Origin of the sequence: Nocardia sp. NPDC020380, from assembly GCF_044386975.1 — a bacterium.
Classification (GTDB): Bacteria; Actinomycetota; Actinomycetes; order Mycobacteriales; family Mycobacteriaceae; genus Nocardia.
Map to the genome: position 1 here is coordinate 571682 of NZ_JBIRVQ010000006.1, position 56374 is coordinate 628055.

Genomic DNA, 56374 nt, shown 5'->3' on the forward strand with positions numbered 1-56374 from the left:
CGGCGGTGGTGAGGGCGCGGCTGCCGAAGCGGTCGGCCAGTGGACCGGCGGCCTGCATGCCCACGATGGCGCACCCTGCCATGAGCAGGATGAGCATGCCCAGCGTGGTGTGCGAGGTCCCGGTCCGTTCGGTCACGGCCGGAATGTGGACGATCCAGACGGCGGCCAGCATCCCGTTCAGTCCGAACACTGCGAACAAGGCGGCACGGGCGCGTCGGGTACGCGGAGCGAGCGTCGTAACGGCCATCGGTACGACGGTACCGGGCGGACCCGGCAGCTCCACGTTCCCCCGGCCCGTCACGACAGCGTCGGCATGGCGGGCCGGAGTCCGAATCGTGTGTAGTACAATCTTTTTCGCCTTCCAGTGTATTCCCGGGCACGGACAGGTTATGCCTGCGCCGGGACCGCCCAGGCCCCCGAATCCGCCACCGCGCGGGCATAGTCGGCGAAGTCCCGCGGCGCCCGCCCGAGCGCCCGCTGCACCCCGTCCGCGGTGGCCGAATTGCGCCCGTCCAGCACGGTGCCGAACAGGTAGTCCAGCAGGCTGATCTCATCGGCGGGCACCCCGTACGAGGTGAGCGCCGCCGCGAAATCCGTTCGCGGCACGGGAATGTACGCGATCTCCCGCCCCGTCGCCGCGGCGATCGCCCCGACCGCCTCGGCGAAGGTGAGGGCGCGCGGCCCGGTCAGCTCGTACACCTGCCCGCCGTGCCGCCGCTCGGTCAGCGCCGCCACCGCGACATCGGCGATATCGTCGACGTCCACGAAGGGTTCCGGCACCTCACCCGCCGGCAGCGCCACCTCCCCGGCCAGGATGTACTCGGCGAAGGCCCCCTCGTCGAAGTTCTGCGCGAACCAGGAGCACCGCACGACGGTCCACTCCAGCCCCGAATCCCGCACGATCGCTTCACATTCCAGCGCCTCCGGCTCGCCGCGCCCGGACAGCAGCACCAGCCGCCGCACCCCGGACACCTTGGCGAGCGCGGTGAAGGCCTGAATGTCGGAGGGCGCGCCGGGCACGGCCAGATCCGGCTGGTAGGCGAGGTAGACGGCGTCGACGCCGGCGAGGGCCGCCGCCCAGGTGCCGCGGTCGGTCCAGTCGAAGGGAACGGCCGCGGACCGCGAGCCGGGCCGCACGGTGACGCCGCGGGCGGTCAGCCGGGCGGCGACCCGGCTGCCGGTCTTTCCGGTGGCGCCCAGGACGAGAACGGTGTTTGCGCTGGTAGCAATGTGTTTCGTGGTCATGAACCAAGTACACCCGCCGGGCTCGTGATCGAACATGGTTGAGAAGCGCCCGGGCATTTGCCATCGTCTTTGTATGGATGCGTTGGCCAGCCTGCTCGAAGGACCACGAGCACGGGCGGCGTTCGTCATGCGCTCGTCGTTCGACCCACCCTGGTCCCTTCGAATTCGCGACGAGGCGCCACTGACCCTGGTGGCCGTGGCGCGCGGCGGCGGCTGGATCGTGCCGGACCCGAAGGGCGGCAAACCGGTTGCGCCGCGGCAGTTGCGGGGCGGTGATATCGCGGTGTTCCGCGGCCCCGACCACTACACCATTGCGGACGATCCGGGCACCGCGCCGCAGGCCATCATTCACCCCGGCCAGATCACCACCACCCCCGACGGCGAAGTGCTGTGCGAGACACTGAGTCTCGGCGTCCGCAACTGGGGCACCAACGCCGATGCGGACACCGTCCTGGTGACCGGCACCTACGAGCACGAATCGGCAGCCAGCCGCCGCCTGCTACGCGCGCTACCCCCGATCGCCGTGCTCGGCCGCGGCGAAATCGATTCGCGGGTACTGGATCTGCTGGTGGAGGAGGCCGCCAAGGATCTGCCCGCACAGGGCGTCATGCTGGACCGCCTGCTCGACCTGCTGCTCATCGCGACCCTGCGGGCCTGGTTCTCCCGGGAGGACGCCCCGGCCTGGTATCACGCCTACGCCGATCCGCTGGTCGGCCGGGCCTTGCGGCTCATGCAGCACAATCCCGCGCACGCCTGGACGGTGGCTTCCCTCGCGGCCGAGGTCGGCGTGTCCCGCGCCGCGCTGGCCAGGCGTTTCACCGAACTGGTCGGCGAGCCGCCCATGTCCTTCCTCACCGATTGGCGGCTCGCCCTGGCCGCCGACCTGCTGCACGAATCCGACGCCACCCTCGAGGCCATCGCCCGCCGGGTGGGTTACGGCAGCGCCTTCGCCCTGAGCACGGCCTTCAAACGCCACTACGGCCTCAGCCCGCGCGACCACCGCAACGCCGACCAGCGCGCTGGGTTTGATCTGCCCTCCGCTTCGCTCCGGGCGGGTTCGCGGCCCTGAACGTCTCGTTCTTCCCTCCCTCCGCTCCTCCAAGGCGCAGGTCTATGGAGCCGTGCGCTCCCCCGCTCCAAGGCGGAGGTCTATTCCAGCCGCAGTCCAGAACGAGACGGGCCGCGAACCTTGCAAGTGCTGCCGCTATCGTCGGCACGGTGACGCAGGACGATGAATACCCGGTGCTCTGGCCGATGCCCACGCGATGGGCCGACAACGATCACTACGGTCACGTGAACAACGTGACCTATTACGCGTACTTCGACACCGCGGTGAACGCCTGGTTGATCCATGCGACCGGCACCGACATCCGGGATCTGCCGGCCATCGGCATCGTCGCGGAGACGTCCTGCAAGTTCCTGGACTCGCTGAGCTTCCCGGACATGCTGAAGGTCGGTATTCGCATCAAACGTCTCGGCAAGTCGAGCATCAGCTATGAGCTCGCCATCTTCCGGGACACCGGCGACGACCTGCATCTGGCCGCCACCGGCACCTTCGTCCACGTCTACGTCGACAACGAGACCCGCAAGCCGATCCCGATCCCGGCCGTCATCCGGGCCGCCGCCGAACCGCTGGTGGTAGTCCCCGTCGAGGGCTAGACCTTCCCGAGCAGAATCATCGGATCCTCCAGCAGCGCGGCCACACTCGCGAGGAATCGGGAGCCCTGTTCCCCGTCGATCAGCCGGTGATCGAAGCTCATGCCCAGCGTGGTCACCCAGCGCACCGCGAGCTCGTCGCGATGCACCCACGGCCGCTTGCGGATCGAGCCCAGGCACAGGATGGCCGCTTCGCCCGGATTCACCATCGGCACACCGGCATCCACACCGAACACGCCCACATTGCTGATGGTGAACGTGCCACCGGTCAGATCCGCCGGCGTGGCCGTGCCCGAGCGCGCCGTGCCCGCGGCCCGGCTGATCTCCAGGCACAGATCGCGCAGGCTCATGGTCTGCGCTTCCTTCAGATTCGGCACCAGCAGCCCGCGCTCACTGGCCACCGCGATGCCCAGGTTCACGTAGTGCTTGACGACGATCTGCTGATTCTCGTCGTCCCAGTACGAATTGAGTTCCGGGAATTCGTGCAGCGCCACCAGCGCCGCCTTGGCCACCAGCGCCAGCGGCGTGAGCGACAGCCCCTGGAACGAGGACGTGGCCCGCAGATGATCCAGCAGCTCCATCGACCCGGTGAAATCCGTGGTCACGAACGTGCTCGCCTGCGGAATGTGCTGCGCGCTGGCCACCATGGCCGCCGCGGTCCGCTTGCGGATTCCCGCGATGGGCGTGCGGGTTTCGCGTTCGGACGGCGTCCTCCGGGCCGTCCCGACCGGGGTCACCGGTGGCACGGTGTGGATCGGGATGTGCTCGCTCCCGGCCAGCGGCTCCCGCGGCGTACTGAATCCTCGTTGCGCCCCGTGCAGATCCTCCACGGTCACGGCGCCGTCGGGTCCGGTGCCGAGCACGGCCGCGAGATCGATGCCGATCTCGCGCGCCAGCTTCCGGGCGGCGGGCGTGGCGGCGGGTCGTCCGGCCGGCGACGGCAGTCGCCGCCCGAGATCACCTGCCGCCCCGGCGATTCCGCGTGCGGGCGTGTCGATGGCCGTACCCCCGGCCCCGCGCCCGATGGTGTCACCGCCCGCCGCATTGGTTCCCCACGCGGCTGCCGCCGCGCTCGCGGCGTTCCCGGGCGCGGCGAGCGACGCGGCGTTCGATTCACCCTCTGCCGCTGCGTTTCCGAGGGTGACCGAGTTGTCCGGTTCAGTGCCGGCCGGTCCGGTGGCGGCTCGGGTCGCGTCGTTCTTGGCGGCGGCCGCACGGGCGCGCCGCGAAACCGTCTCATTGTCCGGGCCGTAGCCGACGAGGACGGCCTGCCGCTGGGCGGGCGCCGCTCCGGCGTCGGCGTCCGTGCCGATCCGGATGAGGGGCGCGCCCACCGGTACCGTCTCGCCGGGTTGCGCGAGTAGCTCGAGCACGGTGCCCGCGTACGGGGAGGGCAGCGCCACCTGAGCTTTCGCGGTTTCGACCTCGGCGATGGTCTGGTTCAACGTCACCGTATCGCCGACTTTCACCGCCCACGACACCAATTCGGCATCGACCAGGCCCTCGCCGAGATCGGGCAAACGGAATTCCATGACGTGCTGCTGATCTTCCACCGAGCGTCCTCCGAAGGTGACCGTCAGGCTGCGAGCGTGCGATCGACCGCGGCGAGAATGCGGTCGGGGTCGGGCAGGTGGTGCTTTTCGAGTTTAGCCGGGGGATAGGGGATGTCGAAGCCGCCGACGCGCATGACGGGCGCTTCCAATTGATAGAAGCACCTTTCGGTGATGCGCGCCGCGATTTCCGCTCCCAATCCTCCGAATACGGGCGCCTCATGGGTGATGATGAGCCGTCCGGTCCTGCGCACCGACGCCTCGATGGTGTCGAAGTCGATGGGTGAGAGACTGCGCAGATCGATGACCTCCAGCGAATGGCCTTCGGCGGCAGCGATATCGGCCGCGGTCAGCGCGGTGGCGACGGTGCCGCCGTAGGCGACCACGGTGGCGTCCTCGCCGCTGGTGCAGACGCGGGCCATGTCCAGCGGCAGCCCGCCGTCCCGGTCCAGCGCGTCGAAATCCACGTCGTCCCGGTCCCGGTAGCGGCGCTTGGGCTCGAAGTAGATGACCGGATCGTCGAGCGCGACGGCCTGCCGCATCATGAGATACGCGTCGGCCGGATTGCTCGGCGACACGACCCGCAAACCGGCCGTGTGCGCGAAATAGGCTTCCGGCGATTCGGAATGGTGTTCTACTGATCCGATGCCGCCGCCGAACGGAATGCGAATGGTGATCGGCGCGACCACCTTTCCCTGTGTCCGATAGTGAATCTTGGCCACCTGGCACACGATCTGGTCGAATGCCGGATACACGAATCCGTCGAACTGTATTTCACATACCGGCCGCAGTCCGCGCAATGCCATTCCGAAAGCCGTTCCGATGATGCCGGATTCGGCCAGCGGCGTGTCGATGACCCGGTGATGCCCGAAATCCTTCTGCAGCGTGTCGGTCACCCGGAAGACGCCGCCCAACCGGCCGATGTCCTCACCCATCAGCACCACCTTGGTATCGTCCTCCAAAGCCCGGCGCAGTCCGAGGTTGATGGCGCCCGCGAAAGTCGTCTTCATGATTGGGCTCCTTCCAGGTGGGCCTCGTGTTCCAGGTAGGCCGCGTACTCGCGGCGCTCTTCCTCGATCAGCCGGTGCGGCGTGGCGTAGACGTGGTCGAACAGCCGCATGGGTTCGGGATCCGGCATGCCGAGCGTGGCACTGCGCAGCCGGGCCGCCACCTCGTCGGCGCGGATCACCACATCCTGTTCGAAGTCGCTGTCCCACATGCCTTCCCGCTCCAGCAGCCGGCGCAGCCGGTCGATGGGATCGCGGCGCCGCCAGAGCTCGAGTTCGGCCGGTTCGCGGTAGCGGGTGGGGTCGTCGGCGGTGGTGTGCGGGCCCATCCGGTAGGTGATGGCCTCGATGAACGAGGGCCCGCCGCCGGACCGCGCCCGGATCAGTGCCTGCCGCGTCACCGCCAGCACGGCGAGGGCGTCGTTGCCGTCGACCTGGACGCTCGGAATGCCGTAGCCGAGGGCGCGGCGCGCGATCGGGGTAGCGCTCTGGACCCGCACCGGCGCGCTGATGGCCCAGTGATTGTTCTGGCAGAAGAACACCACGGGCGCACTCCAGCTCGCGGCGAAGCCGAGCGCTTCGGCGATATCGCCCTGACTGGTGGCCCCGTCGCCGAAGTAGGCGATGGTGGCGATCTCGGCGCCCTCCAGATGGGCGGCGTAGGCGTATCCGGTGGCGTGTAATCCCTGGGCGCCCACCACGATCGCCGGATTGGTCATCCGCACGGCGTCGGCGTCCCAGCAGGAGTGGGCGGCGCCGCGCCAGAGCGTGGTCAGCTGCTCGGGCGGTACCCCGCGGCAGTAGGCGACGCCGGCCTCGCGGTAGCTGCAGAAGACGTAATCATCGGGCTGCAAGGCGTGGGCGGAACCGATCTGCGCGGCCTCCTGGCCCAGCAGCGGCGGCCACAATCCGAGCTGGCCCTGTCGTTGCAATGCGGTGGCCTCGGTATCGATGCGCCGGGCCACGGTCATATCCGTGAACATGGCGCGCAATCGCCCGGCATCGACGTCCGCGACGAGCGGGGCGTGCACTCGGTCGAGTACGCGGCGGCCGTCGGGCTGTACGAGTTGCACCGGATAGGTGTTCTTCTCGGCCATGGGTATCGCCTCCTGAGCACCGGGGTTGCCGGCTCGTCAGTCACCCGTATTGATTACGGGCTTTCAAATGCGCTCGTTGTGCCGGGGGATTGTGTCCCGTGAGCAACCCGATGTGTCCTGTATCACCCAGCATCCTCCATCGAGCGATCTGCGCAAGCAACTGGCGACATACTGTGCAGAATGCGCGGTAGGAGGGGTGTCCGGCGTGTCATACTGCCCCTCGTGAGCAGTAGGGAACCCGTGAACGGGCCATTGGACTCGACCGATGCCAGGCTGTTGCTGGAACTGGTGGCCAATCCCCGCGCGACCGGTGTGGAACTGGCCGCGCGCCTGGGTCTCTCCCGCAATACCGTGCAGGCCAGATTGGCCCGCTGGGATGCGAACGGGGTGCTGGCCAGCTTCGAACGCCGGGTCGATCCGCGGGCCATCGGCTATCCGCTGGCGGCGTTCGTTGCAGTGGTGGTGGATCAGCATCGGCTGGATGCCGTGGTGGCCGAACTGGCCCGGATTCCGGAGGTCACCGAGGTCTGCGGCACCACCGGGCCCACCGATCTGATGGTCCGCGTGGTCGCACAGGACGCCGACAATCTGTACCGGGTCACCGGCGCGATCCTGAAGATTCCGGGCGTGGAACGCACCAACATGTCCCTGGTCATGCAGTCGTTCGTGGGCCCGCGCACGGCGCAGCTGCTCGACGTCGATTGATCCGGCCACCCGAAATCGATTAATTCAGGCCAGTTTCGGGCGATTGGCCACAGACCCGGGGCCAACTGGACCGGGACGATGACCCGATGAGCACCACGAGCAGTCCCGCCGCCGAGCGTCCGGCCACGGCGGGCATCGGCCAGCCGATCGGGGCCGGCATCGTCACCGCCCTGGTCGGATTCACCAGCTCGTTCGCGGTGGTACTGGCGGGTCTGAACGCCATGGGAGCGACTGCGGCACAGGCGGCTTCGGGCCTGCTCGCGGTGAGCGTCACGCAGGGCGCGGGCATGCTGCTGCTGTGCCGGCGCTACCGCATGCCGATCACACTGGCCTGGTCCACGCCCGGCGCCGCGCTGCTGGCGAGCACCGGCGCGGTGGCGGGCGGCTGGCATGCGGCGGTGGGCGCGTTCGTGGTGGCGGGACTGCTGATCGTGCTGACCGGGTTCTGGCAGCGGCTGGGCGCGCTCATCGCCGCGATCCCGGTGGAGATCGCGCAGGCCATGCTGGCGGGCGTGCTGCTGCCCATGTGCCTGGCACCCGTCAAGGCGCTGCAGGTGAGCCCCGCGGTGGTGGTGCCGACCGTGGTCACCTGGCTGGTGCTGCAGAAGTTCGCGCCGCGCTGGGCGGTACTGGCCGCCTTCGCCGTGGCGGCCGCGGGTGCGGGCATCGATATTGCCGTCACGCACCGGCACCTGGACGTGGCCGCGATGGTGCCGCGCGTGGAATTGACTGTGCCGCACTGGAGTTGGCAGGCCATCATCGGCGTGGCGGTGCCGCTGTACATCGTCACCATGGCCGCGCAGAACATTCCGGGCACGGCGGTCATGGCCTCGTTCGGCTATCGGGTGCCGTGGCGCGCCGCCATGGCGGTCACCGGCCTCGGCACCATCATCGGCGCCCCCGCGGGCGGTCACGCCATCAACCTGGCCGCCATCAGCGCCGCCCTCTCGGCCGGGCCTTCCGCTCATCCGGATCCGAAACGACGCTGGATCGCCGCGAGCACCGCCGGCTTGACCTACCTGGTCCTGGCCCTGGCCTCCGGCGCCCTGGTCACTCTGGTGGCCACCGCCCCGAAGGGCGTGCTGGAAACCGTTGCGGGCCTGGCCCTCATCGCCACCCTCGCGGGCGCCCTGACCGCCGCCCTCGCCCCCGCCGACCACCGCCTCTCGGCGGCGCTGACCTTCCTGGTCGCGGCCTCGGGCGTCACCCTCCTCGGCATCGGCGCCGCCTTCTGGGCCCTGGTGGCCGGCCTCCTCGTCCGCTGGCTGCTCCGCCCCGCCCCCGCGAAACCGGATGGCGCGAGCCTCGCCGCCGCCGAGCCGGATGGCGTGGGCCCAGCGCGCGTGAAGTCGGATGGCGTGAGTCCAGCGCCCGTGAACTCGGATGGCGTGGGCTCGAGCCCCGTGAAGTCGGATGGAGCGAGCCCAACCCCCGCGATGTCGAATGGTGTGGGCACGGGTCCGGCGATGTCCGATGCCGGGGGCTCCCGCGCTGCGAGTACCGATGCCGCGAAGGCGGGTGTACCGAGGTTCGGAGAGACGGAGTCCGATACGGCGACATCGGATCCTGCGGGGGCGGAGGCGGTGAGCTCTGAGGCGTAGGGGCGGCGCGGGTTTCGGGGCGGGTCGCCTGCGGGGTGGGGGCGGGCTGCGTAGGGTGGGGAGGTTGACGTAATGGGTTGGGGGGATTCGGCGAGGAGGAGTTGGCTTGAGCGCGGTGTTGATCTCGGCCGAGGAACTGCGAGAGCTGCTGGACGACGGGGATTCCCGGGTGCGACTGCTGGATGTGCGGTGGGCCCTGGGCGATCCCGACGGACCCCAGCACTATCTGGACGGGCACCTGCCCGGCGCGGTGTTCGTCGACATGGAAACCGAGCTGGCCGACCCGGCCTCCACCGCCAAGGGCCGCCACCCGCTGCCCGAACTGGCCCACCTGCAGAAGTGCGTCCGCAGCTGGGGCGTCCGCACCGGTGACACCGTGGTGGCCTACGACGCCACCGGCGGCCTGGCCGCCGCCCGGGCCTGGTGGCTGCTGCGCTGGGCCGGACTGTCCGACGTGCGCATCCTGAACGGCGGCCTGCCCGCCTGGGAGCGCGCCGGCGGCAAGATCGTCGCCGGTGAGGAACCCGATCCCGAGCCCGGCACCGTGGTGCTGACCCCCGGCAACATGCCGACCATCGACGCCGACGGCGCCGCCGGCTGGAACGGCGTACTGCTGGATGCCCGCGCCGGTGAGCGCTACCGCGGCGAGACCGAGCCGATCGACCCGCGCGCCGGCCACATTCCGGGCGCGCACAGTGCCCCCACCGCCGAAAACCTCACGGCCGACGGAACTTTCAAGGGCGTCGAGGAATTGCGTGCCCGCTTCGCCGCATTCGGGCCGGGACCGGTCGCCGTCTACTGCGGTTCGGGTGTGACCGCCGCCCATCAGGTGGCCGCGCTCGCGGAAGCGGGTATCGACGCCGCGCTGTACCCGGGCTCCTGGTCGCAGTGGTCGAACGACCCCAAGCGCCCCGCCGCGACCGGAGCCACTCCGTAGACTAGGCCGGCTTGACGGCCGTCAGGATGGCGGTGGCGAAGCGGTTGGTGCGAAACTCCAGCTGCTCGAAACCCAACTGCCGCAACGGTTCCTGATACTGGCGGATGTCGATGACCGACGCCGGGTCCGCGCCGTGATCATGACCGTGGCCGTGCTCGTGGCCATGGGAGTGGTTGTGGTCGTGCTGCTGCTGTGCGGCGCGCCGGGCGACCCGGAGGGCGACCCGCCGCGCCATCACACCGACCAGCGCGCCCAGCACCTCATCGGTGGGATGCGCGTCGGCGAGCAGTAGCCGCCCGCCGGGCCGCAGCATGCGGAACATCCCGGCCAGGGCCGTCTTTCGCTCGGGTTCGGGAATGTGGTGCATGACGTAGGTCGCGGTCACCACGTCGAAGGAAGCATCCTCCGCCGAAATCGCCTGCGCCGAGCCGACTTCGAACCGGATAGCGGCCGGCGCGTGCTTCCGCGCGTAGTCGATCATCGGCCCGGACGGATCCACGCCCAGTACCCGCCCCTGCGGTCCGACCCGCTCGGCCAGCGCCGCGGCCAGCCGTCCGGGCCCGCAGCCGATATCGATGGCGTGGTCCCCGGGCCGGGCCCCGCTGGCGGCGGCCAGTTCGCGCCGCAGCGTCCGGTCCCGGCCCAGGAAGTAGAGCGTGGTCATCAGGACGTAGCGCCGCGGCCAGGTGATCAGCTCGCCGATTTCGGCGGTTTCGCGGGCCGGGGCTTGTTTGTCGTATGTCATGTGGCCAATCATCGAAGTGTGGAAAAGCCCAGGCCAGACGCAGAATCCGGATTTCCGTCCGTTTCCGCACAGAACGGCGGGAACTGTGCGGAAACCGCGGCCGCCCCGGACCGCCGGGTGCGCCGCACCCGCATGGCCCTGCACATGGCCCTGATGGGGCTCATGAAGCAGCGCCCCTACGAGCGGATCACGGTGCAGGACATCATCGATCGCGCCGATGTGGGCCGGTCCACCTTCTACGCGCACTACCGCGACAAGGACGATCTGCTCATGGTCGGCTGCGCCGAGCACATGCGCGGGGTGATCTCCGCCGAACTCGCGGCCTGGACCGGCGAGCCCCCGCTGCTGGCCCCGATCGAGATCATGTTCCGGCTCTCCGCCGAGAATCCGGAGATCTACCGCCCGCTGGTCGGCCAGCGCGCGAACGCGACCGTGCTGCGCTCGATGCAGCGCACCTACGCCGAGCTGCTGGCCGAACATCTCGGCCCGCGGCTGCACCTGGCGCCCGAGGACCTGGACGCGACCGTCACTTTCCTGTCATGGGGCCTTTTCGGCCTGCAGGAGGCGGTGATCGATCCGCACCGGCCGATGACCGCCGTACAGGCATACCACCACCTGGGCCGGCTATGGGCAGGCTCGGGCTACGCGCTGCAGCGCGGATCGGTCGCCCGCGGTGACGGGTAGGCCGTAGCGGGCCGCCGCGGTCAGATACTTGCCCGCGTAGAAGCAGTGGTAGGCGCGGGCGGGCGGCAGCCAGTCCGCGGGTGTCCGATCGCCCTTGTCCTCGTTGGTCTTTCCGTCGACGGCCAGCAGATTGACGTCGATGTCATTGGCGAAGCGGACCCGGCGTTCCAGCGGCCAGCCGGACGCGCCCATATCCCAGGCGGCGGCCAGCGGATACACATGATCGATCTGCACCGCCTTGGCATCGCCGCGCGCGAAGCCGATACGCCGCCCGGTGTACGGATCCTGCAGCGTGCCGGCGGACACCACGCAGGTACTTCCGGCCCGGAACGTCACCCCCGTGAGCTGCCGGGCCAGCACGGTATTTCGACTGTCGCAGCCGTCGTGCCCGCCCGGCCCGTCGTGATCGTCGGTCCACGCGGGCCCGAACACACAGCCCTGCCCCGCCGAGCAGCCCCGTTCGTAGCCGCCCGGCCGCGGCCGCGACGGCACCACCCGGATCCGAGTCAGTAACTGTTCCAGCTGAATTCGGCTCGGACTCCCCGGCGCAGGCGTGACGAACCCGATGGCATCGCACGCGATACCCCCGAGCAGCAACGCGATACCGACCACCACGACCGCCGCGAACCGCGCGGTGACCACCCGGACGGTGATCGACCGCGGGATCGCGCGAGCAGGAGCCGCGCACGCCGGAGCATACGAGCTGGACGGAGCGCCCTTGGGCCACACCGGATTACATGTACTCGCTCACCGCGCGTCGCTGACGCGCTTCCGCAACTTCGCACCCCTCTCGAGGGGTGCGAAGTGCGGTGTGGCCTGCCTAGAGCCAAGCGTGGGCCAAAAGGTCGTCCGCCGCGGTTTCGGAGAGTTGCGGTGGGAAACGCATGGCCGCAATGGATTCGGCATGCGCTCCGTCATGACCGATGAGCCATGCCCCGCCCCGCTCCTCGCATTCGGCGATCTTCGCGAAGGTGGTGAGCAGGAAGGTGATGGCGTCGCGCGGGTCGGCGGTTCGCGCCAGCCGCTGTGATTCACCGGGCCGGGACAGATCCAGCCACACCCCGGACTGGCCGTCCAGGCGCATGTCCACGATCTTGCTGGTGTCCACGAAAGTGAATTTCCGCCGTTCCCATTGTGTTGTCGGCGTGAAGCTCTGCTCGAGCACCTGGAGCAGAATCGTCATCTTCACGGCCTCCCTACGGTATCGAAAGTGCCACGGCTCCGGCTCGAGTCGCGGTTGATTGTTGGGTGTTCCCCCGCTTCGGCGTCACTGAACGCCACTCGGCGTTGAGCACAGCAAACACCGCCGAATGCGGTGACCTGCGGATATATCCAGTATTCTCCGGATCCGATCAAAAATGAAGACCCGGCAGGGGTGGTGATTTGCCGGATTGCCGTTCGATGACGGAACGGGGCCGCGCAGCGGTGTCGGTGCGGGCTGCTTGGATGGTCTGATGCTGCACGGACTGTGGTCGCCGGGATCGGGATTGGTGCTCTGGCACGACCCCGAGACCAGCGGCGATGCGGCCGGGGTGCCGGAGCCGCTGGGGGCCATCCTGCACACGGCCAAGTTCCGGCACCAGGCGGAGGTACTGGTTCCGGGCCCGTACGGGCCGGAGAAGGCGAAGGTCCGCGCGCACGCGCTCGCGCCCGATTCGGCGGCGCGGGTGCTGCTGCAGACCCTGCCCCGCGCGGCGGCCGCAGGAGATTTGCGGTTCCTCTCGCATGTGGCGCGCGGGGTGGATCGCTGGGCGGGCGCGGGCCGCGTCGTGCCGGAGGTGCGGCGTGACGACGGCGAATGGTGGGTGCGCTGGCGACTGCTCGGCGGTCAGCGGCAGCGGGCCTGGCTGGCCGAACTCGCCGTGGCCATGCCCGCGGCACTGAAGGTCGCGGGCCGGCCTTCCGCGCTGCTGGAGGACCTGATCGGCGAACTCGCGGACCCCATCACGCGCCTGCGCCTCGCCCGGTACCCGGCATTGGCCCTGCCGGACGCGGAAGCGGCGGGGTCGCGGGCGCATCCGCTGGTCGCGGCGTTGCTCGAGGGCGGGCCGGTGGAGTCCGGCTCGCATCGGCTGGCGGCGGTGCTGGACGACTGGCGGACCAGCCTGACGGCCGACGAGCCGGACCTGGTGCTGCGCTTGCTGGAACCGGCCGAGGAGGACGCGTCCGGGCTGTGGCGGCTGGAGGTGTGCCTGCGGGTGGAGGGCGAGGCGCCGCAACCGGTGCTGCTGCCCGGCGATCCGCATCTGGTGCGCATTGCGGGGGAGAAGCTGGCGGCGGCCAAGCAGGCGTACCCGCGCTTGCGGGACCTGCCCGGTGACGCCCGCAGCATGGATCTCTTCCTGCCCACCGAGGTCGTGATGGATCTGGTGGCGCACGGCGCGAATTCCTTGCAGGGCATGGGGATTCGCCTGATGCTGCCGCGGGCCTGGCGGATCGCGGCGCCGACCATGAAGTTGAAGGTGCAGAGCCCCGCCGCCACCGAGACCGCGGTGGGATTGCAGGGCCTGGTGTCCTTCCGCTGGGAACTGGCCCTCGGCGATATCGTGCTGTCCCCGGCCGAGATGTCCCGGCTGGTGCAGGCGAAATCGGATCTGGTGCAGGTGCGCGGCGAATGGGTGCAGGCCGACCATCGCATGCTGGCCGCCGCCGCGGACTATGTGTCCGCCCGCACGGACGGCACCGAGACCACCATCGGCGCCCTCTTCGCCGAGCTCGCCGCCCACCCGGTGCTCGGCGTCCCGCTCGAGGAGGTCAGCGCGACCGGTTGGGCCGCACAGCTTTTCGACGGTGAACGCACCATCGAACCGGTCCCGGACCCGGCCGGTCTGAAGGCCCAGCTGCGGCCCTATCAGCAGCGCGGACTGAGCTGGCTGGCCACCATGAGCCGGCTCGGCTGCGGCGCCGTGCTGGCCGACGATATGGGCCTCGGCAAGACCATCCAGGTCCTCGCGCTGCTGCTCCACGAGCGCGAGAACTTCCGTCCCGGATCGGTGGCGGGAGTCGGGCCCACTCTCTTGGTGTGCCCGATGTCGGTGGTGGGCAACTGGCAGCGGGAGGCCGAGAAGTTCGCGCCGGACCTGCGGGTGCTGGTGCATCACGGGGCCGGGCGGCGGTCCGGGACGGAACTCGATGCGGCGGTGCGGGATTCGGATCTGGTCGTCACCACCTACGCCCTGCTGGCGCGAGATGTGGAGGAGCTGAAGGAACAGCACTGGCAGCGAGTCGTGCTGGACGAGGCGCAGCACATCAAGAACGCCGGCACGCGGCAGGCCCGCGCGGCGCGGCAGGTGCAGGCGCGACATCGGCTGGCGCTCACCGGAACTCCGGTGGAGAACCGGCTGGAGGAACTGCGGTCCATCCTGGACTTCGCCAATCCGAAACTGCTGGGGCGGCCCAAGGACTTCCACGCCCGCTTCGCGGTGCCGATCGAACGGGAACAGGACGAGAACGCGCTGAAGCGGTTGCGCGCGATCACCTCGCCGTTCGTCCTGCGCCGGGTGAAGACCGATCCGCAGGTGATCTCCGATCTCCCGGAGAAGATCGAGATGACGGTGCGGGCCAACCTCACCGTGGAGCAGGCCGCGCTGTATCAGGCGGTGCTGGACGATATGTCGGCCAAGCTGAAGTCCGCGGAGGGCATGGAGCGCAAGGGCGCGGTGCTGGCCGCGCTCACCCGGCTCAAGCAGGTGTGCAATCACCCGGCGCACTACCTCGGCGACGGTTCCACGCTGCTGCGCCGCGGCCACCATCGGTCCGGGAAGCTGGCGCTGGTGGAGGACATTCTGGAGTCGGTCATCGCGGACGGTGAACGGGCGCTGCTGTTCACCCAGTTCGCGGAGTTCGGCACCATGCTCGCCCCCTACCTGTCCGAGCGTTTCGGCTCGGAGGTGCCCTTCCTGCACGGCGGTGTCTCCAAGACGCGCCGCGACGCCATGGTCACCGGCTTCCAGGAGGAGGAAGGCGCACCCCTCATGCTGCTGTCCCTGAAGGCCGGCGGGACGGGCCTGAACCTGACGGCCGCCAATCATGTGGTGCACCTGGATCGCTGGTGGAATCCGGCGGTGGAGAACCAGGCCACCGACCGCGCCTTCCGCATCGGCCAGCGCCGGGACGTCCAGGTCCGCAAGCTGGTGTGCGTCGACACCATCGAGGAGCGGGTGGACGACATGCTGAAGGGCAAGAGCCGGCTCGCCGACCTCACCGTCAGCTCCGGCGAGAAGTGGATCACCGAGCTCAGCAATGACGAACTCCGTGAGCTCTTCGCGCTCGGCGCCGAGGCGGTGGGCGAATGAGGAACCACATGGACTTCTCGGAGTTCGGTCCGCGCCGCCCGGTGCGGGGCGGCGTGCAGGCGCGCAGTCAGCGGGGCGCGGCCTTCGCACGAACCTGGTGGGGGCGTTCGTTTCTGGAGTCGGTCGAGAAGGTCGCGGATCAGGGGCGGCTGACGCGTGGGCGGTCGTATGCGCGGACCGGCCAGGTGGTGAGTTACCGGCTGGAGCCGGGCGCGGTGAGCGCGGAGGTGCAGGGCAGTCAGCCGCGCCCGTTCATCTCGGTACTGACCATGCGGCAGCTGCGCGACGATCGCCTGGACGAGCTCGTCGATCTGGTGCGCGGGACCCCCGGCATGCTGGGCGAGATCGCCGCCGGGGCGCTGCCGCACACGCTGGGCCCGCTGCTCTTGCCCACCACCGCATCGGAATTGGACTTCTCCTGCACTTGCCCCGACCACGGCTGGCCCTGCAAGCATGTGGCCGCGGTCTGCTACGTCATCGCCGAACGCCTGGACGAGCGGCCCAAGGACCTGCTGACCCTGCGCGGCGTCGAACTGGACGCCCTCATCGGCAGCGTCCAACAGGACTCGGCCGCAACGGATTCCGGCGACCTCTACGGCGCGGAGCCGACCCTCCCCGCCCTGCCCAAGCCCGACTTCCGCCCCGCCCCCGAGGATCTCGACGCCGTCCTCCTCCGCCAGGCCCTCCGCATGACCGCCGAAGACGAACCCACCACGGCTTCCGGCCTCCGCCACCTCCGCGCCCTCTATCGCGCCCTGGACGATTGATCACCGGGCACTCATCGCGGCGACACGCCGTCGAGCGCCGCGATGAATGCCCGGTGATCAGCTGATCAGCTCGCGGTGGCGCGCGTCGCCGGCGTGTCGGCGGTGCGGCGGCGGCCTGCCTTCTCGAAGCTGTAGTCGGTCAGGCTGAAATGGGCCGCACGCCAGGCGGCTTCGGGCGTGGACATGGCGCGCAGCGGGACGTCGCCGTTCTTGTCGAAGTAGTAGCTGTTGGCCAGGGCGCAGCTGTCCTGCCAGAACACCTGGGTGCCGCGGCGGCTCAGCATCTCCTGGAAGTAGCGGTCGTTGGCCTCCTGGGTGACCTCGATCCGGGTCGCGGCGCGGCGGCGGGCCTGGCGGAGCAGGCGCAGGATGTGCGTGGTCTGCATTTCGATGAGCGTGAAATACGAGGCGCCGTTGTAGCCGTACGGGCCGATGATGGTGAAGAAGTTGGGGAAGCCGGGCACGCTGACACCCTCGTAGGCCTGCAGCCGGCGGGTGTCCCACCAGTCCTCCAACCGGATGCCCTTGCTGCCGTGCAGGTCGAAGGTCGGCATATTGCCGGATTCCATGACCTTGAAGCCGGTGGCCATGATCAGCACGTCCACCTGGTGGTGAGCGCTCGTGGTGCGCAGGCCGGAGGCGGTGATCTCGGTGATGGGATCGGTCTCCAGCGTGACGTTCTCGCGATTGAAGGTCTTCAGGTAGTCATTGGAGAACGACGGGCGTTTGCAGCCGAGCGCGTACTCGGGCGTGAGCTTCGCCCGCACCTCCGGATCCTCCACTTGGTCGCGTAGATGAGCCAGTCCGGTGCGCTCGCCGACCTTCGACATGGGCAGCACCTTGTAGTAGTGCGCCGCGAGCGGGAAGGTGATCTCCACGAAAGCCTGGCTCAGCCAGCGGGTCAGCAGCTGTCCGCCGGGCAGCCGCATGAGCGTGCGGGCCGCCGACGGCATGGGCGCGTCCGGGCGCGGCAGGCACCAGATCGGGGTGCGCTGGAAGACCACCAGTTCCGACACCTCGGAAGCGATCTCCGGAATCACCTGGATGGCCGAGGCGCCGGTGCCGATGATCCCGACCCGTTTGCCGCGCAGATCGACGCCGTGATCCCAGCGCGCGGTGTGCATGGTGATGCCCCGGAAGCGTTCGGCGCCCGGGATTTCCGGCAGTTTCGGCCGGGTCAGCACCCCGGTCGCGCCGATGAGATAGCGGCAGGTGAGTTCGTCGCCGTCGGAGGTGCGCACCCGCCACAGGTGCAGGGCGTCGTCGAAATCGGCGCGGGAGATGGTGGTGCTGAAGCGGATTCGCGGGCGCAGCCCGTACTTCTGCACGCAGTACTCGGCATACGCCTTGAGTTCCCGCCCGGGCGCGTACACCCGGGACCAGTTGGGCCGCTGTTCGAACGAGTACTGGTAGCTGAACGACGGAATGTCCACGGCGATACCGGGATACGTGTTCCAATGCCATGTCCCGCCCACCCCGTCGGCCTCGTCGATCATGACGAAGTCGTCGAATCCGGCCTTGCGCAGGGCGATGGCGGTGCCGATCCCGGAGAATCCGGCCCCGACGATGATGATCTCGTGATCCACCACGGTGCTGTTCACGGTGTGTCCTCCGCGTAGATGATGCAGTCCACCCGATGCTCGATGCCGTCCACGGTGCGAATACCGAGGGGTGCGAGCCGGGCGATGGGCCAGGTGACGAGGCGGCAGTTCGGCTGCCGCAGGGCGCGGTAGTAGTGACTGTGCAGCCGCAGCCCGGCCGCGGTGTCCGGGGTGAGTTGCCGCCGCCGCCACGAATCGCCGACCTGTACCCGGAGATTCGCGGCCGCGACCCGCCGCAGCACGTGCCCGCCCACCCGGCCGGCAAGAGCGGCCGCGAACCCCGTACCGATCCCGAGCCACGCAGTGTCGATCCGGCGGTCGGTGGTGCCGGCGCTGCTGCTCGCCGGCTCGGTGGCGCCGGTGCTGCGGCCCGCTGGGGCGGTGCGGTGACTCGCCGGGACAGCGCGGCGATTCGCTGAGGCGCCGATGCGGGCTGCGCTGCCGGCCGGGTGCGGTGCCGCCTCGGTGGTGAGCGCATCGAGGAGAGGTGGCGCGGTCGCCGCCGGTAGTGGGCCCACCAGATCTTTGGGCAGCAGCCGGAGCAGGGGCCGCACACCGGGGAGCGGTGGCGTGGGCAGGACCCAGACCGGATCGTGTTGGAACACCGTCACTTTGCGGGCTCGCGCCGCTACGGGCGGTAGCACCCTGGCCACCGCCGCGCCGCTGCCGACCACGGCGACGTGCAATCCCCGCAGCTCGAGGGCGCCGCGCCAGCGTGTGCAGTGGAATTGCGGCCCGCCGTAGCCGCTCTCGCGCACCCTGCCGGAATTGCCCCGGCGCAGTGGCGCGGTCATTTCGCCACCGGCTCGTAGGTGAGTTCCTCGGACCAGGACGGGGTGCGGCCGAGGATGCGGACCGGGAAGTGGTCGATGGCCTTGTTGAGGGCGTCGTTGATGCCCTGGATGGGCTGCAGTTTGTTGATGGTCGCGCGGCCGTGCAGCCGTACGATGTGGAACAACGGCAGGCGTTTGATATCCGGCGCGCGTTCGCCCGCCTTCTCGTAGCGCCGCACGGCATTCCAGAGTTTCTCCTCGTCCAGCCCCATCGCCATGATGTTGGTGGACATGCGGGACAGCAGCGGTGTGTACAGCAGTGCGCCCATCAGCAGGGTAGGCCGCAGGGCGTAACCCGCCGATTCGATGGCGATCCGGCGTGCGGGTCCCGCGCCGAGTTGTTCGAGCACCTGGAAGCCGACGGCCAGGTGCCGGGATTCGTCGCTGTTGATGTGCCGGAACACCTCGTGGCACAACGGATCCTGCACCTCGTCGAGCAGGAATTTCACCAGCGCCCCGTCCAGCGCGCATTCCAGGGACGGAATGACGGTGCCGAGCACGGGCAGCGAGAGACTGTCGCCGTAGCGGTCCAGCCATTGGATGACGAGCCGGATGTTCTTGTTGGGCACCGGCATCGCGTCGCCGCGCAGCATGCCCCACCGCCGCATGAGCGCGAGCTCGGCATTGGCGTGCTTCTGTTCCTCGGCGTGGAAGTACCGGTAGATCTCCTCGAGCGGCCCGTCGGGTGCGCGCAGCGTGAGGGCGGCGAAACCGCGCGCGCCCACGTGTTCGATCCACACCAGGTCGGCCATGAATTTCGTGAGGCCGGGCCGTTGCTCGTCGGTGATGAGGTCGGCTCCGGGGGCGTCCCAGTCGAGGTCGGCCAGGGCCCACTGCCGATCCTTGATCGTGGTGAGCATGTCGGAATATGCGAACGCCATTGTTCAACTCCTTGTTGCTGCGTGCTACCGCACGGTCGTGCCGCGAACTACCGCACCAGCCGCTCCAGCAGTCCGGCGGCGCGGGTGTAGGGCTCGGGGAGCAGTCGTTTGGACTGCCAGATCAACTTGGCCTCGAGTTGCGGGACCACGTACAGCTGGCCGCGGTCCACGGCGTCGAGGGTGGCGCGGGCGATGCCGGCGGGCGGGCGTCCGGTCCAGCGGATGAGGCGGTCGCCCCATTTCTCGATGCCGGGGTCGCCGAGCGAAACGCCTTCCAGGATATTGGTTTTCACGCCGGTGGGGCACAGGGCGGTGACGGTCACGCCGGTGCCGGCCAGTTCGGCGGAAAGGGTCTCGGACAGGGCCAGCACGCCGGCCTTGCTCACGTTGTAGGCGGCCATGCGGGGCGCCGAGCCGAAGGCGGCGGCGGAAGCGGTATTGACGATCGATCCGTGCCCGGCCGCGCGCAGGCGGGGTGCGAAGACATGGCAGCCGTGGATGACGCCCCACAGGTTGATGTCGAGCACCTGATGCCATTCGGACAATGGCGTATCGCCGATGAGGGCGCCGCCGCGGCCGATGCCGGCATTGTTCACCACGATGTCGGCGGTCTTGCCGAACCATTGTTCGGCGGCGTCGGCGAGTGCGGTGACCTGGTCCAGGCTGCTCACATCGCAGACGGCGTCGAAGGCCTTGCCGCCGGTGGCGGTGACGAGTTCGACTGTCTCGCGGGCTCTTCCGGCGTCGATATCGGAGCAGATCACCCGCCCGCCGCGCCGTCCGAGCTCGATGGCGAAGGCCCGGCCGATGCCGCTGCCGGCGCCGGTCACCACCGCGTCGGCGTGCTGGGTGCGGCGAGTGCCGCCGAAGGGATTGAGACGCATGGGAACTCCCGGGGGGTGTGCATCCGGCAGTCAAGTGGTGGCATGTGCCACCATTGGCCGCACCTGCCACCAATTAGGCGCGTGGTGCGGTATTTTGTCAACCATGGACGTGCACGCAGTCCCGTCTTCGCAACAGCACGGTGACCCGGCCGCCGCCAAGCGGAACGGCACCTGGGGCGGCCGTACCCAGGCGGAACGCCGCACCGAACGCCGCACCCGCATCATCGACGCGGCCCTCGCCGTCTGGCTCGAAAACGGCTGGGCGGCAGTCACCATGCGCGGCGTCTGCACCCGCGCCGGCCTCAACGACCGCTACTTCTACGAGCACTTCGCCGACCGCGACGAACTACTGGGCGCGGTCTGGGACGAGGTCTGCTTCCACGTCTTCGGCGAACTCTCCGCCGTCTTCGCCGAACACCTCGGCGAACCCCCGCTCGACATCCTGCACCTGGCCATCGCCCGGGCGGTCGCCCTGCAATCGGAAGGCCCCGCCCGCATCCTCTTCGGCGATCACGCCGGCAGCCGCATCCTCGAGGAACGCCGCAAGACCACCCTCACCGAGGCCACCGACTTCCTCATCGCCACCGGCCGCCCCTACCTGCGCCCCGGCGTCGACGAATCCGACCTCCGGATGGGCACTCTCATGGGCATCGGCGGTTTCACCGAACTCCTCACCGCCTGGCGCACCGGCACCATCGCCACCGACGCCCCGCACATCATCGACCACGTCACCCGCACCGCCCGCCTCATGGGCGCCCAGTACCTGGCCTTCCCGGACTGAGCGCGCTACTTCACCGCCCAGACCATGGATTCGGCGCCGGTCAGGTGTTCGGTGACGGGGTCGCGGAATCCGGCTTCCGAGAGCCAGTTCCGGAGGTCGGCGGCGGTGTAGTCGAAGCCGCCGGGGGTTTCGATGAGCATATTGAGGCTCATGAGGAGCGCGGCGAGGTTGGTGCGGCGGTCGTCGTCGATGAGGGTCTCGTAGATGAGGACGGCACCGCCCGCGGGGAGGGCGCGGTAGGCCTTGTCCAGGAGCATCCGTTTGGTGGGGAGGTCCCAGTCGTGCAGGATGTGGCCGAAGACCAGGACAGCGGCGGCGGGGAGTTCGTCGGTGAAGAAGTCACCGGGGTGGAAGCGGGACCGATCACCAAGGGCCGCAGTGTATTCGGCGAAGATCGGTTCAACCACCGGTAGGTCGAAGCCGATGCCGGTGAGGTGCGGGTTGTGGTCCAGGATGGTGCGGAGCAGGGCGCCCTGGGCGGTGCCGATATCGGCCAGGGTGTGCCAGCGCTGCCAGGGGAAGACCTCCGCGATGGCGTGCGCGCTGGGCAAGGAGAGGCCGGTCATGGCGCGCTGGAAATCGCGTAGTCGCTGCGGATCCTGGTACAGGGCGACGAAGAAGTCACCGCCGGCCTTGGCCTCGTTCTGCGGCTGACCGGTGCGCAGGCCCTCGGTCAGCCCGTCCCAGAATCCGTAGAGGCGGGCGGCGGCCATTTCCAGGAAGCCGCCGACGTATTCGTCCCGATTCCGGTCCAGGTACTGACCGGTGTCCTTGGTATTGGCGTAGCGCCCGTCCGCGCGGCGCAGCATGTCCATGGCCACCAGGGCATCGAAGAAGTCGCGGGCGGCGCGTGGGTGCAGGCCCACCTCGTCCCGGAGTTCCTCGCAGGTCAGGGACCGTGTGCCGAGCGTCGTGAACACGCCGAGCTCGACCGCGCTCAGCAGCGTCCGGGACTCCCAGAAACCCATTCCGATCCCGAGGATCCGCTCCATGGCGACCCACCCTAGCCACCGCGCCGCACCGATCCGGGGAGGCTCGACGCCGCGCCGGAGCGTCGTCAGAGGTCGTCGATGCCGTAGACGCGCTGCGCAGTCGTCCGGAACACCTGCTCCAGCGCCGCGGCATCCGCGCCGTGCTCGGTCAGGGCGGTGGCCACCGCCGCGGCCGCGTTCGGGATGCTCGTAATGGGCTTGTCCACCGGGAAATTGGAACCCCACAGCAGCCGCTCCGCGCCGAAGACGTCCAGCGCGTGGTGCAGCAGCGGCGAAATGCGTTCCACCAGTACCGGAACCGGTGTCGGGCGGCCGCGCGGCGGCACCGGATGCCCGAGGATCGGCATCATCAGGCCGCTCACCTTGGCGACCACGTTCGAATGCGCCGCCAGCGCGGTCAGATCGTCGCGCCAGCGCACGAACAGTTCGCGCCGCTGGCCCGGATTCTGCCCGGTATCGTCGCCGACCGGCCCGAAAATGCCTGCGGGCGTGCCGAGATGGTTCAGCACGATGGTCGCGTCGGGGAAACGCCCGGCCAGCGCCGTGACCTCGGGTAGCTGACCCGAGTACACCCACGCCTCGAAGGACAGCTTGCGTTCGGCCAGTGCCGAGAAGCCGTTCAGGAAAGCCGCCGAGGTGAGCGCCCCGGGCGCCGCGCAGTGCGCGCGCACATCGGGATCCGGGTGGTATTCGACCCGGGCGCGGATGCCGCGGAAGCGCGGCGAGGCCGCCTGATGCGCATCCAGCAGTTCGGCGAATTCGGGTGCGGCCGGATCACCAGCCCCGACGATCGCGCCCAGCGCGGGCGTGTCCACGCCGAACGGCAGGCTGGCCACCCAGCGGGTCTCGTCCGCCTGGGCGAGGCGGCCCGGGCCGTTCCACTCCACCTCGATGTGCACGATGGCCTCGACCGGCACCTCGCCCGCGTCCTCGCGGTAGTCGGCCGGGAGATAGGGATGCACGAACGGGGTTGGATCGCCCACGAATTCGCGGTCCCGCCGCGGCGCCAGCCGCTTGGCGATATCCATGGGCAGGGGCACGTACCGGAACAGTCTGGCCAGCCCGCTGAACTCGCGCGGCGTCGTCAGCGGATCCCACTGATGGATGTGCGCGTCGACGACAGTCATTCCCGCCAGGTCCATGATGTCCCTTCAGTCCGGGTCGGCCCATTCCGGATTCTTCCACGCGCTGGGACCGCGGTCGCTGGAAAAGCCCGATCAGTCATGTGGCGGCATCGACGACGACGATCACGGGCAGTCGTCCTATCGGTCGAGTCCGAAACCCTGCTCGCGGCCCTCCCGAATGATGCGCTCGAGGCTCAGGTCCGCCGGGATCGCGACGCGAATATCCGACGTTTCCGCGAACATCTTCTGATTGCGCAGCAGTCTCGCTTCGCGTACTACCAGGTTCAGGAGATACGCCTGCAGGGACTGGCCGCGGAGGGCCGCCTGTTCGGCGAGGGCGTCGCGGACCTCGTTGGATACGTCACGGATCTCCAGAGCCACCGTCATGCATGCATTTTGCATGCACTGGCCTCGGTGTCGTCACACATTGCGCCGATACTGACCGCCCACCGCGAAGAACGCATCGGTGATCTGTTGCAGTGTGCACACTCGCGCCGCGTCCATCAATACCTCGAACACGTTGTCGTCGCTGCCCGCCGCGGCGCTCAACCGGGCCAGCGCCGCCGGCGATTCGCCGCGATGCCGCTCGATGAATTCCCGCACCCGCCGCAGTTGCGATTGCTTCTCGTCCTCGGTGCCGCGCGCCAATTCCAGCACCCGATGCTCCTCGCCGTGCGGATTGCGGAAGGTGTTGACGCCCACGATGGGCAGGCTGCCGTCGTGCTTACGCCGTTCGTACAGCATGGATTCGTCCTGGATGCGCCCGCGCTGATATCCGGTCTCCATGGCCCCGAGCACCCCGCCGCGTTCGCTGATCCGCTCGAATTCGCGCAGCACCGCCTCCTCGACCAGGTCGGTCAGCTCCTCGATGACGAAACTGCCCTGCAGTGGATTCTCGTTCATCGCCAGCCCCCATTCCCGGTTGATGATGAGCTGAATCGCCAGCGCCCGGCGCACCGATTCCTCGGTGGGCGTGGTCACCGCCTCGTCATAGGCATTGGTGTGCAGGCTGTTGCAGTTGTCGTAGATCGCGATGAGCGCCTGCAGCGTGGTGCGAATGTCGTTGAAGTTCATCTCCTGTGCGTGCAGCGACCGCCCGGAGGTCTGCACGTGGTACTTCAACTTCTGCGAGCGCTCGTCCGCGCCGTACTTGTCGCGCATGGCGACCGCCCAGATGCGGCGCGCCACCCGGCCGATCACCGAATATTCGGCATCCATGCCATTGGAGAAGAAGAACGACAGATTGGGCGCGAAATCGTCGATCCGCATGCCGCGCGCCAGATACGACTCCACATAGGTGAATCCATTGGCCAGCGTGAAGGCCAGCTGACTGATCGGGTTCGCCCCCGCCTCGGCGATGTGATAGCCGGAGATCGACACCGAGTAGAAGTTGCGGACGCCCTGCCGCACGAACCATTCCTGGATGTCGCCCATCATCCGCAGGCTGAATTCGGTGGAGAACAGGCAGGTGTTCTGCCCCTGATCCTCCTTGAGGATGTCGGCCTGCACGGTCCCGCGCACCGTCGCCAGCGTGCGGGCGCGAATATCGTCCGCCTCCGCCCCGGTCGGCGCCCGGCCTTCCGCCGCCGAGAACTGTTCCAGCGCTTGATCGATGGCGGCATTCAGGAAGAACGCCAGAATCGTCGGCGCGGGCCCGTTGATGGTCATCGACACCGAGGTGGCGGGCGCGTCCAGGTCGAATCCGTCGTACAGCGCCTTCATATCGTCCAGCGTCGCAATGGAAACGCCGGAGGTGCCGACCTTGCCGTAGATATCGGGGCGTTCCGCCGGATCGTGCCCGTACAGGGTCACCGAATCGAAGGCCGTCGAAAGCCGTTTGGCCTCGGAATGTTCCGACAGCACCTTGAACCGCCGATTGGTCCGGAAGGCATCGCCCTCACCGGCGAACATGCGCGCCGGATCCTCATTGTCCCGCTTGAAGGGGAAGACGCCCGCCGTGAACGGGAACCGGCCCGGCAGATGCTCCGACCGCAGGAACCGCAGCAGCTCCCCGTGATCGGTGTAGCGGGGAAGCGCCACCCGCGGAATCGAGCTGCCGGACAAGGTTTCCCGGCGCAGGGGTGTGCGCAGCTCGCGGTCGCGTACCCGGATCACCTGCTCGTCACCCCGATACGACTCCGCGAGGGCGGGCCATTCGGCGAGCAGGGCGGCATTCTCGGGCTGCAGCCCGGTCCTCGCCTTCGCGAGCAGCTCCGACACCTGGACGTCGTCCGGTAGTTCCGCGAGCACCTGCTCGACACGCTGCACCCGTTGCGCGGCCGCGACCTGATCCGCGGTGGTCGCGTGGTAGTTCCGTACGGTTTCGGCGATCTCGGCGAGATACCGCACCCGGGCGGGCGGAATGATCTGCGCGAAGCGGGTCGAGGCGCGGGTATTCACCCGCGGCAGCACACCCTGTTCCAGCGGCAGCCCGTGCTCGGCCAGCAGTCCGCTCAGATGCTGGTAGAGCGCCGTCACGCCGTCATCGTTGAAAGTGGCGGCGCTGGTGCCGAATACCGGCATGTCCTCGGGCATGGCGTGGAAGTCCTCGCGATTCCGCACCAGCTGCCGGGAGACATCGCGCAGGGCGTCCGCGGCGCCGCGCCGCTCGAACTTGTTGATGGCCACGACATCCGCGTAATCCAGCATGTCGATCTTCTCGAGCTGCGAGGCCGCGCCGAACTCGGGCGTCATGACATACAGCGAGACGTCCACGTGCTCGGCGCTCTCGGCGTCGCCCTGGCCGATGCCCGGCGTCTCCAGGATCACCAGATCGAATCCCGCTGCCTTGCAGGCGATCACCATCTCGTCGATATTGTTCGGCAGCTCGCGTTCGCCGCGAGTGGCGAGGGAGCGGAAGTAGACGCGTTCACCGTCCAGGGAATTCATCCGGATGCGGTCGCCGAGCAGCGCGCCACCGCCGCGCCGGCGGGTGGGGTCGATCGCCAGCACCGCCACGCGCAGCTTGTCCTGCTGATCATTGCGCAGCCGCCGCACGAGTTCGTCTGTGAGAGAGGACTTTCCGGAGCCACCGGTGCCCGTGATACCCAGCACCGGCACGTGACGCGCCGCTGCGGCGGCGGTGAGCGCCGCCAGATCCGCCTCCGGCAAGGTGCCCTGCTGCAGGCAGGTGATGGTTCGCGCCAGCGCCGCCCGATCCCCGGTCAGCACCGCCTCGACCCGCGGCGGTGTCTGCGCGAGATCCACATCGCACGCCGCGATCAGCCGATTGATCATGCCCGGCAACCCCAGCCGCTGCCCGTCCTCGGGCGAGAAGATGGTCACCCCGGCCGCCGCCAGCCGCGCGATCTCCTCCTCGACGATGACCCCGCCGCCCCCGCCGAAGATCTGCACGTGCCCGGCCCCGGCCTCCTGCAAGGCCTTGGCCAGGTACTCGAAGTATTCGATGTGCCCGCCCTGATACGAGCTGACCGCGATGCCCTGCACATCCTCGGTGAGCGCCGCGTCCACCACCTCGCTCACGGCCCGGTTATGCCCCAGGTGAATCACTTCGGCGCCCTGCGCCTGCAGGATCCTCCGCATGATGTTGATGGCCGCGTCATGGCCGTCGAACAGCGCCGCAGCGGTGACGAACCGCACGGGATGGACCGGGACATGCAGATCGGGCACGTCAGCCTCCGCAGGCAGAGTCGTTTGGTGCTGTGAATTATCCCACAGCCAATACTTGGATGTCCAACTATAGGATCGCCACATACCGCGCAATCGGCGCGCAAGCATCGAGACAGGACTGGCATGGTTCGCGAACTCACGCATTTCGTCGGCGGGCAGCAGGTAGCGGGAACGTCCGGCAAGTTCGGCGACGTCTACCACCCCAGCACCGGACAGGTGCAGGCCAGGGTGCCACTGGCAGCCACGGCCGAGGTGCGGGCGGTCATCGCGAATGCGGCCGAGGCGCAGCGGGTCTGGGCCGCGTTCAACCCGCAGAAGCGGGCCCGCGTGCTCATGAAGTTCCTGACATTGGTGCAGGACGAGATGGATTCGCTGGCGGCGCTACTGTCCAGCGAACACGGCAAGACCCTCGCCGACGCCAAGGGCGACATCCAGCGCGGCCTCGAAGTCGTCGAATTCGCCACCGGCATCCCGCATCTGCTCAAGGGCGAATACACCGAGGGCGCCGGCACCGGCATCGACGTGTACTCCATGCGGCAGCCGCTCGGCGTGGTTGCCGGCATCACCCCGTTCAACTTCCCGGCCATGATCCCGCTGTGGAAGGCCGGACCGGCACTCGCCTGCGGTAATGCCTTCGTGCTCAAGCCCTCCGAGCGCGACCCCTCGGTCCCGCTGCGGCTGGCCGAACTCTTCCTCGAGGCCGGACTGCCCGCGGGCGTCTTCAATGTCGTCAACGGCGACAAGGAAGCCGTGGACGCCCTGCTGCACGACGAGCGCGTCAAGGCCGTCGGCTTCGTCGGCTCCACCCCGATCGCCCAGTACATCTACGAGACCGCCACCGCCAACGGCAAACGCGCCCAGTGCTTCGGCGGCGCCAAGAACCACGCCGTCGTCATGCCCGACGCCGACCTCGACGATGTCGCCGACCAGCTCATCGGCGCCGGCTACGGCTCGGCGGGCGAGCGCTGCATGGCCATCTCGGTCGCGGTCCCGGTCGGCGAGGAGACCGCGGATCGCCTGCGCGCCAAGCTCATCGAACGCATCGAGAAGCTGAATGTCGGCCTCTCCGACGACCCGGGCGCCGACTTCGGCCCGCTGGTCGGCCGCGACGGCGTGGACCGCGTGAACAACTACGTGCAGATCGGTGTGGACGAGGGCGCGGAACTCGTCATCGACGGGCGCGGACTGGTCGTCGAGGGCGGCGAGGACGGATTCTTCGCCGGTGCTTCGCTTTTCGACCGCGTCACCCCCGAGATGCGGATCTACCAGGAAGAGATCTTCGGTCCCGTGCTGGCGCTGGTGCGCGCCAAGGACTACGAGGAAGCGCTCACCCTGCCCAACGAGCACGAATACGGCAACGGTGTCGCCATCTTCACCCGCGACGGAGACACCGCCCGCGACTTCGCCTCCCGCGTACAGGTCGGCATGGTCGGCATCAATGTCCCGATCCCGGTACCGATCGCCTACCACACCTTCGGCGGCTGGAAGCGTTCCGGCTTCGGCGACCTCAACCAGCACGGCCCCGACTCCATCCGCTTCTACACCAAGACCAAGACGGTGACGCAGCGCTGGCCCTCCGGCCTCAAGGCTGAGATTCCGGGCGGCTCCGCCGCCGCGAACGCCTTCGTCATCCCGACCATGGACTGATCATGTTCGTACTGGACGAGGACGAAAAGGCGATCGTCGAGACCGCCCGCTCCTTCGCCGACGAGCTGCTCGCGCCCAACGCCCTGGAATGGGATGAGCGCAAGCACTTCCCGGTCGACGTGCTGCGCAAGGCCGGCTCGCTCGGCCTCGGCGGCATCTACGTGCAGGAGGACGTGGGCGGCTCGGCCCTGCGGCGACTGGATGCCGTGCGCATCTTCGAACAGCTCTCCACCGGCTGCCCCGCCATCGCCGCCTACATCTCCATCCACAATATGGCCACGTGGATGATCGACACGTACGGCGATGCGGCACAACGCAATCAGTGGCTGCCCGGGCTCACCTCGATGGACCTGCTGGCCAGCTACGCGCTCACCGAACCGAGCGTCGGCTCCGACGCGGCGGCCCTGAGCACCAAGGCCGTCCGCGACGGTGACGACTACCTGCTCACCGGCGTCAAGCAATTCATCTCCGGCGCGGGCAGCAGCGATGTCTACGTGATCATGGCGCGCACCGGAACCGAAGGCGCGCGCGGGATCTCGGCGTTCATCGTCCCGGCCGATACGCCGGGACTGTCCTTCGGCGCCAACGAGCGCAAGATGGGCTGGAACGCGCAGCCCACCCGGCAGGTCATCCTCGAGCAGGCCCGGGTACCCGCCGCCAACCTGCTCGGCGCCGAGGGCAACGGCTTCCGCATCGCCATGAACGGGCTCAACGGCGGACGGCTCAACATCGCCGCCTGCTCGCTCGGCGGGGCACAGTCCGCGCTCGACCGGACCGTCGCCTACCTCGCCGAGCGCAAGGCCTTCGGCTCCCGGCTGCTGGACAACACCGCCCTGCAGTTCGAACTCGCCGATATGCGCACCTCCCTGGAGGCCGCCCGCACCCTGCTCTGGCGCGCAGCCGGCGCCCTCGACGCCGGCGCACCCGACAAGGTGGAACTCTGCGCCATGGCCAAACGGTTCACCACCGACGCTGGATTCGAGGTGGCCAACAAGGCCCTGCAACTGCACGGTGGCTACGGGTACCTGGCCGAATACGGAATCGAGAAGATCGTCCGCGACCTGCGGGTGCATCAGATTCTCGAAGGGACGAACGAGATCATGCGGGTCGTAGTGGCGCGCGCTGTAGTAGGAGCGGCATGAGTACGAGCGAGAAATCCGGCGTGGTCGAGCCTGAGGTCCTGATCGAAAAGCGTGACGGGCTCGGCCTGATCACGCTCAACCGGCCCAAGGCCATCAACGCCCTCAATCACCCGATGGCGCTGGCCATCCTCGACGCGTTGCGCGCATGGGCGGACGACGACGAGGTGCGTGCGGTCGTGCTCACCGGGGCAGGGGCGCGTGGATTGTGCGCGGGCGGCGATATCGTCGCCATCCACAATGACGCCAAGCACGCTCAAAAGGATCTCAACAGCCCGCCCCCCGCTGCCGGGGCAGCGGGGGGCGGAGATGGAGAAAACGGGGGAGTGAGTTCGGCTGCGGCGCGGGCGGATTCGCTCAGTGGCAAGTTCTGGCGCGACGAGTACATCCTGAACGCGCTCATCGGCCGCTACCCGAAACCGTATGTGGCCGTGATGGACGGCATCGTCATGGGCGGCGGCGTCGGCCTGTCCGGTCACGCCTCGCACCGCATCGTCACCGAACGGTCCATGGTCGGCATGCCCGAGACCGGTATCGGCTTCATCCCGGATGTGGGCGGCACCTACCTGCTCGCGCACGCGCCCGGCGAGATCGGCGCCCATGTCGCGCTCACCACCGCGCGCATGAACGCCGGCGACGCCATCGCGGCCGGATTCGCCGACCACTTCGTGCCGTCCGACCAGATCCCGGCGCTGCTGGAAGCCCTGCAGACCGCCGAGGTGGACGTCGCCATCGCCAAATTCGCACAGCCCGCACCGGTTTCGGACTTCGTGGCACACCGCGACTGGATCGACTCCTGCTACAGCGCGGACACCGTCGAGGAGATCGTGAACCGGCTGCAGAACGACGGCCGCGCCGAAGCCGCCAAGGCCGCCGCCGACGTACTGTCGAAATCGCCTGCGGCACTCAAGGTCACGCTGCGCTCGCTGCGCAACGCCCGCACCGCGGCGAACCTCGAGGAAGCGCTGAACGAGGAATACCGGGTGTCCGTCGCCTCGCTCGGCACCCACGACCTGGTGGAGGGCATTCGCGCCCAGGTCGTCGACAAGGACCGCAACCCCCGGTGGTCGCCCGCCACCCTCGCCGATGTCACCGGCGCGGACGTGGACGCCTACTTCCAGGAACTCGGCGACCGCGAATTGGGACTGGTCGCACCTAAGGACGCACAGTGAGCACCGAGAACACCAGCAAGACGGTCGGATTCCTCGGCCTCGGCCACATGGGCGGGCCCATGGCGGCCAACCTGATCAAGGCCGGCTACGAGGTCCTCGCCTTCGACCCCGTACCCGCCGCCCAGGACCAGGCCCGCCGGGATGGCGCGACCGTCGTCGCCACCGCCGCGGAAGCCGTTGCGGCAGCGGACATCGTCCTCACCATGCTGCCCAACGGGCGCATCGTGCTCGACGTCTACCGCGAGGTACTGCCGTCGGCCAAGCCGGGCACCCTGTTCATCGACTCCTCCACCATCGACGTCGCCGACGCCGTGGCGGCCGCGGAACTCGCTGTCGCCCAGGGACATCGGGCTGTCGACGCACCGGTCTCCGGCGGCGTCGGCGGCGCGGTGGCGGGCACTCTGACCTTCATGGTCGGCGGCCCCGAGGCGGACTTCGCGGACGCGCTGCCGCTGCTCGAGATCATGGGCGGCAAGGTCGTGCACTGCGGCGGCGCGGGCGTCGGCCAGGCCGCCAAGATCTGCAACAACATGCTGCTCGGCATCTCCATGATCGGGCTCTCCGAGGCGCTCGTGCTCGGCGAGAAGCTGGGGCTGACGCATGACAAGTTCTACGACGTGGTCTCCACCGCATCGGGACAGTCGTGGGCGCTGACCTCGTACTGTCCCGTCCCGGGTCCGGTGCCGACCAGCCCGGCCAACAACGATTACCAGCCGGGCTTCGCCACCGCGCTCATGAACAAGGACCTCGGCCTGGCCGCTAATGCGCTGCGCACCAACGGCGTTGACGGACAGATCGGTCTGCTCGCCGCGGAGATCTACAACCGCTTCAACCAGGACGAAGCGGGCAAGGACTTCTCGGCTATCGTCACCGATATCCGCAAGCGAAGTGAAGGGGAATCGGCGTGACCGACTTCGAGACCATTCTGCTGGAGCGCAAGGGCCGCGTCGCTCTCATCACGCTGAACCGGCCGAAGGCCCTCAATGCGCTCAACTCGCAGGTGCTGACCGATATCACCGCGGCGCTCGACGAGCTCGAACACGATGACGAGATCGGCGCGGTCGTGCTCACCGGATCCGACCGGGCCTTCGCGGCCGGCGCGGATATCAAGGAGATGCAGTCCAAGTCGTACATGGACATGTTCCTGACCGACCACTTCGCCGGTTGGGACCGCCTCGCCGCCTTCCGCAAGCCGCTCATCGCGGCGGTCGCGGGCTACGCCCTCGGCGGCGGCTGCGAACTCGCCATGATGTGCGACATCCTGCTCGCCGCCGATACCGCCAAGTTCGGGCAGCCCGAGATCAAGCTGGGTGTCATCCCCGGCATGGGCGGGTCGCAGCGCCTGACCCGGGCGGTCGGCAAGGCCAAGGCCATGGATCTGGTGCTGACCGGCCGCAATATGGACGCCGAGGAGGCCGAGCGCGCGGGTCTGGTATCCCGCATCGTTCCGGCCGCCGACCTGGTCTCCACGGCTCTCGAGGTGGCCGCGACCATCGCCTCGATGTCCCTGCCGTCGGTGATGATCGCCAAGGAAGCCGTCAACCGGTCTTTCGAAACCACTCTCACCGAGGGCCTGCGTTTCGAACGCCGCGTCTTCCACTCGCTCTTCGCCACCGAAGACCAGAAGGAAGGCATGACCGCCTTCGTCGAGAAGCGGCCCGCTGACTTCACGAACAAGTGATTCGAACCTTCCACATGCGATGATCGGAGTCATGTCTCGGCCCCGCCCTCTGCCGCTCGATCCCATCGAGGAGGCGCATCGCCAGTGGACCGAGCACGGCTGGGGCGAGGTCGCGGACGGCATGGCCGCCGTGACCTCGCTCGTGCGCGCCCAGCAGATCGTCATGGCCCGGGTCGACGAGGCGCTCAAGCCGTCGGGATTGACGTTCTCCCGCTACGAGCTACTGATGTTGCTGAGTTTCAGCAAAACGGGTGCGCTGCCCATGGCTGTCGCCAGCGCCCGATTGCAAGTACATCCGACCAGCGTCACCAACACCGTGGACCGCCTCGAGGCTGCGAAGTTGGTGAAGCGGGTGCCACATCCGAGTGACCGGCGGGCAACGCTCATCGAAATCACGGATGCCGGTAGAGAATTGGTGGCCAAGGCCACCAGTCAGCTGAATCGGCAAGTATTCGCGAACACCGGCCTGCCGCCGGAACGTTTGCAATTGTTGCTGGAATTGCTGTCGGAGTTCCGGCAGTCCGCAGGCGACTTCGATACCGGTAACCGGGCTGCTCGCTGGTCGGAACAGTAACCGTCCAGCATCCACGCAGCCAATTTCCTGCGTCATAGTCTTGGAATCGGACGGCAAAAGGTTCACCATTGAGGCCATGGTGCTGGTCCTCGGGGTGTCGGCGGGCGCGGCAGGTGCGCGCGCCATGCTCACCCACTCCGACCAGCCACATCTCCCTCCCATCGACCGCTGCAAGGTCTTACGCCGCCGCAGCGGCAGCATGGAGGAAGCGGTCTTCGAAGCCATTCGGCTCATGCGGAAATCGGCCGCCAAGCGGGACGAATTCATTACCGGCATCGCCGTCACCACCCGCAGTTCCTCGCACGCCGAGGCCGTCCGCACCACCGCCGGGCGCAATCGCCTCACCGTGATCGACGAACCGGTCGCCCAACTCCGCTATCTCCGATTCACCGGCCGGCTGCCGACCGAGGGTTCCGTGCTGCTCTACGACCTGGGCGCCTCCGGTCTGACCCTCACCCAGATCGACTGCCGCACCGATGCCGTGCTGGCCAGCAAGCGCAGTACCGTGCTCGGCGGTGACGGGCACGACGCGCTGCTGCGCTGGCTGCTCACCCGCGGCGGCGTCACCGTGGACCTCAACACCACCCGCCGCAGCAAGGAGGCGCTGGCCTCCGAACGCGTGCTGACCGTCTGCGACCCCATCTCCGGGCAGCGGGCCGTCATCACCCGCAGCGACTTCGCGGACCTGGTCGAGGCCGGTATCCACCATTCGGCCTCGTTCGTGCGGCACATGGTCGAGGAGACGGGTATCCACCCCGACGGAATGGCGTTACTGGGCGGCTGCACCCGCAACAAGAGCATCCGGGACGAACTGGAACAGCAGCTCGAGCTACCCATGATCTACGACCCGGAGCCCGAATTCGTCTCCACCCGCGGCGCGGTGCTGCTGGCCGCCGAACGACCCTCCGCCCGCCGTGTCCGAAGTGTCCGGACCGGACCGGTGGTCACGCCCACCGAATCGAACGACGGACCGGTTTCCCGCAAGAAGCTGGTCGCCGCCGTGGCCGTCACCGCCACTCTGGGCGGCACCATCGTCGGCGCCCTCGCCATGGACCGCGACACCGGCGGGCACGGCGACAGCAAACCCAGCGTCGAGGTCGTCGGACCGCCCAAACACGGCTGATAGAAATCACGCTGATCCCAACCCTCGCCGGACCACGCCGGGTACCGCACTATTGATCATGATGCGGGCGTGACCGAGTGGCTAGGTACCGGTCTGCAAAGCCGTTTACGTGGGTTCGAATCCCGCCGCTCGCTCTGAGAAGGATAGGGCCCCCGATGAATTCATCGGGGGCCCTATCGTTTCAATGCTTCAGGCGTCGGTCAGGCCCGAGAAATCGCGCAGGACAGTGTGATTGCGGTCGGCGGCGCTGCCCAGCGTGTAATCCGGCCAGCGGCCCCAATATTCGGATCGCGTGCGAGTACTCCACTGCCGCGCCTCGGGGGTGCGGGTCTTGAAGAAATTGAGCGTGTACCCGCCCTCGTACAACCGGACCCGGGCATAACCGCCCGGATACTCCTTGCAGGCGGCCACTTCCAGGAATTCCACCGGGATCGGCTGGTCCGGCCGGGTACGGAGATTGCGGTGGGTGTGCCCGCTGTGATGCAGGAACACACCCGGCGCCGACGCGTAAAGGGATTGCAGCTCGGCGGAATTCGCGGCATCGAGAATGAAACCCGGGCCCGCGACATTCGACAGGCCCGACTGAGTGGTGACGGGATGATGGCCGAAAACCAGGGTGGGGCGGTCCGGATCGGCGCGCAGGACCGTCCGCAGCCGGTCGAGCTGCTCGCGATCCATGGTGCCGCCGGAGTTGTCGAGCTCGGTGGTGTCCAGGCCCAGCAGGCGCAGTTCGCCCACCTCGTATTCGCCCAATTGCTGTCTGGTGCCGAACGAATCGCCCCAGCAGTCGAAATGATCCAGATACGGCGAACACGAGGCATAGTCCGCACCCAGGTGCGGACGATCGTGATTACCGCGGCAGGCGAACCAATCCCGGCCCTGCGCACCCCAGGCCAGCAGATGATCGTGCACGCCGCGCACCTGATCCGGGGTGGCCTCGGCGGTGAGGTCGCCGGCGGCGATCAGATGATCCACGCCGCGATCGGGACGGCGCAGATCGTCGAGCAACGCCGTCAGCATGACCTCGGGATACGGTGGGAGACCCGGCAATTGGCGCACACCCGGCGGGAGCTCGCCCGAGATGATGCCGCTCACTTCCTCGCCGTAGTGAATGTCGTTGGACAGCGCCAGGGTTCGCAGCAGGCGGCCGGGCGGCGGCGTCAGCGTGGTGAACATGCCCTGCGACTCCGGCGTATTCGCCAGCAGCGTCAGGGCGGCCGGAGAAGGCGCGGCGGGCACACCTGCGGAACGCGCTTCGAAACGGTAGGTGCGGCCGGGTTCCAGGCCGTCTACCTCGGCATAGTGGTAGGCGGTCGGCTCCGAATCACCGTAGACCTGGCGCAGGGCGCCGCCGTCCGCCGGACCCAGCCACACCTCGCTGTCGGCCTCCACCGGATTCGCATCCGGTCCCAGCGTCGTCCAGGTCAGCACCACCGACCGCTCGGTAATGGTGACCACTTCGAGATCCGTGACGATCGGCGAACCCGCCTGTGCGCGGGCCGGATTCGACCCGAGCAGCGGCAGCGCCGCGGCCGCGGCCACCAGGCCGAGCAGCTGCCGGCGGCTCGGCCCGCAGCAGCTCATGGCCGGATCACCGGGCGTCGGAGGAGCAGACCTTCCATGTGCCGTCTTCCTTACGGAGATGTTCGGTGGTGCTGCGCTTGTCGTCCTGGGCGCCCGGCATGCTGAGGACGCCCGCCGTGGTGGCAGTGGCGCGATCGCCGTTGATCACGAAGCCCTGCACCGAATCGACCTTCATCACGACCTTGCCGTCGTCCATGGCCTTCTTCTGCGCGTCCGGCAGGGCGGCGTACTGGGCGCGGTCACCGGCGCAGGTCTGGTTCACCGCCACCGAGGCGCCCTGCGTGGAGAGCGTGCCGTAGAAATCGCGGACCGCCGACTCGATGCGCTGATTCTCGCTGGGCGCGGAATCATTGCCGCCCAAGGTCACCGCGGCGGCGATACCCCCTCCGACTAGCACCACCGCGAGGGCGCCGAGTCCGATGGTCAGGGGAGTACGCCGTACGAGGGTCATCGAGATCCTTCATCGATTCGGGGCCACGAGGAATGACCGCAGACTACGGCACGAGGATTTCGAAAACGCGGCCCGGGACCGAACACCACCTATATTGGCGCGGAGGTCGATTCGCCTCCACCCGATCGAAGGAGACCCGGTGCGCCGCTTGCTGTTCACCACGTCCGTCCTCGCCGCCGCGGTCGCCGCGGCGCCGTTCGCCGCCGCGCAGCCGCCCGCCGATCCGGTCGTGAAGGTCCAGGCCGTCTTCGGGCCCGAACAGTTCCCCATGGCCGGCGTGACCGCCGACGTCGCACCCTGCGCGGGCGGCGCCAGCGTGGCCACCCTGACCACCGGCAACGACGGCTCCGCCACCTACAACGGCGCCATCGGTTGCTACAAGGTGCAGGTCTCCGCCCCGATCGGCTGTTCACTGGACGGCGATGCCGCACAACAGGTCACCTCCCTCCCGGGCCTCACCCCTACCGCGCTGTTCCGCTTCCGCTGCGCCTGACAGCCCCCTTGACCTGCGGTGATCGGTCACATCACCGGTCTGCGCGGGGCTGTGACCGAAGCCACTTCTCAGGGCTCGCTCAGGGAGTGACTGTTAACCTCGGCGAGAGATAGCTGGCTCGTATTGCTCGATCGCGATAGGCGTCGGGTCACCGAGGGAGGGTGACGACATGGGCGCGAAGTTCGCGTCGGCACAACCCGTCAACGCGCACCCGGCCCGGGACATCCGCCGGTACGCCGGGGCGGTGGAGGCCATCGGCGCCTTCGTGGGCGCGGTCATCGCCGGACTGCTGCTGATGGCGCCCCTCGACGTCGGCGCCACCACCGGGCCCAGCTTCCAGCTCGATCTGCTGGTACTCAATATGCCGCGCGCCGCCGCGGCGGGCGCGGTCTTCGCCGTGGTCTCGGCCGCGCTGGCCATCGCACTCGGCCGGCGTACCGCCTGGGTGGCGGCGGCCGGCAGTTCGCTCGTGCTGCTGCTCGATCGCCTGTTCACCGGGCAGGCCGTCGACAACGGGAACCTCACCACCGTCAATTACGTCGACTCGATCTTCAGCGGCATCCTGCTGGGTGCGCTCGCGGTCGCCGTCTTCGGCAGGCGCGCCGCCACTTCCGCCTATCTCATCGGCGCGCTCGGCGCGATTCTGCTCGGCGACCAGACGTCGCTACCCAGCGAGAACCGGCACGATCCGCTGATCTCCTGGGCCGCCACCGCGATACCGCCGCTGTGGATGTTCTTCCTCGCCGTCGCGCTGCTGGCCGCCGGACTGCTGCTGCAACGGCCGGCGCCGCACCATCATCCGAACAGTGATCTGCCCATCGGGCCGATCGTCGCCGCACTGCTGCTGGTCGCCGCCACCGAACTGTCCACCGAATGGGTTGTGCGACATACCGGGACGTCCACACAGGTCACCATCGCCGCCGTGATCACGGTGATCGCCGCGCTGGTGGCGGCGCTGCTGCTACCGGGCCGGGACGGGATGCTGGTGCTGCTGTCGGTCGCGATCGCCAACGCCGGCAGCGCGATCATCGCCGTGCCACGGCCCGAATGGTCCGCGCCGCTGCCGATGATCGCGGTCGTGGCCGGACTCTTCGCCGGTCGCCGGTGGCCGCTGCCCTGGGCAGGGTTGTGGGGGACCGCGGGTTTGTCGGTGTTCGCGGCCTGCACCGCGGGTACCGCGCACGGGACCGCGCTCGTGCCGGTGCTCGGCATCACCGCGACCGGGCTGCTGGTCGGCTACTGCTTCGGCGCGGCCGTACCCCGCAGTGCGGGCAGCGCGGTGGTGGCCATCGCCGTCCTGATCGTGCCGTCCCTGGTGGTCGCCTTGCGCGGCAGCAGCTTCGGGCGGATCGCGTATTCGCCGCAGTGGTACCGCGATCCGGAGGGCGCGGCGTCCGCGGTGCCCGGCTGGGTGGCGCTGGCGGTCACGCTGGGCTGCGGCATCGGGATGTTCATCCTCTATCGGCTGCGGACCTCACCGGCCGTGCGCCGCCGGATCGTCGCGCGAAAGTCGAAACCGATTCGCGAGGTTCAGCGGCCGAATCGGGCGTTCACCCAGGCGACCGCGTCCGGGTAGGAGGCCGCCAGCAGGCCGCGGTGATCCGCGCCCGGATAGGTGCGGTACTGCACCGGCTGTCCCGCCAGTTTCTGCTGCGCCACCATGGCGGTGGTGGCGACCGCCGGGACCGTGGTGTCCGCCGTGCCCTGCAAAACCAGGAGGGGCTGCGCGAAAGTCAGTGTGCTGGGGTCGTTCTCGTTCAGGACACGGGACAGCGCGCTGTCGTCACCGCCGGGGGTGAAGACTTCCGCCGCCGAGATGCCGCCCCACGAATCCTTGCCCCGCAACTGGCCGATACAGGTCGCATCCGCCAGCGGCAGCATGGAATCGCTACGCGGGGTGAGGAATCGGGCCGGGTCCAGGTCCGACACGGTCTGCGCACCGCGAATGAGCAAGGGCAGGAACGACGTCGAACCGCCGGTGACCGGAGCCAGCACGGCCGCCGCCCCGGCCGTGGTGGCCGCCTGCGACGCCTGCACACCCGTCCCGATATGCGAGGCCGGCGCCATGGCGACCGCGCCGAGCAGCTGCATGTCCGGCGCCCACGCCTGGGCCCGCGCATCGGTGAAGACCGCCGCCTGCCCGCCCTGCGAATGCCCCATGGCCACCCAGCGCGTGCCGATCTCCGGCTCGACCTCCCGTGCGGCCCTTGCCATATCGGTCACGGCCCGCTGTTCCGCGGTCCCGATGAGATATCCGTGCGGGCCGGGCGTGCCGAGTCCCTGATAGTCGGTCTGCGCGATCGCGTAGCCCGCCGCGATCCACTGCGCCTGCGTCGTACGCACCAGCGAGGTGTAGTCGTGCGCCGGGAATTCCGGTGAGGTGTCGCGGGAGGGCGCGCAGACGTCCGCCACGCCGGTGGTGCCGTGCGCCCACGAGATGAGCGGCCAGCCACCCGGCGGCGGCGTACCTTCCGGCACGGCCAGGGTGCCCGAGACGGCCACCGTCTCGCCCCGCATATCGACGGATCGATAGAGCACCAGGTAGTTTCGCGCACCCGGCAGCCCGGGATCGCCGGTGATGGGCCGCAGCTGGATCACCGTGCCGTGCGGGCCGGGGACCCGATCCGCCTCGGGCGTATAGAAGGCGAGGCCCTGCTCGTCGGAAACCGATGCCGCGGGGGCGGGTCCGGTCGCACCGGCGAGCGCGTCCCCGGAAACCGGTGCGGCGCTCGCCGGTCCGGCCACGCCCGCGAGGGCGGCCGTCAGGATGACAGCGAGGTGGCCGGTGCGTCGGTACATACCCCAAAACATACCGGTCCGTTGCCCTTTCTCGCGGGAAGGCGAGACGAGCAGTCCGAGAACGACCACCGGCCCCGCCGCTCAGAGCGTCGCGTCCAGCCAATCGAATATGCGCCCCACCGCAAGTCGCTGCGCCCCCGCATGACAGTGCGCGTCGGCGCCCTCCTCCGCGGTGAAGCTCGACAACCGCTTCGGACCGGTCAGCGCCCGATAGAGCCGCCGCGGCTCCGACTCCTCCGGCGTGTCACCGGCGAAGAAGAGATCATCGGCGGCCTCACACACCAGCACCGGACACGTGATCCGCTCGGCGATGCCGTCCATCACGTGATAGTCCAGGTAAGCGGCGAGGAACCGGCGATCGGTCGGCGCACCCATCACATAGCGGCCGTGATCGCACGCCCAGCGCAGCACCGGACTCTTCGCCCGCGCGGCGGCGATCAGCTCGTCGAACTCGTCATCACGCTCGGCGCGCGCCCGCCGTTCGAGCTCGGCACGCTCGAGACCGAGCAATCCGGTGAACACCGAACTCCCGTCGTACACGCCGTCCACGGCGACGACCGCCGCCAGCCGCGGCTCGAAAGCGGCCGCTCGCGGCGCCAGCACGCCACCCAGACTCACCCCGAGCAGACCGATACGCGCCGGATCGACACCCGGATCGGTGAGCAGGAAATCCAGCACCGGGCCCACCACCTGCTCCCAATCCGGCCGGAACACCAAGCCGTCCCGGTGAATCGCGCCCGGCTGCCCCGGACCATCGAAGGTGAGCACGTGGTAGCCGCGCTCGTGCCCGCCCAGCGCGCCGAAGTAGTGCAATTCCTCGGCGCTGCCGTCGAATCCGTTGTGCATCACCAGCGTCGGCCGCGGGCCCGGACCCGGCGCGCGATAGAAGTAACCGCGCAATGTCGTCGTCTCGTAAGGGATTTCGACCGGCTCCAGCCAGGGGATGCGGGCCGCGGCGGCATCGAAGCATTCGACGCCGCGCCGGTACGCGTAGTCGATGCGCGGATCCGCGGGAGTGCCGTGCAGGAAGAACTCGGCGGCCCGGAAGTAGGTCGAGGCCCGCAGGAAACCGTCGCGGGCGCTGATCGGCTGGGCCGCAGCCGCTTCGGCGGCCACCCGCTCGGCCGTCGCCAGCCACGCATCGTGCCAGCCGTCGTAATCACCGGCGGTGATCCGGGAAGCGGTGGACAAGACCTCGCCGAAATCGGCGCCGCCGTAACTCGCATGACCGAACAGGCGCAGGGTCTCGAACCAGAACTGGGCGTCGTCCTCGAACAGCAGTCGTCTCATCGGAACTCCTCGGTCACGAAGGTGCGGAAAGAGCGGGGCGGGCGACCGGTCACCCGCTCGACGGTGTCGGTGACCCGGTCCTCGGCGCCGGTGCGGATGCCGTCGTCCAGGTCCGCCAGCACCGCGGCGAAATCGGCGGGGATGCCGTGCGCGGTGAGATGCCGGGCGAACTCGGGCGGGGTCAGGGTGCGGTGCCGGACGGGTCGTCCGGTCCGCCGGGCGATGGTGGCGGCCGCGTCGGTGTAGCTCAGCGCCTCCGGCCCGGTGAGGACGTGATCGGTGTTGTGGGGGAGGTCGTCGATCAACGCGTGACCCGCCACGGCGGCGATATCGGCCGCGTGGACGAAACCCACCCGGCCCTCGCCGGTCGCGGTGACGAACTCGCCGGCGCGGACGCCCTGGGCGACCGCGTGGGCGCCGGTGAAGTTCTGCATGAACCACGACGGGCGCAGTACCGCCCATTCGGGGACGGTTTCGCGGACCAGGCTGTGCAGCTCACCCAGGCCCGGAGCGCCCTCGGGGATCGCGCTCGAACTCAGCAGCACCACGCGTCGTACGCCCCGCCGAATCGCCTGGCGGAGCAGCGGTTCCACCAGTGGCAGGGGATCCGCCACGCCGATCGGGGCGATGAGATAGACGGCCGAGATGCCGTCCAGGGCGGGCCCGTGGGATTCAGGATCGGACCAATCGAAGCGAATATCACCTTCCCGCAAAGGCTTTCGTGTGGCCAGCCGGGCAGGGACACCACGCTCGCGCAGGAAGCCGCTTACCCGGCTGCCGGTGGTGCCGGTCGCGCCGAGGACGAGCACCTCACGCATGACTGCCGCCGAACGCGGTCGTCAGAGTATCGAGGCCGCCCATCGCCTCGGCGGCGGCGAGCGGACTCCAATAGTCGCGATAGTGCTGAATCTCGCCGTCGCGCACCGTGATCACGGCGATATAGCGCAGGCGGTAGTCCCGGCCGGTGGCGACCACGATGCCCGACGCCTCGAACTCGGCGATCACCACCTCGGGATCGGTGCTCTGATGCACCGTGGGCTCGGGGATGGCGCGGATATCCAGGAGTGCGGGGTAGTCGCGCAGGTACTCCTCGATCGCGGCCCGGCCCTCGATCCGGGGCGGATAGCCGGGTGCGGCGAAGGGGAATTCCAGGACGCCCTGCTCGGACCAGAGTCCGGCGAAGCCGGTCATGTCCTTGGCGAGCAGCAGTGCGAGTGCGTGATGTACCAGTTCACGAGGGTTCATCGAGACCTCCAAAGGATCGGACGAGACGGTACCGTCCCGACGTCAGGATAGGCGGGACGGTACCGTCCCGTCCATACGCTAGGCTGCTCCTCATGACACGTCGCCCGGCCACCGGCGCAGCCGTGCTGCAGCCCGAACTCACCCGATCCATCACCGAAGCGGTGCTGGACGAACTCGCCGAACAGGGCTACGCGCGGCTCTCGATGGAGGCCGTCGCCAAACGCGCGGGCGTCGGCAAGAGCGCCCTGTACCGGCGCTGGCCGGCCAAACAGGCCATGGTGATCGCGGTACTCGCGGAATTCAGCGTCGGACGCGCGGACATCGCCGACACCGGATCACTGCGCGGCGACCTGTACGCGGTGCTCGAAGGCGTGCTGGAATGGCTTGCGCACCCGCGCTTTTCGCGCATACTGCCGGACCTGGTCGCGGAGACCGTCCGTAATCCGGAACTCGGCGACATCGTGACATCCATGATCGGCGACCCGCGCCGCGAACGCGGCGCCCGGGTCCTGCAGCGGGCCATCGCACGCGGTGAACTGCCCGCCGACCTGGACCTGGAACTCGCCCTCGATCTCGTCGCGGCGCCGATCTACTGGCGGCTCTCCGTCCGCGGCGGCACCCTCGAGCCGGGATACCTCGACACGCTGCTCGACGCACTGCTCCCGGCACTGGCGGCCTCAGTGCGCCGGTAGCTCACGCTCATCGTATTCCGATCGCGCGGAATGGATTTCACTGATGTGCGCATAGGACCAGGCGCGCAGTTCCGCCACCGCCGACGCCAGGCTGCGGCCCAGCGGGGTCAGCGTGTACTCGACCGTGACCGGGACGGTCGGGAAGACCGTGCGCTCCACGATGCCGTCACGCTCCAGCGCGCGCAGGGTCTGGGTGAGCATCTTCTGCGTGATGCCCTGGATCTTGCGGCGCAACTCCGAGAAGCGCTGCGTGCCCGGCTCCAGGGCCAGCAGGACCAGACCCGTCCAGCGTTCGCCGACGCGATCGAAAATCTGGCGGGACGGGCAGTTGATGCTGAAGACATCCCACTCCGGAACGCCTTCTACCTCGATGGTTTCCACCAGGTACCTATACCACCAAATACTGCCTTCTTCCGAGGAGATACCGGCCGCCATAACGTTCGTACCAAGCAGGAACGAACAAGGAGCAACACCATGAAGGCACTGACCGCCACCGCCGACGACCGCGTCATCACCTTCGCGGAGGTCGCCGAACCCGCACCCGCCGCCGGCCAGGCGGTCATCGCCGTCGACGCGTTCTCGGTCAACCGCGGCGACTTCTTCGCGCTCACCGGGGTTTACGGCACCGACCCGGAGCCCGGCCACGTCCCCGGACAGGACGTCACCGGCCGCGTCCTGCACGCCGCCGCCGACGGCACCGGGCCGGCCGTGGGCACCCGCGTCATCGCACACGCCGCCGGCGGCGGCTGGGCCGAACGCGTCGCCGTCACCACCGACGCCATCGCCGAACTGCCCGAAGGCCTTCCGGCCACCGCGGCCGCCACCCTGCCGCTGGCGGGCCTCACCGCGCTGCGCCTCATCCGGCGGGCCGGGGACCTGAACGGCAAGCGGCTGCTCATCACCGGCGCCACCGGCGGCGTCGGCCACCTCGTGGTCGAACTCGCCCTCGCCGCCGGCGCGACCGTCACCGCGGTCACCGCCACCCGGGAACGCGGGCAGCGCCTCGCCGACTTCGGCGCCCGCATCATCACCGAGATCGACGAGAACGCCGGGCAATTCGACCTCATCATGGAATCGGTCGGCGGCGACACCTTCACCGCCGCCCTCGGCCGGCTGGTCCCCGGCGGCACCGTAATCTGGTTCGGCCAAGCAGGCCGCGAGCCGATCCGATTGGACTTCTTCGCACTGTTCGGCGTGACGCCCTTCACCCTGCACCACTTCCCGCACTGGGTGTCGGACCGGACCGACGCCGAAGACCTCGCCGAACTGGTCCGGCTGGCCGGAACCGGTGTCATCCACCCGGAACTCGGCCGCACCGCCGACTGGGCCGAAACCGCCACGGTCCTCACGGATCTGGTGAACCGCCGCATTCGCGGCAACGCGGCCCTCACCATCGCCTGACCCCCGCACCACGAAAACCCCTGCACCAGACAAGGATCGACGTCATGACCACCGAGCAGACCCGCACCCTCATCCTCGACTACATCGAAGCCCTGCGCACCGGCCAGGCCGCCGACCGCCGCGCCGAGTTCTTCACCGAGGACGCCACCTGGACCCTGGGCGGTGACCTGCCCACCTCGCGCACCTGGAAGGGCCGCGACGAGATCTTCGGCGGCTTCCTCACCCAGATGGTCGCCCGCTTCGACCTCACCCAGCCGGTCAGCCAGGAGGTCCACACCGTCCTCGCCGACGGCGACCGCGCCCTCGCCGAATGGACCACCCACGCCACCACCATCGACGGCGAACCGTACGACAACGACGTCGCCATCGTCTTCCACGTCGTCGACGGCAAAATCGCCTCGGGCCGTGAGTATTTCGACACCGCCTACGCCGGCCGTCTGCTCTTCGGCCGCCCCTGACGGTCCCGGACGCAGCGTCCGATACCCGCCAGCAACCATCCGGCCACCCCGGCAAGGTGAAAACCATGAATTCGCGTTTCGAATCGAAGGTATTCATTGTCACCGGCGGCAGCTCGGGAATCGGCCTGGCAGTGGCGGATCGGCTGGCGGCAGAAGGCGCGACCGTCGTAATCGGAGCGCGCCGTACGGAAGTGGGCGAGAAAGCCGCCGCGGACATTCGTGACCGCGGCGGCAAAGCCGTCTTCGTCCCGGCGGACGTGACACGGGAAGACGACGCCGCACGATTGGTCGGCGAAGCGCTCGACAGGTTCGGGAAACTCGACGGCGCCTTCAACAACGCCGGCAGCATCGAAGCCCCCGGCGAGGTCCGGACCCTGAGCTCGGCCGACTGGGCCACCGAACTCACCACCAACCTGACCAGCGTCTTCCACTGCCTCAAGCATCAGATCCCGGCCGTCACCCGCACCCGCGGAGCCATCGTCAACAACGCCTCCAATATGGGATCGGTCGCCCTCCCCGGCATGAGCGCCTACATCGCCGCCAAACACGGCGTGGTCGGCCTCACGAAAGCCGCCGCCCTCGAAGTCGCCGATTCGGGCGTCCGCATCAACGCCATCAACACCGGCGGCGTCGACACCCCACTCGGCCGCAGCTCGGCGGGCTCCGACGAAGTCCTCGCCCAGATCGCCGCCCTGCACCCGGTGAACCGCCTCGCGAAACCGGAAGAAATCGCACCCCTCGTCGCCCTCCTGCTGAGCGACGAATCCTCCTTCATCACCGGCGCCGCCCTCGCCATCGACGGCGGATTCACCGCCCGCTGAACAGGATTCGGCACACACCCGGAAAACCGGAACGGCCCCGATCGGAAATTCCGATCGGGGCCGTTCGTTGTGCCCTCGGCAGGATTCGAACCTGCGGCCTTCTGCTCCGGAGGCAGACGCTCTATCCCCTGAGCTACGAGGGCGGGGATGGTCCCGTCCGGTCTCCCGGTCGGGCTGGGAAAGCGTATCGCATCGGGTGCGATGCGCCAAAAACATTAGCGGACCGGGCGTTTCTCGATCGGCGCCCGGTCCGGGCACATCGTTGCCGGGTAGTGGATCAGCTGAGGGGGAGGGGGGAGACCTTGCGGGCGGCCAGCATCTGGGTCATCTGGTCGGCCTCGTTCTGCTGGGTTTTCTGCATGCTCTCGGCCAGGGAACGGATCTCGTCGGTGTCGGCGTGCTTGACCGCGTACACGATCATCGGCATGCCGCCCTGATGGTGACGCAACATGAGCTGCAGGAACATGGTGTCCAGCGCCGGGCCGGTGGTCTGCTGCAAGGTGGCCATCTCCTGGTTGGAGGCCATGCCCGGCATGGACTGCACCGGGCCCATCTTCGTGCCGCCGCCCATGTTCATGCCGTCATGACCGGACATGTCCGTCATCCAGCCCATGTAGCCGTCGGCGCCGAGGAACGGCTTGCCCCACTGCTGCAGCCAGCCCTGCATGCGGCCCGCCTGATTCGCCTGCGTGGTGAGAATGTCGTAGGCGAGCCGCTTCACCTCCGGATCCACCGCGCCCGCCAATTCGATGCTCGACATCTGCACCGCCTGGGTGTGATGCACCGACATGTCCTGGGAGAAGCCGACATCCACCGCGTTCGGCGTGTCCGACGCCTTGTGCGTGGAGTTGCTGACCAGCATGCCGCCGGCGAAACCGACGAGCAGCACACCCACCACCGCCAGGATCAGCAGCACCGACCGCTGGTTGCGGCCCGGCTGCTGGATCGGCTCGGCGGTGGGATCCGGCTCGGAACTGCGATCGGGTACGTCGGACATGAACGGCGGCGTCACTGCGTCGGAGCCGGCTGCTCCGGCTGCTGGGAGCCGGGCGCGTCGGTCGGTGCCGGAATGGACGGAATACCGTTCGGCAGACCCGGAATACCGCCGGGCAGGCCACCCGGCAGACCGCCGCCGGGCAGGCCGCCACCCGGCATGCCGCCGCCCAGCTCGGTCTGATCCTGCTGAATACCCTTACCGTCCATCGGAATGGCGTCCGCACCCGGCGGGGTCGGATCGAACGGCGGCGGGTTGTCCACATTGAAGGTCGGGTTGGCGCAGTCGGCGCCCACCTCGGGGTAGGTGTTCTGGTTCAGCCGCAGCGCGGTGAAGAACTCGTTGATGCGCTTGTCGTCCGGGCTGTTCAGCTTCAGCTGATGACCCCACGACTGCAGCGAGATCGCCGAATCCAGGCCCGGGTACGGCGACATCAGGCTGTACGGCTTGCCCTTCACCTTCGCGGCGAGCGTGTCGATGCCGCTCTTGCTCACCTTGTCCGGGTTGTAGGCGATCCAGATCGCACCGTGCTCCAGCGAATGCACGGCATTCTCCGTGCGGATCGCCTTCGGGTACACCACACCGGTGCACGCCGCCCACGACGCATCGTGCGGGCCGCCGAACGGCGGTGCCTGGTCGTAGGCCACCCGCTGCGTCGCCGCCACATGCAGACCGGCCGGGTACTCCTTCTTCACCACACCGGAGATGTGATCCGACGGATCCTTGTCCTGCGCGGTCGGCGTGAACTTGTCGGCTTCCTGCTTGTCCTGGATCTTCGGCACCAGCACCCAGGCGATACCGCCGATCAGGGCGATGATGCAGGCCACCGCGGCGATCATCATCCAGGGCAGCTGGCGCTTACCGCCTAACTTGCCGCCGGAGCCGCTCTTCCTGGACGAGTTCGAGGATTTGCCCGCGGCCTTGATCGCTTTGGCCGACTTGGCACTGGTCTTGCTCGGCATCGCTCGTTGCGCTCTTTTCGACGTGTCGGACAATCAAACGATGCCGCCGCATCGTTTGCTGGGCGCCTGCCCGGTAGGTGCCCGCTTACTGTGTTCACCTGCTCGGACCATAGGATAGTGACTCGTGACTCCAGCTGACCTTGCAGATCTCCTTCGTAGCGTCGCCGCGAAGGTACTTGTCGAACGCGGATCCGACCCAGCGGTCCTGCCCGACGAGGTCAAGGTGGAGCGTCCCCGCAATCCCGAGCACGGTGACTATGCCACGAATGTGGCCATGCAGGTAGGTAAGAAGGCGGGCATGAACCCCCGCGACTTCGCCACCGCACTCGCCGAGGCGCTGTCGAAAGCCGAGGGCATCGAGGTCGCGGAGGTCGCCGGACCCGGCTTCCTGAACATCCGGCTGGCCAAGGCCGCCCAGGGCGCGATCGTCGAGACCATCCTCGCCGCGGGCGAGAAGTACGGCACCGCAGCCGCTCTCGCGGGCTCGAAGATCAATCTCGAATTCGTGTCGGCCAACCCGACCGGCCCCATCCACCTGGGTGGCACCCGCTGGGCCGCCGTCGGTGACGCGCTGGGCCGGATCCTGTCGGCGCAGGGCGCGGAGGTCACCCGCGAGTACTACTTCAACGATCACGGCGCGCAGATCGACCGCTTCGCCAACTCGCTGGTCGCCGCCGCCACCGGGCAGCCGACGCCCGAGGACGGTTATGCGGGCGCCTACATCGGTGAGATCGCCGACACGGTAGTCGCCGCGCACCCCGGCTTGCTGAGTCAATCCGCCGCCGAGCAGCACGAACTGTTCCGGCGCGAGGGCGTCGAGTTGATGTTCGGACGGATCAAGCAGAACCTGCACGAGTTCGGCGTCGACTTCGACGTGTACTTCAACGAGAGTTCTCTGTTCGCCTCCGGCGCGGTCGAGAAGGCCATCGAGACGCTGAAGGCCTCCGGCAAGCTGTACGAGAAGGACGGCGCCTGGTGGATCGCCTCCACCGAATACGGCGACGACAAGGACCGCGTCGTCATCAAGAGCGACGGCAAGTCCGCCTACATCGGTGGTGACATCGCCTACTTCCAGGACAAGCGGGCGCGCGGCTTCGACCTGTGCATCTACATGCTGGGCGCCGACCACCACGGCTACATCGGCCGGCTGAAGGCCGCCGCCGCGGCGTTCGGCGACGACCCGAACGTGGTCGAGGTGCTCATCGGTCAGATGGTGAACCTGGTCAAGGACGGCACGGCCGTCAAGATGAGCAAGCGCGCGGGAACCGTTGTCACACTGGACGATCTGGTCGAACTGATCGGCGTCGACGCCGCCCGCTACTCGCTGGTGCGCTGGTCGGTGAACACCAGCATCGACATCGATCTGGACCTGTGGACCAAGGCCGACAGCGAGAACCCGGTCTACTACGTGCAGTACGCGCACGCGCGCACGAACCAGATCATCGGGAACTCGGCCGCGTTCGACTACGCGTCGGTGACACCGGATTTCGCCCTGCTCACGTCCGACCGCGAGGGTGAGGTCATCCGCACCCTCGGTGAATACCCGCGCGTCGTCGCCACCGCCGCCGAAACGCGCGAACCCCACCGCGTCGTCCGCTACCTCGAGGAGCTGGCCGGCGCGTACCACCCGTTCCAGTCCGACAAGGCGCTGCGCGTGATCCCGCAGGGCGACGAGCCCGTCACCCCGGTGCACGCGGCCCGTCTCGAACTGGTCAAAGCCACCCGTCAGGTTCTCGCCAACGGCCTCGGGCTGCTAGGCGTCAGTGCTCCGGAGCGTATGTGATGAGTGCCCACCCCGCAGGTCCCCGCCACGAAGGCATCCCGCCCGCCCCGAATCTGCCGGAGCGCCCGGCGAATTCGGCGACCATGATCGACCTGCCCGCGAACGTGTGGCCCCGCAACGCCACCCGCGACGCCGACGGCGTGGTGCGCCTGGCGGGCGTGCCGGTGCACGAACTGGCCGCCGAATTCGGCACCCCGCTCTTCGTCATCGACGAGGACGACTTCCGCTCCCGCTGCCGCGATATGGTCCGCGCCTTCGGTCCGGGCGCACGAGTCCACTACGCCTCCAAGGCGTTCCTGTGCGGCGAGATCGCGCGCTGGATCCGCGACGAGGGCCTGCGCCTGGACGTCTGCTCCGGCGGCGAGCTGGCCGTGGCGCTGAACGCCGGCTTCCCGGCCGAGCGAATCGCCCTGCACGGCAACAACAAATCCGTGCGCGAGCTGGAGACCGCGGTCGAGACCGGCGTCGGCGACGTGGTGCTCGACTCGCTCATCGAGATCGAGCGGCTGGAAGCCGTCGCCAAGCGGGCGGGCAAGGTCCAGGAAGTACTGGTCCGCGTCACCGTTGGCGTGGAAGCCCACACCCACGAATACATTTCGACCGCGCACGAGGACCAGAAGTTCGGCTTCTCCATCGCCGCCGGCGACGCCATGCAGGCCATCGCCCGGGTCTTCGAATCCGACAACCTGCGCCTGGTCGGCCTGCACTCGCACATCGGCTCGCAGATCTTCGAGATCGACGGCTTCGAGATCGCCGTGCGCCGCATGCTCGGCCTGCTGCGCGAGGTCGCCGACAAGTTCGGTCCCGAGCGCGCCGCCCAGGTGCATGTGCTGGATATCGGTGGCGGACTGGGCATTTCGTACCTGCCGAACGACGCGCCGCCCGCTCTCGACGACTTCGCCGCCAACCTGCGCCGCATCGTCGCCGAGGAAGCCGATCGCGCCGGACTGCCCGTGCCGACCATCGCGGTCGAGCCGGGCCGCGCCATCGCCGGGCCCGGCACCGTCACGCTGTACGAGGTCGGCACCATCAAGGATGTGGTGCTGGACGCGGGCGCTCGCCGCCGCTACGTCAGCATCGACGGCGGCATGAGCGACAATCTCCGGCCCGCGCTCTACCAGGCCGAATACGACTGCCGGCTGGTTTCGCGCTCCAGCGACGCCGAGCCCGTCGTGGCGCGAGTGGTCGGAAAGCATTGCGAGAGTGGCGACATCATCATCCGCGATACCTGGCTCCCGGCCGATGTCGGCCCGGGCGACCTGGTGGCGGTGGCGGCGACCGGCGCGTATTGCTATTCGATGTCGAGCCGATACAACTTGCTCACCCGGCCCGCGGTGGTCGCTGTGCGAGACGGCAAGGCGCGCTTGATCCTTCGCCGTGAGACGGTGGAGGACCTACTGAGCTTGGAGGTGAAGGCATGACCGAGGCGAAGAACAGCACCACGGCGAGCCGTGCAAAGGTTGCAGCGCAGGGCGTGTGGGGATCGGATCATCCGATCGGCGTGGCGGTCCTCGGCATGGGCACGGTCGGCACGGAGGTGGTGCGCATCATCCGCGACCACGCCAGCGACCTGTGCAACCGTGTCGGCGCCCCCGTCGTGCTGCGCGGCGTCGCGGTCCGCGACGCGAGCAAGGACCGCGGCATCCCGGCCGAACTCCTCACCACGGACGCCGAAAAGCTCATCGCCCGTGACGATGTCGACATCGTGGTGGAGGTCATGGGCGGCATCGATCCGGCCCGCGCCCTCATCGCCCAGGCCCTGAACCACGGCAAGTCCGTCGTCACCGCCAACAAGGCGCTGCTCGCCGACTACACCGGCGAACTCGCGCACGCGGCCGAAAACCACCGCGCCGACCTGTATTTCGAGGCCGCCGTGGCCGGCGCCATCCCGGTCGTGCGCCCGCTCATCCAGTCGCTGTCCGGCGATCGGGTGAACCGCGTGGTGGGAATCGTGAACGGCACCACCAACTTCATCCTCTCGGCCATGTCCGAGACCGGCGCCGACTACTCCGACGTGCTCGCCGAGGCCACCCGCCTGGGCTACGCCGAGGCCGACCCGACCGCCGACGTGGAGGGCTACGACGCCGCCGCCAAGGCCGCCATCCTCGCCTCGGTCGCCTTCCACACCCGCGTCACCTCCGGCGATGTGTACCGCGAGGGCATCTCGCAGATCACCGCCGAGGACCTGGAGACCGCCGCGGCCGTCGGCTGCACGGTGAAACTGCTGGCCATGGCCGAGCGCGTCACCGACGACGGCGGCAAGGAATCCATCTCGGTGCGCGTCTACCCGGCCCTCATCCCGCGCAAGCACCCCCTCGCCACCGTCAACGGCGCGTTCAACGCCGTGGTCGTGGAGGCCGAGAACGCGGGCCGCCTGATGTTCTACGGGCAGGGCGCCGGCGGCGCGCCGACCGCCTCCGCCGTGATGGGTGACCTGGTCATGGCGGCGCGCAACAAGTTCTTCGGTGGCCGGGCGCCCGGCGAGTCGGTTTATGCTGAGCTGCCGATCGCTTCGATCGGCGACACCCCCACCCGTTATCACGTGAACATGCAGGTCGCCGACCGCACCGGCGTTTTACAGGCGGTGGCGGGCGAATTCGCCAAGCACGGCGTCAGCATCTCGACGGTCCGCCAGGAAGGCCACGACACCGAGGGCGCGCGCCTGGTCGTGGTGACCCACCACGCGCAGGAATCAGCGCTGGCAGATACGGTTGCCGCGTTGGCCGAACTGGACTCCGTCACGTCCGTGACCAGTGTTCTGAGATTGGAAGGCACCGAGGAATGAGTGCAACCGCACGGGCTGCTACCCACAAGCCGTGGCCCGGCCTCATCGATGCGTACCGGGATCGCCTCGCGATTCCCGCCGACTGGCAGGCCGTCACGCTCTTCGAGGGCGGCACGCCGCTGGTGCCCGCGCATCACCTCTCCGAGCTCACCGGCTGTGAGGTGTACCTCAAGGTAGAGGGCGCGAACCCGACCGGTTCCTTCAAGGACCGCGGCATGACCATGGCCATGACCGACGCCAAGTACAACGGCAAGACCGCCGTGCTGTGCGCCTCCACGGGCAACACCTCGGCCTCGGCCGCCGCGTACGCGACCCGTGCGGGCCTGCACTGCGCCGTTCTGATTCCGCAGGGCAAGATCGCCATGGGCAAGCTGGCCCAGGCCGTCATGCTCGGCGCGAAGATCATCCAGGTCGACGGCAACTTCGACGACTGCCTGGAACTGGCCCGCAAGGTCACCTCCGATTTCCCCGAGGTCGGCCTGGTGAACTCGGTGAATCCGGCCCGCATCGAGGGCCAGAAGACCGCGGCCTTCGAGATCGTGGACGCGCTCGGCAAGGCGCCCGACGTGCACGCGCTGCCCGTCGGCAACGCGGGCAACATCACCGCGTACTGGAAGGGCTACAGCGAGTACCACGCCGACGGCATCACCACCTCGCGCCCGCGCATGCTGGGCGTGCAGGCCGCCGGCGCCGCACCGCTGGTCAACGGCGCTCCGGTGTCGAACCCGGAGACCATCGCCACCGCCATCCGGATCGGCGCGCCCGCGTCCTGGAACGGTGCGATGGCCGCCAAAGAGGAGTCCGGCGGCGCCTTCCGCGCGGCCACCGACGACGAGATCCTGGCCGCCTACCGCCTGGTCGCGGCCAAGGAGGGCGTGTTCGTGGAACCCGCCTCCGCCGCCTCGATCGCCGGCCTGCTGGCCGCCCGCCAGGAGGGCTGGCTGGATTCCGGCCTCACCGTGGTCTGCACGGTGACCGGCAACGGCCTCAAGGACCCGGACAACGCCCTCAAGGGCATGCCCGAGGTCAAGCCCATCGCCGTCGACCCCGTGGCCGTGGCGCACGAACTCGAGCTGGCCTGAGTTGAATTCGCGCGAAGGTCAGCTCATGACGAGGACGCTGCCCGCCGGAATCTCCGTCACCGTGCGGGTTCCGGCGTCCAGCGCCAATCTGGGCCCGGGGTTCGATTCCCTCGGAATCGCTTTGGGCCTGTACGACGAGATCACGGTGTCCACCACGGACACCGGGCTCGCCATCCGGGTCGAGGGGGAGGGCGCCGACGACGTGCCCTGGGGCCCTTCGCATCTGGTGGTGCGCGCCATCGAACGCGGCCTGCAGGCCGCGGGGGTCTGGGCGGACGGCCTGGACGTGGTGTGCCGCAACGTGATTCCGCACTCGCGGGGGCTGGGTTCCTCGGCCTCGGCGGTGGTCGGCGGGCTGGCCGCCGGGCGTGGCCTGGCCGCCAAGTTCGATCCCGAACTCGCCTACGACGACGCCGTGATGGTGCAGCTGGCCTCGGAATTCGAGGGTCACCCCGATAACGCCTCGGCCAGCGTGCTGGGGGGAATCGTGGTGTCCTGGACCGAAACCGACCGCCCCGCAGAGGGAAACGGCGCCGAGCACCACCGCTCCGTCGACCCGCGCTTCCGCCTGTACCGCGCCGTACGCTTGGCGCCGCATGCGAGCCTGCGCCCGGTCGTGCTGATCCCCGAGGAGCGCTCCTCCACCGCGCACACCCGCGGCCTGCTCCCGGACATGGTTCCGCACGTGGATGCGGCTTTCAATGCGAGTCGTGCGGCCCTCGCGGTAGTGGCCTTGACGCAGCGCCCCGATCTGCTGATGCCCGCCACCGCGGACCGGCTACACCAGGGTTACCGCGCCTCCGCGCTGCCGCTCACCACCAAATGGATCGAACGACTGCGCAACGCCGGCATCCCCGCCACCGTGTCGGGCGCGGGACCGACCGTGCTCGCCTTCGCGACCAGCGAATTCCCGTCCGAACTGCGTGAACTCGCCATCGCCGACGGCCTGCGCGTACTCGAACCCGGAATTGCCGACGGCGTATCCGTGGATTGACAGCGTGCCTGCCTTGCCGATGCAAAAGGCGGGAGCTATCCTGAGCGAGTCCGTACATCGTGCGCGTCAGACGCCGGTGCTTCATCAGGGCAATCGCTCCAGAGGCTCCTTGCTCAGGCTCGAGGCTTGAGGCTCGAAACTTGGGGGTAGCCAGTCAACTGGAATGATCTCTCCCACCTTTTTTCTCGGTGGCGGAGCCCACGCGGTGGTGCCCCCACCGACCCGGCGGGGCAGGCGATACGGCATCCGAGTCCGGCGTACGACCGGACTGCAGGAGGAACCCTCGAACAGGCAAAAGGCACTCGAGGGAAGGAAAGGATTTCCGTGACAGATACGGACCTGCTCGCGACACCCGGGGTGGACAGTGATTCAGACTCCTCGGACCGCGATAGTGACTCCGGACAGATTTCGAAGATGAGTGAACAAACCGACGTCGCACGATCGGGGCTGACTGGAATGTTGTTGCCGCAGTTGCGTGCGCTCGCGGGAGAACTCGGTATCCGAGGCACTTCCGGGATGCGTAAGGGTGATCTCATCGCCGCCATAAAGGAGAACCAGGCAGGCGCCGCCAAGCCGGTCACGGAGGCCAAGGCCACCCGGACCCGCACCGACGCCAAGGGCGAGAAGGCCGCGACCTCCGCGCCTGCCGCCGACGCCGCTCCCAAGGCGGAAACCGCTCCGGCCAAGGCCGAGGCGAAGACCGTGCAGGCGCAGGCTCCGGCCAAGACCGCCGAGCCGGTGCGCGAAAACGCCAGTGAGGCGCGCGAATCCAAGCGCGAAGAGGGCTCCAAGCGCGAAGAGAACGACGGCGCTCGCGCCGAGGGCGGCGAGGACAGCCGCGAGGGTGGCCAGCGCGGCCGCGGACGGCAGCGCCGGGGCCGCGAGCAGCGGGCCGCCGCCGCGACTGCCAACGCCGAGGGCAACCGTTCCGAGGGTAACCGCGGCGAGGGCAATCGCGCCGCCGAAGCCACCCGGGCCGAGAGCAATCGCGCCAATGCCGAGAGCAATGCCGCCGACACCGCCGAGAAGGCGGATCAGGACGGCGGCGAGCGTCGCCGCGACCGCAACAACCAGAACGGTGGCGGTCAGAACCAGCAGAGCCAGAACGGCACCGCGCGCGGCAACGATCGAAACAACAACCGCGGCAACGATCGTGGGAACGATCGCAATGACCGCAACGACGACGACGAGGAAGGCGGCCGCGGCCGCCGGGGACGTCGCTTCCGCGAGCGTCGCCGCGGGCGGGACCGCGAAGGCACCGCCACCGGTGGCGAGACCCGCGAGATGGAGATCCGCGAGGACGACGTCCTGCAGCCGGTCGCCGGCATTCTCGACGTGCTCGACAACTACGCGTTCGTCCGCACCTCCGGCTACCTGGCCGGTCCGAACGACGTGTACGTGTCGATGAACCTGGTCCGCAAGAACGGCCTGCGCCGCGGTGACGCCATCACCGGCGCGGTCCGCGCTCCGCGGGACGGCGATCAGAGCAACCAGCGCCAGAAGTTCGATCCGCTGGTGCGGCTGGACACGGTCAACGGCTCGGACACCGAAAGTGCCAAGCGCCGACCGGAATTCAACAAGCTCACCCCGCTGTACCCGAACCAGCGCCTGCGGCTGGAGACCCAGCCCAACAAGCTGACCACGCGCATCATCGACCTGATCATGCCGATCGGTAAGGGTCAGCGCGCACTGATCGTGTCCCCGCCCAAGGCGGGTAAGACGATGGTCATCCAGGACATCGCCAACGCGATCGCCACCAACAACCCCGAGTGCTACCTGATGGTCGTGCTGGTGGACGAGCGTCCCGAGGAAGTGACCGATATGCAGCGCTCCGTGCGCGGCGAGGTCATCGCCTCCACGTTCGACCGCCCGCCGAGCGATCACACCTCGGTCGCCGAACTCGCCATCGAGCGGGCGAAGCGTCTGGTGGAGATGGGCCAGGACGTCGTGGTGCTGCTCGACTCGATCACCCGATTGGGCCGCGCGTACAACAACTCCTCGCCGGCGTCGGGCCGAATCCTTTCCGGTGGTGTGGATTCCACCGCGCTGTACCCGCCCAAGCGGTTCCTCGGCGCGGCCCGCAATATCGAGAACGGTGGCTCGCTCACCATTATCGCGACCGCCCTGGTCGAGACCGGTTCCACCGGTGACACCGTCATCTTCGAAGAGTTCAAGGGCACGGGTAACGC

52 protein-coding genes, 2 tRNA genes and 1 pseudogene (2 of these 55 cut by a window edge) are annotated in these 56374 nt (G+C 68.7%); 29 read left to right on the forward strand and 26 right to left on the reverse strand.

Annotation, left to right across the window (positions count from 1 at the left end):
• A protein-coding gene (locus ACH438_RS19345; RefSeq protein ID WP_397006979.1) for an MFS transporter crosses the window boundary here: on the reverse strand, positions 1-247 show its 5' portion. Its footprint begins 1229 nt before the window's first position; the window shows 247 of its 1476 coding nt (coding positions 1-247); it begins with the start codon at positions 245-247; its stop codon lies beyond the left edge, outside the window.
• A gap of 140 nt (positions 248-387) precedes the next feature.
• Positions 388-1245 (reverse strand): NAD(P)H-binding protein, encoded by an 858-nt coding sequence (locus ACH438_RS19350; RefSeq protein WP_397006981.1) that lies wholly within the window; start codon positions 1243-1245, stop codon positions 388-390.
• Positions 1246-1318: 73 nt separating this feature from the next.
• Here ACH438_RS19350 and ACH438_RS19355 point away from each other — a divergent pair, with 73 nt between their 5' ends.
• Both ACH438_RS19355 and ACH438_RS19360 read left to right on the forward strand, forming a co-directional pair.
• Positions 1319-2314: a cupin domain-containing protein gene (locus tag ACH438_RS19355; RefSeq protein ID WP_397006983.1), complete on the forward strand. Its 996-nt coding sequence runs from the start codon at positions 1319-1321 to the stop codon at positions 2312-2314.
• Between the two features lie 185 nt (positions 2315-2499).
• Positions 2500-2904 carry an acyl-CoA thioesterase gene (locus ACH438_RS19360; RefSeq protein ID WP_397007145.1) on the forward strand — a complete coding sequence of 135 codons (405 nt, stop codon included), beginning with the start codon at positions 2500-2502 and terminating at the stop codon, positions 2902-2904.
• Here the strand turns inward: ACH438_RS19360 and ACH438_RS19365 are convergent.
• From ACH438_RS19365 to pdhA, 3 genes are read right to left on the reverse strand one after another with little or no spacing between them, the layout of a single operon-like run.
• On the reverse strand, positions 2901-4433 hold the full coding sequence (locus tag ACH438_RS19365) for a dihydrolipoamide acetyltransferase family protein (protein WP_397007147.1): 1533 nt from the start codon (positions 4431-4433) through the stop codon (positions 2901-2903). The two genes, ACH438_RS19360 and ACH438_RS19365, sit on opposite strands and share 4 nt — an antisense overlap.
• A 44-nt stretch (positions 4434-4477) precedes the next feature.
• A complete protein-coding gene (locus ACH438_RS19370; RefSeq protein ID WP_397006985.1) occupies positions 4478-5461 on the reverse strand; it encodes an alpha-ketoacid dehydrogenase subunit beta in 984 nt (327 codons plus the stop codon).
• Positions 5458-6555 carry a pyruvate dehydrogenase (acetyl-transferring) E1 component subunit alpha gene (gene pdhA / locus ACH438_RS19375; protein WP_397006987.1) on the reverse strand — a complete coding sequence of 366 codons (1098 nt, stop codon included), beginning with the start codon at positions 6553-6555 and terminating at the stop codon, positions 5458-5460. Before pdhA ends, ACH438_RS19370 begins: the two co-directional genes overlap by 4 nt.
• 222 nt (positions 6556-6777) lie before the next feature.
• On the opposite strand from pdhA, the gene ACH438_RS19380 reads away from it, so the two are divergent.
• From ACH438_RS19380 to ACH438_RS19390, 3 genes and pseudogenes are all read left to right on the forward strand, one after another.
• Positions 6778-7260 (forward strand): Lrp/AsnC family transcriptional regulator, encoded by a 483-nt coding sequence (locus tag ACH438_RS19380; protein WP_397006989.1) that lies wholly within the window; start codon positions 6778-6780, stop codon positions 7258-7260.
• An 86-nt stretch (positions 7261-7346) separates the two neighbouring features.
• Positions 7347-8531: pseudogene (locus tag ACH438_RS19385) on the forward strand (benzoate/H(+) symporter BenE family transporter); the annotation flags it as partial.
• A 436-nt stretch (positions 8532-8967) separates the two neighbouring features.
• Complete coding sequence (locus ACH438_RS19390) at positions 8968-9798, forward strand: sulfurtransferase (RefSeq protein ID WP_397006991.1); 831 nt, start codon at positions 8968-8970, stop codon at positions 9796-9798.
• A 1-nt stretch (position 9799) separates the two neighbouring features.
• Here the strand turns inward: ACH438_RS19390 and ACH438_RS19395 are convergent, their stop codons facing one another.
• Positions 9800-10543 carry a class I SAM-dependent methyltransferase gene (locus tag ACH438_RS19395; RefSeq protein WP_397006993.1) on the reverse strand — a complete coding sequence of 248 codons (744 nt, stop codon included), beginning with the start codon at positions 10541-10543 and terminating at the stop codon, positions 9800-9802.
• An 18-nt stretch (positions 10544-10561) separates the two neighbouring features.
• Here ACH438_RS19395 and ACH438_RS19400 point away from each other — a divergent pair, with 18 nt between their 5' ends.
• Positions 10562-11227: a TetR/AcrR family transcriptional regulator gene (locus ACH438_RS19400; protein ID WP_397006995.1), complete on the forward strand. Its 666-nt coding sequence runs from the start codon at positions 10562-10564 to the stop codon at positions 11225-11227.
• Here ACH438_RS19400 and ACH438_RS19405 read toward each other — a convergent pair.
• Positions 11168-11869, reverse strand: a complete 702-nt coding sequence (locus ACH438_RS19405) for an HNH endonuclease family protein (protein ID WP_397006997.1) — start codon at positions 11867-11869, stop codon at positions 11168-11170. The genes ACH438_RS19400 and ACH438_RS19405 overlap by 60 nt on opposite strands.
• 178 nt (positions 11870-12047) lie before the next feature.
• Positions 12048-12410: a hypothetical protein gene (locus tag ACH438_RS19410; protein ID WP_397006999.1), complete on the reverse strand. Its 363-nt coding sequence runs from the start codon at positions 12408-12410 to the stop codon at positions 12048-12050.
• 271 nt (positions 12411-12681) lie between these two features.
• Here ACH438_RS19410 and ACH438_RS19415 point away from each other — a divergent pair, with 271 nt between their 5' ends.
• Both ACH438_RS19415 and ACH438_RS19420 read left to right on the forward strand, forming a co-directional pair.
• Positions 12682-15522, forward strand: coding sequence for a DEAD/DEAH box helicase (locus ACH438_RS19415; protein WP_397007001.1), 2841 nt, complete (start codon positions 12682-12684; stop codon positions 15520-15522).
• Entirely contained in the window at positions 15519-16289 is a 771-nt protein-coding gene (locus ACH438_RS19420; RefSeq protein ID WP_397007003.1) for an SWIM zinc finger family protein, read from the forward strand. Before ACH438_RS19415 ends, ACH438_RS19420 begins: the two co-directional genes overlap by 4 nt.
• A 65-nt stretch (positions 16290-16354) precedes the next feature.
• On the opposite strand, the gene ACH438_RS19425 is transcribed toward ACH438_RS19420, so the two are convergent.
• From ACH438_RS19425 to ACH438_RS19440, 4 genes are read right to left on the reverse strand one after another with little or no spacing between them, the layout of a single operon-like run.
• Positions 16355-17890 (reverse strand): flavin-containing monooxygenase, encoded by a 1536-nt coding sequence (locus ACH438_RS19425; RefSeq protein ID WP_397007005.1) that lies wholly within the window; start codon positions 17888-17890, stop codon positions 16355-16357.
• Positions 17887-18684 carry a hypothetical protein gene (locus ACH438_RS19430; RefSeq protein WP_397007007.1) on the reverse strand — a complete coding sequence of 266 codons (798 nt, stop codon included), beginning with the start codon at positions 18682-18684 and terminating at the stop codon, positions 17887-17889. Before ACH438_RS19430 ends, ACH438_RS19425 begins: the two co-directional genes overlap by 4 nt.
• A complete protein-coding gene (locus tag ACH438_RS19435; protein ID WP_397007009.1) occupies positions 18681-19604 on the reverse strand; it encodes a ferritin-like domain-containing protein in 924 nt (307 codons plus the stop codon). The genes ACH438_RS19430 and ACH438_RS19435 overlap by 4 nt, the downstream gene beginning before the upstream one ends.
• Before the next feature lie 47 nt (positions 19605-19651).
• On the reverse strand, positions 19652-20488 hold the full coding sequence (locus ACH438_RS19440; RefSeq protein WP_397007011.1) for an SDR family NAD(P)-dependent oxidoreductase: 837 nt from the start codon (positions 20486-20488) through the stop codon (positions 19652-19654).
• Between the two features lie 103 nt (positions 20489-20591).
• On the opposite strand from ACH438_RS19440, the gene ACH438_RS19445 reads away from it, so the two are divergent.
• The gene (locus ACH438_RS19445) at positions 20592-21269 is read left to right on the forward strand and encodes a TetR/AcrR family transcriptional regulator (protein ID WP_397007013.1); all 678 of its coding nucleotides are present in this window, start codon (positions 20592-20594) and stop codon (positions 21267-21269) included.
• Positions 21270-21274: 5 nt separating this feature from the next.
• On the opposite strand, the gene ACH438_RS19450 is transcribed toward ACH438_RS19445, so the two are convergent.
• From ACH438_RS19450 to icmF, 4 genes are all read right to left on the reverse strand, one after another.
• Positions 21275-22261: a methyltransferase gene (locus ACH438_RS19450; RefSeq protein ID WP_397007015.1), complete on the reverse strand. Its 987-nt coding sequence runs from the start codon at positions 22259-22261 to the stop codon at positions 21275-21277.
• Positions 22262-22326: 65 nt separating this feature from the next.
• Complete coding sequence (locus ACH438_RS19455) at positions 22327-23403, reverse strand: amidohydrolase family protein (RefSeq protein WP_397007017.1); 1077 nt, start codon at positions 23401-23403, stop codon at positions 22327-22329.
• 120 nt (positions 23404-23523) lie between these two features.
• A complete protein-coding gene (locus ACH438_RS19460) occupies positions 23524-23772 on the reverse strand; it encodes a hypothetical protein (RefSeq protein WP_397007019.1) in 249 nt (82 codons plus the stop codon).
• A gap of 33 nt (positions 23773-23805) precedes the next feature.
• Positions 23806-27015 carry a fused isobutyryl-CoA mutase/GTPase IcmF gene (gene icmF, locus ACH438_RS19465; protein WP_397007021.1) on the reverse strand — a complete coding sequence of 1070 codons (3210 nt, stop codon included), beginning with the start codon at positions 27013-27015 and terminating at the stop codon, positions 23806-23808.
• A 123-nt stretch (positions 27016-27138) separates the two neighbouring features.
• On the opposite strand from icmF, the gene ACH438_RS19470 reads away from it, so the two are divergent.
• From ACH438_RS19470 to ACH438_RS19505, 8 genes are all read left to right on the forward strand, one after another.
• Entirely contained in the window at positions 27139-28662 is a 1524-nt protein-coding gene (locus ACH438_RS19470; protein WP_397007023.1) for a CoA-acylating methylmalonate-semialdehyde dehydrogenase, read from the forward strand.
• Positions 28663-28664: 2 nt separating this feature from the next.
• Positions 28665-29804: an acyl-CoA dehydrogenase family protein gene (locus ACH438_RS19475; protein ID WP_397007025.1), complete on the forward strand. Its 1140-nt coding sequence runs from the start codon at positions 28665-28667 to the stop codon at positions 29802-29804.
• Complete coding sequence (locus ACH438_RS19480) at positions 29801-30973, forward strand: enoyl-CoA hydratase/isomerase family protein (protein WP_397007027.1); 1173 nt, start codon at positions 29801-29803, stop codon at positions 30971-30973. Before ACH438_RS19475 ends, ACH438_RS19480 begins: the two co-directional genes overlap by 4 nt.
• On the forward strand, positions 30970-31881 hold the full coding sequence (gene mmsB, locus ACH438_RS19485; RefSeq protein WP_397007029.1) for a 3-hydroxyisobutyrate dehydrogenase: 912 nt from the start codon (positions 30970-30972) through the stop codon (positions 31879-31881). The genes ACH438_RS19480 and mmsB overlap by 4 nt, the downstream gene beginning before the upstream one ends.
• A complete protein-coding gene (locus ACH438_RS19490) occupies positions 31878-32654 on the forward strand; it encodes an enoyl-CoA hydratase (protein WP_397007031.1) in 777 nt (258 codons plus the stop codon). Before mmsB ends, ACH438_RS19490 begins: the two co-directional genes overlap by 4 nt.
• Positions 32655-32685: 31 nt before the next feature.
• Positions 32686-33228, forward strand: coding sequence for a MarR family winged helix-turn-helix transcriptional regulator (locus ACH438_RS19495; RefSeq protein WP_397007033.1), 543 nt, complete (start codon positions 32686-32688; stop codon positions 33226-33228).
• A gap of 76 nt (positions 33229-33304) precedes the next feature.
• Positions 33305-34351, forward strand: coding sequence for a hypothetical protein (locus ACH438_RS19500; RefSeq protein ID WP_397007035.1), 1047 nt, complete (start codon positions 33305-33307; stop codon positions 34349-34351).
• Positions 34352-34414: 63 nt separating this feature from the next.
• Positions 34415-34485, forward strand: a tRNA-Cys gene (locus ACH438_RS19505).
• A 55-nt stretch (positions 34486-34540) separates the two neighbouring features.
• Here the strand turns inward: ACH438_RS19505 and ACH438_RS19510 are convergent.
• Both ACH438_RS19510 and ACH438_RS19515 read right to left on the reverse strand, forming a co-directional pair.
• Entirely contained in the window at positions 34541-35935 is a 1395-nt protein-coding gene (locus ACH438_RS19510; protein WP_397007037.1) for a metallophosphoesterase, read from the reverse strand.
• Positions 35936-35942: 7 nt separating this feature from the next.
• Entirely contained in the window at positions 35943-36386 is a 444-nt protein-coding gene (locus tag ACH438_RS19515; RefSeq protein WP_397007039.1) for a hypothetical protein, read from the reverse strand.
• Positions 36387-36525: 139 nt separating this feature from the next.
• On the opposite strand from ACH438_RS19515, the gene ACH438_RS19520 reads away from it, so the two are divergent.
• The gene (locus ACH438_RS19520; protein WP_397007041.1) at positions 36526-36879 is read left to right on the forward strand and encodes a hypothetical protein; all 354 of its coding nucleotides are present in this window, start codon (positions 36526-36528) and stop codon (positions 36877-36879) included.
• A gap of 169 nt (positions 36880-37048) precedes the next feature.
• Positions 37049-38455 carry a hypothetical protein gene (locus ACH438_RS19525; RefSeq protein ID WP_397007043.1) on the forward strand — a complete coding sequence of 469 codons (1407 nt, stop codon included), beginning with the start codon at positions 37049-37051 and terminating at the stop codon, positions 38453-38455.
• On the opposite strand, the gene ACH438_RS19530 is transcribed toward ACH438_RS19525, so the two are convergent.
• The 4 genes from ACH438_RS19530 to ACH438_RS19545 all read right to left on the reverse strand — a co-directional run bounded on the left by ACH438_RS19530 (position 38410) and on the right by ACH438_RS19545 (position 42213).
• Positions 38410-39678: an alpha/beta hydrolase family protein gene (locus ACH438_RS19530; protein WP_397007045.1), complete on the reverse strand. Its 1269-nt coding sequence runs from the start codon at positions 39676-39678 to the stop codon at positions 38410-38412. The genes ACH438_RS19525 and ACH438_RS19530 overlap by 46 nt on opposite strands.
• Positions 39679-39759: 81 nt before the next feature.
• A complete protein-coding gene (locus tag ACH438_RS19535) occupies positions 39760-40968 on the reverse strand; it encodes a dipeptidyl aminopeptidase (RefSeq protein WP_397007047.1) in 1209 nt (402 codons plus the stop codon).
• A complete protein-coding gene (locus tag ACH438_RS19540) occupies positions 40965-41786 on the reverse strand; it encodes an NAD(P)H-binding protein (RefSeq protein WP_397007049.1) in 822 nt (273 codons plus the stop codon). Before ACH438_RS19540 ends, ACH438_RS19535 begins: the two co-directional genes overlap by 4 nt.
• Complete coding sequence (locus tag ACH438_RS19545; protein ID WP_397007051.1) at positions 41779-42213, reverse strand: nuclear transport factor 2 family protein; 435 nt, start codon at positions 42211-42213, stop codon at positions 41779-41781. Before ACH438_RS19545 ends, ACH438_RS19540 begins: the two co-directional genes overlap by 8 nt.
• A gap of 92 nt (positions 42214-42305) precedes the next feature.
• Between ACH438_RS19545 and ACH438_RS19550 the strand changes: the two genes are divergently transcribed.
• Positions 42306-42905, forward strand: coding sequence for a TetR/AcrR family transcriptional regulator (locus ACH438_RS19550; RefSeq protein ID WP_397007053.1), 600 nt, complete (start codon positions 42306-42308; stop codon positions 42903-42905).
• Here the strand turns inward: ACH438_RS19550 and ACH438_RS19555 are convergent.
• Entirely contained in the window at positions 42891-43286 is a 396-nt protein-coding gene (locus ACH438_RS19555; RefSeq protein ID WP_397007055.1) for a winged helix-turn-helix transcriptional regulator, read from the reverse strand. The genes ACH438_RS19550 and ACH438_RS19555 overlap by 15 nt on opposite strands.
• A gap of 93 nt (positions 43287-43379) precedes the next feature.
• Between ACH438_RS19555 and ACH438_RS19560 the strand changes: the two genes are divergently transcribed.
• The 3 genes from ACH438_RS19560 (at position 43380) to ACH438_RS19570 (ending at position 45585) form a co-directional block, all read left to right on the forward strand.
• Positions 43380-44306 carry a zinc-binding dehydrogenase gene (locus tag ACH438_RS19560; protein WP_397007057.1) on the forward strand — a complete coding sequence of 309 codons (927 nt, stop codon included), beginning with the start codon at positions 43380-43382 and terminating at the stop codon, positions 44304-44306.
• 44 nt (positions 44307-44350) lie between these two features.
• Positions 44351-44764, forward strand: a complete 414-nt coding sequence (locus tag ACH438_RS19565; RefSeq protein WP_397007059.1) for a nuclear transport factor 2 family protein — start codon at positions 44351-44353, stop codon at positions 44762-44764.
• Positions 44765-44829: 65 nt separating this feature from the next.
• A complete protein-coding gene (locus ACH438_RS19570) occupies positions 44830-45585 on the forward strand; it encodes an SDR family NAD(P)-dependent oxidoreductase (protein WP_397007061.1) in 756 nt (251 codons plus the stop codon).
• A gap of 70 nt (positions 45586-45655) precedes the next feature.
• On the opposite strand, the gene ACH438_RS19575 is transcribed toward ACH438_RS19570, so the two are convergent.
• The 3 genes from ACH438_RS19575 to ACH438_RS19585 all read right to left on the reverse strand — a co-directional run bounded on the left by ACH438_RS19575 (position 45656) and on the right by ACH438_RS19585 (position 47541).
• A tRNA-Arg gene (locus tag ACH438_RS19575) sits at positions 45656-45728 on the reverse strand.
• A 134-nt stretch (positions 45729-45862) separates the two neighbouring features.
• Positions 45863-46582: a DUF305 domain-containing protein gene (locus ACH438_RS19580; protein WP_397007063.1), complete on the reverse strand. Its 720-nt coding sequence runs from the start codon at positions 46580-46582 to the stop codon at positions 45863-45865.
• 11 nt (positions 46583-46593) lie between these two features.
• Entirely contained in the window at positions 46594-47541 is a 948-nt protein-coding gene (locus ACH438_RS19585; RefSeq protein ID WP_397007065.1) for a DUF3105 domain-containing protein, read from the reverse strand.
• A 124-nt stretch (positions 47542-47665) separates the two neighbouring features.
• On the opposite strand from ACH438_RS19585, the gene argS reads away from it, so the two are divergent.
• From argS to rho, 6 genes are all read left to right on the forward strand, one after another.
• A complete protein-coding gene (gene argS / locus ACH438_RS19590; protein ID WP_397007067.1) occupies positions 47666-49324 on the forward strand; it encodes an arginine--tRNA ligase in 1659 nt (552 codons plus the stop codon).
• Positions 49324-50745, forward strand: a complete 1422-nt coding sequence (lysA, locus tag ACH438_RS19595) for a diaminopimelate decarboxylase (protein WP_397007069.1) — start codon at positions 49324-49326, stop codon at positions 50743-50745. The genes argS and lysA overlap by 1 nt, the downstream gene beginning before the upstream one ends.
• Positions 50742-52109 carry a homoserine dehydrogenase gene (locus tag ACH438_RS19600; protein WP_397007071.1) on the forward strand — a complete coding sequence of 456 codons (1368 nt, stop codon included), beginning with the start codon at positions 50742-50744 and terminating at the stop codon, positions 52107-52109. The genes lysA and ACH438_RS19600 overlap by 4 nt, the downstream gene beginning before the upstream one ends.
• Complete coding sequence (gene thrC / locus ACH438_RS19605) at positions 52106-53191, forward strand: threonine synthase (protein ID WP_397007073.1); 1086 nt, start codon at positions 52106-52108, stop codon at positions 53189-53191. Before ACH438_RS19600 ends, thrC begins: the two co-directional genes overlap by 4 nt.
• 25 nt (positions 53192-53216) lie before the next feature.
• A complete protein-coding gene (gene thrB, locus ACH438_RS19610; RefSeq protein ID WP_397007075.1) occupies positions 53217-54185 on the forward strand; it encodes a homoserine kinase in 969 nt (322 codons plus the stop codon).
• Between the two features lie 324 nt (positions 54186-54509).
• On the forward strand, positions 54510-56374 hold the 5' portion of the coding sequence (gene rho / locus ACH438_RS19615; protein ID WP_397007077.1) for a transcription termination factor Rho. It continues 259 nt past the right edge of the window; only the first 1865 of its 2124 coding nucleotides appear in the window; the start codon lies at positions 54510-54512; the stop codon falls past the right edge of the window.

Excerpts from the sequence above, each read along its gene's own strand:
- ACH438_RS19350 (WP_397006981.1), bottom strand. The coding sequence starts at position 1,245 with ATGACCACGAAACACATTGCTACCAGCGCAAACACCGTTCTCGTCCTG.
- ACH438_RS19355 (WP_397006983.1), top strand. The coding sequence starts at position 1,319 with ATGGATGCGTTGGCCAGCCTGCTCGAAGGACCACGAGCACGGGCGGCG.
- ACH438_RS19360 (WP_397007145.1), top strand. The coding sequence starts at position 2,500 with ATGCCCACGCGATGGGCCGACAACGATCACTACGGTCACGTGAACAAC.
- ACH438_RS19365 (WP_397007147.1), bottom strand. The coding sequence starts at position 4,433 with ATGGAATTCCGTTTGCCCGATCTCGGCGAGGGCCTGGTCGATGCCGAA.
- ACH438_RS19370 (WP_397006985.1), bottom strand. The coding sequence starts at position 5,461 with ATGAAGACGACTTTCGCGGGCGCCATCAACCTCGGACTGCGCCGGGCT.
- pdhA (WP_397006987.1), bottom strand. The coding sequence starts at position 6,555 with ATGGCCGAGAAGAACACCTATCCGGTGCAACTCGTACAGCCCGACGGC.
- ACH438_RS19395 (WP_397006993.1), bottom strand. The coding sequence starts at position 10,543 with ATGACATACGACAAACAAGCCCCGGCCCGCGAAACCGCCGAAATCGGC.
- ACH438_RS19410 (WP_397006999.1), bottom strand. The coding sequence starts at position 12,410 with ATGACGATTCTGCTCCAGGTGCTCGAGCAGAGCTTCACGCCGACAACA.
- ACH438_RS19415 (WP_397007001.1), top strand. The coding sequence starts at position 12,682 with ATGCTGCACGGACTGTGGTCGCCGGGATCGGGATTGGTGCTCTGGCAC.
- ACH438_RS19420 (WP_397007003.1), top strand. The coding sequence starts at position 15,519 with ATGAGGAACCACATGGACTTCTCGGAGTTCGGTCCGCGCCGCCCGGTG.
- ACH438_RS19430 (WP_397007007.1), bottom strand. The coding sequence starts at position 18,684 with ATGACCGCGCCACTGCGCCGGGGCAATTCCGGCAGGGTGCGCGAGAGC.
- ACH438_RS19435 (WP_397007009.1), bottom strand. The coding sequence starts at position 19,604 with ATGGCGTTCGCATATTCCGACATGCTCACCACGATCAAGGATCGGCAG.
- ACH438_RS19440 (WP_397007011.1), bottom strand. The coding sequence starts at position 20,488 with ATGCGTCTCAATCCCTTCGGCGGCACTCGCCGCACCCAGCACGCCGAC.
- ACH438_RS19445 (WP_397007013.1), top strand. The coding sequence starts at position 20,592 with ATGGACGTGCACGCAGTCCCGTCTTCGCAACAGCACGGTGACCCGGCC.
- ACH438_RS19450 (WP_397007015.1), bottom strand. The coding sequence starts at position 22,261 with ATGGAGCGGATCCTCGGGATCGGAATGGGTTTCTGGGAGTCCCGGACG.
- ACH438_RS19455 (WP_397007017.1), bottom strand. The coding sequence starts at position 23,403 with ATGGACCTGGCGGGAATGACTGTCGTCGACGCGCACATCCATCAGTGG.
- ACH438_RS19460 (WP_397007019.1), bottom strand. The coding sequence starts at position 23,772 with ATGACGGTGGCTCTGGAGATCCGTGACGTATCCAACGAGGTCCGCGAC.
- ACH438_RS19470 (WP_397007023.1), top strand. The coding sequence starts at position 27,139 with ATGGTTCGCGAACTCACGCATTTCGTCGGCGGGCAGCAGGTAGCGGGA.
- ACH438_RS19475 (WP_397007025.1), top strand. The coding sequence starts at position 28,665 with ATGTTCGTACTGGACGAGGACGAAAAGGCGATCGTCGAGACCGCCCGC.
- ACH438_RS19480 (WP_397007027.1), top strand. The coding sequence starts at position 29,801 with ATGAGTACGAGCGAGAAATCCGGCGTGGTCGAGCCTGAGGTCCTGATC.
- ACH438_RS19495 (WP_397007033.1), top strand. The coding sequence starts at position 32,686 with ATGTCTCGGCCCCGCCCTCTGCCGCTCGATCCCATCGAGGAGGCGCAT.
- ACH438_RS19500 (WP_397007035.1), top strand. The coding sequence starts at position 33,305 with ATGGTGCTGGTCCTCGGGGTGTCGGCGGGCGCGGCAGGTGCGCGCGCC.
- ACH438_RS19510 (WP_397007037.1), bottom strand. The coding sequence starts at position 35,935 with ATGAGCTGCTGCGGGCCGAGCCGCCGGCAGCTGCTCGGCCTGGTGGCC.
- ACH438_RS19515 (WP_397007039.1), bottom strand. The coding sequence starts at position 36,386 with ATGACCCTCGTACGGCGTACTCCCCTGACCATCGGACTCGGCGCCCTC.
- ACH438_RS19525 (WP_397007043.1), top strand. The coding sequence starts at position 37,049 with ATGGGCGCGAAGTTCGCGTCGGCACAACCCGTCAACGCGCACCCGGCC.
- ACH438_RS19530 (WP_397007045.1), bottom strand. The coding sequence starts at position 39,678 with ATGTACCGACGCACCGGCCACCTCGCTGTCATCCTGACGGCCGCCCTC.
- ACH438_RS19535 (WP_397007047.1), bottom strand. The coding sequence starts at position 40,968 with ATGAGACGACTGCTGTTCGAGGACGACGCCCAGTTCTGGTTCGAGACC.
- ACH438_RS19540 (WP_397007049.1), bottom strand. The coding sequence starts at position 41,786 with ATGCGTGAGGTGCTCGTCCTCGGCGCGACCGGCACCACCGGCAGCCGG.
- ACH438_RS19545 (WP_397007051.1), bottom strand. The coding sequence starts at position 42,213 with ATGAACCCTCGTGAACTGGTACATCACGCACTCGCACTGCTGCTCGCC.
- ACH438_RS19550 (WP_397007053.1), top strand. The coding sequence starts at position 42,306 with ATGACACGTCGCCCGGCCACCGGCGCAGCCGTGCTGCAGCCCGAACTC.
- ACH438_RS19560 (WP_397007057.1), top strand. The coding sequence starts at position 43,380 with ATGAAGGCACTGACCGCCACCGCCGACGACCGCGTCATCACCTTCGCG.
- ACH438_RS19565 (WP_397007059.1), top strand. The coding sequence starts at position 44,351 with ATGACCACCGAGCAGACCCGCACCCTCATCCTCGACTACATCGAAGCC.
- ACH438_RS19570 (WP_397007061.1), top strand. The coding sequence starts at position 44,830 with ATGAATTCGCGTTTCGAATCGAAGGTATTCATTGTCACCGGCGGCAGC.
- ACH438_RS19580 (WP_397007063.1), bottom strand. The coding sequence starts at position 46,582 with ATGTCCGACGTACCCGATCGCAGTTCCGAGCCGGATCCCACCGCCGAG.
- ACH438_RS19585 (WP_397007065.1), bottom strand. The coding sequence starts at position 47,541 with ATGCCGAGCAAGACCAGTGCCAAGTCGGCCAAAGCGATCAAGGCCGCG.
- lysA (WP_397007069.1), top strand. The coding sequence starts at position 49,324 with ATGAGTGCCCACCCCGCAGGTCCCCGCCACGAAGGCATCCCGCCCGCC.
- ACH438_RS19600 (WP_397007071.1), top strand. The coding sequence starts at position 50,742 with ATGACCGAGGCGAAGAACAGCACCACGGCGAGCCGTGCAAAGGTTGCA.
- thrC (WP_397007073.1), top strand. The coding sequence starts at position 52,106 with ATGAGTGCAACCGCACGGGCTGCTACCCACAAGCCGTGGCCCGGCCTC.
- thrB (WP_397007075.1), top strand. The coding sequence starts at position 53,217 with ATGACGAGGACGCTGCCCGCCGGAATCTCCGTCACCGTGCGGGTTCCG.